56 protein-coding genes (1 of these 56 running past the window's edge) are annotated in these 54533 nt (G+C 69.0%); 35 read left to right on the top strand and 21 right to left on the bottom strand.

Translation table 11 applies throughout. The features are described 5' to 3' along the window. The 5 genes in view from AC1RRW_RS16925 to AC1RRW_RS16905 are tightly spaced (at most 10 nt apart) and all read left to right on the top strand, a layout consistent with a single transcriptional unit that may run on beyond the window. Positions 1-742: the 3' portion of a glycine betaine ABC transporter substrate-binding protein gene (locus AC1RRW_RS16925; RefSeq protein WP_492902105.1), read on the top strand. The gene continues 143 nt to the left of window position 1, outside the view; 742 of the gene's 885 nt are visible here — the last part of the coding sequence; its start codon lies off the left edge, out of view; its stop codon occupies positions 740-742. A gap of 2 nt (positions 743-744) precedes the next feature. Beyond that, on the top strand, positions 745-2301 hold the full coding sequence (locus tag AC1RRW_RS16920) for an HAL/PAL/TAL family ammonia-lyase (protein ID WP_492902103.1): 1557 nt from the start codon (positions 745-747) through the stop codon (positions 2299-2301). Between the two features lie 10 nt (positions 2302-2311). Further along, positions 2312-2941 carry an ABC transporter permease gene (locus AC1RRW_RS16915; protein WP_492902101.1) on the top strand — a complete coding sequence of 210 codons (630 nt, stop codon included), beginning with the start codon at positions 2312-2314 and terminating at the stop codon, positions 2939-2941. Next, complete coding sequence (locus tag AC1RRW_RS16910) at positions 2941-3576, top strand: ABC transporter permease (protein WP_492902099.1); 636 nt, start codon at positions 2941-2943, stop codon at positions 3574-3576. Before AC1RRW_RS16915 ends, AC1RRW_RS16910 begins: the two co-directional genes overlap by 1 nt. Next, positions 3573-4517, top strand: coding sequence for an ABC transporter ATP-binding protein (locus tag AC1RRW_RS16905; RefSeq protein WP_492902098.1), 945 nt, complete (start codon positions 3573-3575; stop codon positions 4515-4517). The genes AC1RRW_RS16910 and AC1RRW_RS16905 overlap by 4 nt, the downstream gene beginning before the upstream one ends. Before the next feature lie 3 nt (positions 4518-4520). Here the strand turns inward: AC1RRW_RS16905 and ybaL are convergent, their stop codons facing one another. Next, complete coding sequence (gene ybaL, locus AC1RRW_RS16900) at positions 4521-6221, bottom strand: YbaL family putative K(+) efflux transporter (protein ID WP_492902096.1); 1701 nt, start codon at positions 6219-6221, stop codon at positions 4521-4523. Positions 6222-6371: 150 nt separating this feature from the next. On the opposite strand from ybaL, the gene AC1RRW_RS16895 reads away from it, so the two are divergent. Next, positions 6372-6866, top strand: a complete 495-nt coding sequence (locus AC1RRW_RS16895; RefSeq protein ID WP_492902094.1) for a hypothetical protein — start codon at positions 6372-6374, stop codon at positions 6864-6866. A 23-nt stretch (positions 6867-6889) separates the two neighbouring features. On the opposite strand, the gene AC1RRW_RS16890 is transcribed toward AC1RRW_RS16895, so the two are convergent. Both AC1RRW_RS16890 and AC1RRW_RS16885 read right to left on the bottom strand, forming a co-directional pair. Continuing rightward, positions 6890-7210 carry a polyhydroxyalkanoic acid system family protein gene (locus AC1RRW_RS16890; protein ID WP_492902092.1) on the bottom strand — a complete coding sequence of 107 codons (321 nt, stop codon included), beginning with the start codon at positions 7208-7210 and terminating at the stop codon, positions 6890-6892. Positions 7211-7296: 86 nt separating this feature from the next. Then, a complete protein-coding gene (locus tag AC1RRW_RS16885) occupies positions 7297-7509 on the bottom strand; it encodes a hypothetical protein (RefSeq protein WP_492902090.1) in 213 nt (70 codons plus the stop codon). Positions 7510-7702: 193 nt separating this feature from the next. Here AC1RRW_RS16885 and AC1RRW_RS16880 point away from each other — a divergent pair, with 193 nt between their 5' ends. Continuing rightward, positions 7703-8965 (top strand): Coenzyme F420 hydrogenase/dehydrogenase, beta subunit C-terminal domain, encoded by a 1263-nt coding sequence (locus AC1RRW_RS16880; RefSeq protein WP_492902088.1) that lies wholly within the window; start codon positions 7703-7705, stop codon positions 8963-8965. 115 nt (positions 8966-9080) lie between these two features. Then, positions 9081-9701 carry a hypothetical protein gene (locus tag AC1RRW_RS16875; protein ID WP_492902086.1) on the top strand — a complete coding sequence of 207 codons (621 nt, stop codon included), beginning with the start codon at positions 9081-9083 and terminating at the stop codon, positions 9699-9701. 108 nt (positions 9702-9809) lie between these two features. Here AC1RRW_RS16875 and AC1RRW_RS16870 read toward each other — a convergent pair whose 3' ends face one another. Together AC1RRW_RS16870 and AC1RRW_RS16865 are read right to left on the bottom strand one after the other, a co-directional pair. After that, positions 9810-10208, bottom strand: a complete 399-nt coding sequence (locus tag AC1RRW_RS16870) for a hypothetical protein (RefSeq protein WP_492902084.1) — start codon at positions 10206-10208, stop codon at positions 9810-9812. A 40-nt stretch (positions 10209-10248) separates the two neighbouring features. After that, positions 10249-10506: a hypothetical protein gene (locus AC1RRW_RS16865; protein WP_492902083.1), complete on the bottom strand. Its 258-nt coding sequence runs from the start codon at positions 10504-10506 to the stop codon at positions 10249-10251. 247 nt (positions 10507-10753) lie between these two features. Here AC1RRW_RS16865 and AC1RRW_RS16860 point away from each other — a divergent pair, with 247 nt between their 5' ends. The 9 genes from AC1RRW_RS16860 to AC1RRW_RS16820 all read left to right on the top strand — a co-directional run bounded on the left by AC1RRW_RS16860 (position 10754) and on the right by AC1RRW_RS16820 (position 20419). Beyond that, positions 10754-11743: an NAD-dependent epimerase/dehydratase family protein gene (locus tag AC1RRW_RS16860; RefSeq protein ID WP_492902082.1), complete on the top strand. Its 990-nt coding sequence runs from the start codon at positions 10754-10756 to the stop codon at positions 11741-11743. Further along, positions 11740-12501, top strand: a complete 762-nt coding sequence (locus tag AC1RRW_RS16855) for an SDR family oxidoreductase (RefSeq protein ID WP_492902081.1) — start codon at positions 11740-11742, stop codon at positions 12499-12501. The genes AC1RRW_RS16860 and AC1RRW_RS16855 overlap by 4 nt, the downstream gene beginning before the upstream one ends. A gap of 210 nt (positions 12502-12711) precedes the next feature. Next, positions 12712-14127 carry an NAD(P)-binding domain-containing protein gene (locus AC1RRW_RS16850; protein ID WP_492902079.1) on the top strand — a complete coding sequence of 472 codons (1416 nt, stop codon included), beginning with the start codon at positions 12712-12714 and terminating at the stop codon, positions 14125-14127. 84 nt (positions 14128-14211) lie between these two features. Further along, entirely contained in the window at positions 14212-15819 is a 1608-nt protein-coding gene (locus AC1RRW_RS16845) for an ABC transporter substrate-binding protein (protein ID WP_492902078.1), read from the top strand. 116 nt (positions 15820-15935) lie between these two features. Continuing rightward, positions 15936-16967: an ABC transporter permease gene (locus AC1RRW_RS16840; protein ID WP_492902076.1), complete on the top strand. Its 1032-nt coding sequence runs from the start codon at positions 15936-15938 to the stop codon at positions 16965-16967. Next, complete coding sequence (locus AC1RRW_RS16835) at positions 16964-17812, top strand: ABC transporter permease (protein WP_492902075.1); 849 nt, start codon at positions 16964-16966, stop codon at positions 17810-17812. Before AC1RRW_RS16840 ends, AC1RRW_RS16835 begins: the two co-directional genes overlap by 4 nt. Beyond that, on the top strand, positions 17809-19578 hold the full coding sequence (gene nikE, locus AC1RRW_RS16830; RefSeq protein ID WP_492902073.1) for a nickel ABC transporter ATP-binding protein NikE: 1770 nt from the start codon (positions 17809-17811) through the stop codon (positions 19576-19578). Before AC1RRW_RS16835 ends, nikE begins: the two co-directional genes overlap by 4 nt. A gap of 78 nt (positions 19579-19656) precedes the next feature. Continuing rightward, positions 19657-19962 carry a hypothetical protein gene (locus AC1RRW_RS16825; RefSeq protein ID WP_492902071.1) on the top strand — a complete coding sequence of 102 codons (306 nt, stop codon included), beginning with the start codon at positions 19657-19659 and terminating at the stop codon, positions 19960-19962. Positions 19963-20233: 271 nt separating this feature from the next. After that, on the top strand, positions 20234-20419 hold the full coding sequence (locus tag AC1RRW_RS16820; RefSeq protein ID WP_492902070.1) for a hypothetical protein: 186 nt from the start codon (positions 20234-20236) through the stop codon (positions 20417-20419). Between the two features lie 83 nt (positions 20420-20502). Here AC1RRW_RS16820 and AC1RRW_RS16815 read toward each other — a convergent pair whose 3' ends face one another. Then, complete coding sequence (locus tag AC1RRW_RS16815) at positions 20503-21537, bottom strand: aspartate-semialdehyde dehydrogenase (protein ID WP_492902068.1); 1035 nt, start codon at positions 21535-21537, stop codon at positions 20503-20505. Between the two features lie 616 nt (positions 21538-22153). Between AC1RRW_RS16815 and AC1RRW_RS16810 the strand changes: the two genes are divergently transcribed. Both AC1RRW_RS16810 and AC1RRW_RS16805 read left to right on the top strand, forming a co-directional pair. Then, complete coding sequence (locus AC1RRW_RS16810) at positions 22154-23098, top strand: hypothetical protein (RefSeq protein ID WP_492902066.1); 945 nt, start codon at positions 22154-22156, stop codon at positions 23096-23098. A gap of 121 nt (positions 23099-23219) precedes the next feature. Next, on the top strand, positions 23220-23528 hold the full coding sequence (locus tag AC1RRW_RS16805) for a hypothetical protein (RefSeq protein WP_492902065.1): 309 nt from the start codon (positions 23220-23222) through the stop codon (positions 23526-23528). 113 nt (positions 23529-23641) lie between these two features. Here AC1RRW_RS16805 and AC1RRW_RS16800 read toward each other — a convergent pair whose 3' ends face one another. The 7 genes from AC1RRW_RS16800 to AC1RRW_RS16770 all read right to left on the bottom strand — a co-directional run bounded on the left by AC1RRW_RS16800 (position 23642) and on the right by AC1RRW_RS16770 (position 30649). Then, entirely contained in the window at positions 23642-26035 is a 2394-nt protein-coding gene (locus AC1RRW_RS16800) for a thiamine pyrophosphate-binding protein (protein ID WP_492902063.1), read from the bottom strand. 70 nt (positions 26036-26105) lie between these two features. Beyond that, positions 26106-26810: an ABC transporter ATP-binding protein gene (locus AC1RRW_RS16795; RefSeq protein ID WP_492902242.1), complete on the bottom strand. Its 705-nt coding sequence runs from the start codon at positions 26808-26810 to the stop codon at positions 26106-26108. Between the two features lie 194 nt (positions 26811-27004). Next, positions 27005-27487, bottom strand: a complete 483-nt coding sequence (locus tag AC1RRW_RS16790; protein WP_492902061.1) for an SAM-dependent methyltransferase — start codon at positions 27485-27487, stop codon at positions 27005-27007. A gap of 19 nt (positions 27488-27506) precedes the next feature. Beyond that, positions 27507-28301: a molybdate ABC transporter substrate-binding protein gene (locus AC1RRW_RS16785; protein ID WP_492902060.1), complete on the bottom strand. Its 795-nt coding sequence runs from the start codon at positions 28299-28301 to the stop codon at positions 27507-27509. Between the two features lie 4 nt (positions 28302-28305). Further along, entirely contained in the window at positions 28306-29184 is an 879-nt protein-coding gene (locus AC1RRW_RS16780; protein ID WP_492902058.1) for an ABC transporter substrate-binding protein, read from the bottom strand. 38 nt (positions 29185-29222) lie between these two features. Then, positions 29223-29942 (bottom strand): ATP-binding cassette domain-containing protein, encoded by a 720-nt coding sequence (locus AC1RRW_RS16775; protein ID WP_492902056.1) that lies wholly within the window; start codon positions 29940-29942, stop codon positions 29223-29225. Positions 29943-29947: 5 nt separating this feature from the next. Continuing rightward, positions 29948-30649, bottom strand: coding sequence for an ABC transporter permease (locus tag AC1RRW_RS16770; protein ID WP_492902054.1), 702 nt, complete (start codon positions 30647-30649; stop codon positions 29948-29950). A gap of 104 nt (positions 30650-30753) precedes the next feature. On the opposite strand from AC1RRW_RS16770, the gene AC1RRW_RS16765 reads away from it, so the two are divergent. Beyond that, complete coding sequence (locus AC1RRW_RS16765) at positions 30754-31644, top strand: substrate-binding domain-containing protein (protein WP_492902052.1); 891 nt, start codon at positions 30754-30756, stop codon at positions 31642-31644. 51 nt (positions 31645-31695) lie between these two features. On the opposite strand, the gene AC1RRW_RS16760 is transcribed toward AC1RRW_RS16765, so the two are convergent. Then, positions 31696-32832, bottom strand: coding sequence for a DSD1 family PLP-dependent enzyme (locus tag AC1RRW_RS16760; protein WP_492902050.1), 1137 nt, complete (start codon positions 32830-32832; stop codon positions 31696-31698). Between the two features lie 132 nt (positions 32833-32964). On the opposite strand from AC1RRW_RS16760, the gene AC1RRW_RS16755 reads away from it, so the two are divergent. Continuing rightward, positions 32965-34785: an ABC transporter ATP-binding protein gene (locus AC1RRW_RS16755; RefSeq protein WP_492902049.1), complete on the top strand. Its 1821-nt coding sequence runs from the start codon at positions 32965-32967 to the stop codon at positions 34783-34785. Between the two features lie 41 nt (positions 34786-34826). On the opposite strand, the gene AC1RRW_RS16750 is transcribed toward AC1RRW_RS16755, so the two are convergent. Both AC1RRW_RS16750 and obgE read right to left on the bottom strand, forming a co-directional pair. Next, entirely contained in the window at positions 34827-35384 is a 558-nt protein-coding gene (locus AC1RRW_RS16750) for an invasion associated locus B family protein (RefSeq protein ID WP_492902047.1), read from the bottom strand. A gap of 145 nt (positions 35385-35529) precedes the next feature. After that, positions 35530-36573: a GTPase ObgE gene (gene obgE / locus AC1RRW_RS16745; RefSeq protein WP_492902046.1), complete on the bottom strand. Its 1044-nt coding sequence runs from the start codon at positions 36571-36573 to the stop codon at positions 35530-35532. A 178-nt stretch (positions 36574-36751) separates the two neighbouring features. On the opposite strand from obgE, the gene AC1RRW_RS16740 reads away from it, so the two are divergent. The 5 genes from AC1RRW_RS16740 to AC1RRW_RS16720 all read left to right on the top strand — a co-directional run bounded on the left by AC1RRW_RS16740 (position 36752) and on the right by AC1RRW_RS16720 (position 41824). Continuing rightward, positions 36752-38080 (top strand): cytosine deaminase, encoded by a 1329-nt coding sequence (locus AC1RRW_RS16740; RefSeq protein ID WP_492902044.1) that lies wholly within the window; start codon positions 36752-36754, stop codon positions 38078-38080. 127 nt (positions 38081-38207) lie between these two features. Next, positions 38208-39635: an FAD-binding oxidoreductase gene (locus tag AC1RRW_RS16735; RefSeq protein ID WP_492902240.1), complete on the top strand. Its 1428-nt coding sequence runs from the start codon at positions 38208-38210 to the stop codon at positions 39633-39635. A 2-nt stretch (positions 39636-39637) separates the two neighbouring features. Further along, on the top strand, positions 39638-40219 hold the full coding sequence (locus AC1RRW_RS16730; RefSeq protein WP_492902042.1) for an NAD(P)H-dependent oxidoreductase: 582 nt from the start codon (positions 39638-39640) through the stop codon (positions 40217-40219). Between the two features lie 93 nt (positions 40220-40312). Further along, complete coding sequence (locus AC1RRW_RS16725) at positions 40313-40795, top strand: MarR family winged helix-turn-helix transcriptional regulator (RefSeq protein ID WP_492902040.1); 483 nt, start codon at positions 40313-40315, stop codon at positions 40793-40795. Between the two features lie 111 nt (positions 40796-40906). Next, positions 40907-41824: a DMT family transporter gene (locus AC1RRW_RS16720; protein ID WP_492902038.1), complete on the top strand. Its 918-nt coding sequence runs from the start codon at positions 40907-40909 to the stop codon at positions 41822-41824. 7 nt (positions 41825-41831) lie between these two features. On the opposite strand, the gene AC1RRW_RS16715 is transcribed toward AC1RRW_RS16720, so the two are convergent. From AC1RRW_RS16715 to AC1RRW_RS16705, 3 genes are all read right to left on the bottom strand, one after another. Further along, the gene (locus tag AC1RRW_RS16715; protein WP_492902036.1) at positions 41832-43829 is read right to left on the bottom strand and encodes a potassium transporter Kup; all 1998 of its coding nucleotides are present in this window, start codon (positions 43827-43829) and stop codon (positions 41832-41834) included. A 101-nt stretch (positions 43830-43930) separates the two neighbouring features. Then, on the bottom strand, positions 43931-45208 hold the full coding sequence (gene ispG, locus AC1RRW_RS16710) for a flavodoxin-dependent (E)-4-hydroxy-3-methylbut-2-enyl-diphosphate synthase (RefSeq protein WP_492902034.1): 1278 nt from the start codon (positions 45206-45208) through the stop codon (positions 43931-43933). A 180-nt stretch (positions 45209-45388) separates the two neighbouring features. After that, positions 45389-45556: a hypothetical protein gene (locus AC1RRW_RS16705; RefSeq protein ID WP_492902032.1), complete on the bottom strand. Its 168-nt coding sequence runs from the start codon at positions 45554-45556 to the stop codon at positions 45389-45391. A gap of 25 nt (positions 45557-45581) precedes the next feature. On the opposite strand from AC1RRW_RS16705, the gene AC1RRW_RS16700 reads away from it, so the two are divergent. The 8 genes from AC1RRW_RS16700 to AC1RRW_RS16665 all read left to right on the top strand — a co-directional run bounded on the left by AC1RRW_RS16700 (position 45582) and on the right by AC1RRW_RS16665 (position 51997). Continuing rightward, on the top strand, positions 45582-45836 hold the full coding sequence (locus AC1RRW_RS16700) for a hypothetical protein (protein WP_492902030.1): 255 nt from the start codon (positions 45582-45584) through the stop codon (positions 45834-45836). 105 nt (positions 45837-45941) lie between these two features. Continuing rightward, a complete protein-coding gene (locus AC1RRW_RS16695; RefSeq protein ID WP_492902028.1) occupies positions 45942-46727 on the top strand; it encodes a 3-hydroxybutyrate dehydrogenase in 786 nt (261 codons plus the stop codon). Continuing rightward, positions 46724-47794 carry a patatin-like phospholipase family protein gene (locus tag AC1RRW_RS16690; protein ID WP_492902026.1) on the top strand — a complete coding sequence of 357 codons (1071 nt, stop codon included), beginning with the start codon at positions 46724-46726 and terminating at the stop codon, positions 47792-47794. Before AC1RRW_RS16695 ends, AC1RRW_RS16690 begins: the two co-directional genes overlap by 4 nt. A gap of 179 nt (positions 47795-47973) precedes the next feature. Beyond that, entirely contained in the window at positions 47974-48387 is a 414-nt protein-coding gene (locus tag AC1RRW_RS16685; RefSeq protein ID WP_492902024.1) for a DUF3830 family protein, read from the top strand. A gap of 131 nt (positions 48388-48518) precedes the next feature. After that, positions 48519-48797 (top strand): CopG family antitoxin, encoded by a 279-nt coding sequence (locus AC1RRW_RS16680; RefSeq protein WP_492902022.1) that lies wholly within the window; start codon positions 48519-48521, stop codon positions 48795-48797. Between the two features lie 116 nt (positions 48798-48913). After that, complete coding sequence (locus AC1RRW_RS16675) at positions 48914-49174, top strand: hypothetical protein (RefSeq protein WP_492902020.1); 261 nt, start codon at positions 48914-48916, stop codon at positions 49172-49174. After that, entirely contained in the window at positions 49171-50610 is a 1440-nt protein-coding gene (locus tag AC1RRW_RS16670; RefSeq protein ID WP_492902018.1) for an amidohydrolase family protein, read from the top strand. The genes AC1RRW_RS16675 and AC1RRW_RS16670 overlap by 4 nt, the downstream gene beginning before the upstream one ends. 82 nt (positions 50611-50692) lie before the next feature. Beyond that, positions 50693-51997, top strand: a complete 1305-nt coding sequence (locus AC1RRW_RS16665; RefSeq protein WP_492902017.1) for a class I SAM-dependent methyltransferase — start codon at positions 50693-50695, stop codon at positions 51995-51997. Positions 51998-52057: 60 nt separating this feature from the next. Here the strand turns inward: AC1RRW_RS16665 and AC1RRW_RS16660 are convergent, their stop codons facing one another. Beyond that, complete coding sequence (locus AC1RRW_RS16660; RefSeq protein WP_492902015.1) at positions 52058-52375, bottom strand: DUF2853 family protein; 318 nt, start codon at positions 52373-52375, stop codon at positions 52058-52060. 219 nt (positions 52376-52594) lie between these two features. Next, a complete protein-coding gene (locus AC1RRW_RS16655; RefSeq protein WP_492902014.1) occupies positions 52595-53104 on the bottom strand; it encodes a TspO/MBR family protein in 510 nt (169 codons plus the stop codon). A 128-nt stretch (positions 53105-53232) separates the two neighbouring features. Here AC1RRW_RS16655 and AC1RRW_RS16650 point away from each other — a divergent pair, with 128 nt between their 5' ends. Next, complete coding sequence (locus tag AC1RRW_RS16650) at positions 53233-54387, top strand: trans-sulfuration enzyme family protein (RefSeq protein ID WP_492902012.1); 1155 nt, start codon at positions 53233-53235, stop codon at positions 54385-54387. The last annotated feature ends 146 nt before the right edge of the window (positions 54388-54533 follow it).

Genomic DNA, 54533 nt, shown 5'->3' with positions numbered 1-54533 from the left:
GAACGCCGGCTTCAAGGTCGAGCGCAAGATCAATCTCGGCGGCACGCTCGTCGCCCATGAAGCGCTGAAGAGCGGCGCGATCGACCTCTATCCGGAATACACCGGCACGGGCCTGAACGCCGTGATGAAGGCGCAAGGCGTGACCGAGACCGACCCCGAGAAGGTCCGCTCCATGGTCAAGGCCTTCTACGAGAAGGAGTTCAACCTGACCTGGCTGAAGCCGTCCGGCATCAACAACGGCTACGCCATCGCGGTCCGGCCCGAGACGGCCAAGGAATTCAACCTCAGGACGCTGTCCGATCTCGGCAAGGTCGCGAACAGGCTCAGGCTCGGCGCCGGCACCGAATTCGTCGATCGTCGCGACGGCGTCAAGGGGCTGGAGGAGGTCTATGGGATCAGGTTCGCCGAGTTCAAGCAGTTCGCCGCGCTGCGCCTGCGCTACGAGGCGCTGAACCAGAAGCAGATCGAGGTCGCCAACGGCTTCTCGACAGACTGGCAGATCGCGGCCGAGCGTTTCGTGGCGCTCGACGACGACAAGTCGCTGTTCCCGCCCTATTTCCTCGCCCCCGTGGTGCGCCGCGAGATCGAGGCCAATCCGAAGATCGTCGAGATTCTCGACAAGGTCGGCGCCGCGCTCGACAATCCGACGATGCAGGAGCTGAACCGGCAGGTCGAGGTCGACAAGAAGGAGCCGCGCACCGTGGCGGCGACGTTCCTGAAGACCAAGGGGCTGGTGAACTGAGCGTGGTGAAGCCTGCCGAGGCGGGGGAACGGCATCCCCCGGTCGTCCTCGGGGGAAAGCCAATCGGCCACGAGTCGATCTCGGCGATCGCCCTCGATCTCGCGCCAGTGCGTCTGCATGGATCGGTCGGCCCTCGCCTGGAGGCGGCGCGCGCGATCGTGCTGCGCGCGCTGGAGCGCGGCGACAGCGTCTATGGGCTGACCACGGGACTGGGCGCGGCGGTCGATACGCGCCTCGACGCCGAGGCGATCCCGGCCTTCCAGGCACGCGCGATCCAGGCGCGGGCTGTGGGCGTCGGCGATACGATGTCCACCGAGGAGGTCCGCGCCGTGATGGCGGCGCGTCTCGTCGCCATCTGCCACGGCATGTCCGGCATTTCGCCCGAGCTTGCCCAGACGATCGCCGCCATGCTGAACGCCGGCGTCCATCCGCTGGTCCGGCGGATCGGTTCGCTCGGCGAGGCCGATCTGAGCCCGCTTGCGCAGGCTTTCCTGCCGCTCGTCGGCATGGGCGAGGCCGAGTTCCGGGGGGCGGTCATGCCGGGCGGCGAGGCGATGGCGGCTGCGGGCATCAAGCTGCCCGTGCTCGGTCCCAAGGACGGACTTGCCCTGCTCAACGCCAATGCGCAGAGCGTCGGGCTGGGCGCGTTGGCGGTCAAGGCCATGCAAAAGGCGCGGCATGCCGGCTTGACGGCTGGCGCGCTCTCCCTCGAAGGCTTTCGCGCCAATCTGTCGCCGCTCGACGACGATCTCGCCGCCTTGCGGGCCATGCCCGGGCACGAGGTCGGGGTCAGGTTCTTGCGCGACCTTCTGTCAGGCAGCGATCTGTTCGAGCCCGGACGCGCGCGCCGGCTGCAGGATCCGATCTCCTTCCGATGCCTTGCCCCCGTCGCCGGACATGCCGTCAATGCCGTCGCGGCCGCGAGCCTCGCCGTCGACAACGAGCTCGCCAGCGCGCCCGATAGCCCGGCCGTGCTGGTCGCGCGCGACACGCTGCTCTCCAGCGTCAACTTCGACACCACCGAGCTCGCGTTGACGTTTGAGGCCGCCGGCCTTGCGCTCTCGCATCTGGCCGCCGCCTCGGCGGCGCGCATCGTCAAGCTGATGTCGCCGGCGATGAGCGACCTGCCGCGCTTCCTGACGCGCCATGGCGAAACGCATGCCGGTTTCGCCACCAGCCAGAAGACAGCCGCCGCGCTGGAGGCGGAGATCCGCCACCTCGCCCTGCCGCTCGGCGCGATGACGCTGCCCGTCGCCGACGGCGTCGAGGATTACGCGCCGATGACGCCGGCCATCGTCGAGAAGACGCACGCCATCGCCAGGCGCCTGATGCGGCTGGCGGCGATCGAACTGGTGGCGGCGGCGGAGGCGGTCGATCTGCGCGGGGCGATCACGCTCGGGCGCGGCACGCAGGCCGCGCATCGCTTCGTGCGCCGTCATGTCGCCCGTCTCGACGACGACCGGCCGATGGGGCGCGAATACGAGGCGCTGGCGCTGGCGATCGAGCGCGGCGAGCTGATCCTGGCCGAGATGGCGACCGGCGACGAGGCCGCGTCATGAGCGCCCCGTCATGACCTGGGCGATCGAGAACTGGGACCGGCTGCTGGTCGCGCTCTGGGAGCATGTCCGGCTGGTCGGCGCGGGCCTCCTGATCTCGCTTCTGATCGGCCTGCCGCTCGGCGTGCTCTCGGCGCGAAGGCCGCGCGTCTATCTCGCCGTCCTGCTGGTCTCGGGCGCGCTCTACACCGTGCCGGCGCTGGCGATCTTCGCGCTCTTGATCCCGGTGCTGGGGCTCGGCTTCGGCCCGGCGGTGGTCGCGCTGGTGATGTATGCGCTGCTGATCATCATCCGCAACGTGGCGACTGGCCTGCGCGAGATCTCGCCCGACATCCTCGACGCCGCCGACGGCATGGGTTTCGGCCGCTGGCGCAGGCTTTTCGCGATCGAACTGCCGCTGGCTTTGCCGGTGATCATCGCCGGCATCCGCATCACCGTGGTGACGCAAGTCTCGGTCGCCACCGTCGCCGCCTTCATCAACGCCGGCGGCCTGGGCGACATCATCTTCCAGGGCATCACCCAGGATTTCGGCGAGAAGGTCGTGGTCGGCGCGGTCGCGACCTCGGCGCTCGCCATCGCCTGCGACGAGAGCCTGCGCCGGGTCGAGCTTTCCTTGCGCGCCGCACAGGCGGAGAGCGCCTGATGTGGCAATGGATCACCGACAACCCCGGCATCTTCGGCTCGGCGCTGAGAAATCACCTGCAGTTGTCGGCTGTGGCGCTCACGGCCGTGATCCTGATCGCGCTGCCGCTCGGGCTCGCGCTGACGCGCCGGCGCGGCCTCGCCAACGCCGCCATCGCCATCGTCAACATCCTGCGCACGGTGCCGTCGCTCGCGCTGCTGGTGATCATGCTGCCGCTGCTCGGGACCGGCTTCCTGCCGTCGGTGGCGGCCCTGACGCTCTACGGCCTGCCGGCGCTGTTGCTGAACACCTATACCGGCCTGGTCGAGGTCGACGCCGACATCGTCGAGGCGGCGCGCGGGCAGGGCCTGTCGGACCGCCAAGTAATGGCGCGGATCGAGATCCCGCTCGCCTTGCCGGTGATCTTCGCCGGCATCCGCACGGCCGCGGTCCAGATCGTCTCGGCGGCGACGCTCGCGGCCTTCATCGGCGGCGGAGGCCTGGGCGAGCTGATCACCGCCGGCATGGCCAATTTCAACTTTCCGCAGCTGATCGCGGGCGCGGTCGCGGTGGCGCTGCTGGCGCTGTTCGTCGAGCTCGCCTTCGCCGGGGTGGAGCGGTTGATGACGCGGCAATCGCGCATGGGGGCGTCATGACGATCCGGTTCGAGGCCGTCACCAAGATCTTCCCAGGCGTCGCGCGGCCGGCCGTCGACGCGCTCGACCTGACGATCGAAAAGGGCAGGATCTGCGTGCTGATCGGCCCGTCGGGCTGCGGCAAGACCACGACGATGCGCATGGTCAACCGGCTGATCGAGCCGACCTCGGGGCGCATCTTCGTCGGCGACAAGGACGTGACGACGGGCGATCCGGTCGAACTGCGCCGGCATATCGGCTACGTCATCCAGCAGATCGGCCTGTTCCCGCACATGACCATCGCGGAGAACGTCGCGACGGTGCCGAAACTGCTCGGCTGGCCGGAGGCGCGGACGCAAGCCCGCGTCGAGGAGATGCTGGCGCTGGTCGGGCTCGATCCGGGCCAGTTCATGGGCCGCCATCCGCGCCATCTCTCGGGCGGCCAGCGCCAGCGCGTCGGCGTCGCGCGCGCGCTCGCGGCCGATCCGCCGGTGATGCTGATGGACGAGCCCTTCGGGGCGGTCGACCCCGTGGTGCGCGGCCGGCTGCAGGACGAGTTCCTGGCGATCCTGCGCCGGCTGGAGAAGACCGTGATCCTCGTGACGCACGACATCGACGAGGCGATCCGCATGGGCGACGTCGTCGCGATCATGCGCGACGGCGGGCTGGTTCAATACGACACGCCGGACCGTCTGCTGGCCGCGCCGGCGAACGATTTCGTCGCCGATTTCGTCGGAGCCGACCGGGCGCTGCGGCGGCTTTCGCTGGTGCGCGCCGGCGATCTCGTCGAGCCCGGCGAAGCGGCCGCCGGGCCGCGTCTCTCGGTCGAAGCGAGCCTGCGCGATGCGCTCGCAGCCATGCTCGCGGCCGGCGCGGACGAGGCGACGCTGGCCGACGCCGACGGCAGGGCGATCGGCAAGGTGACGATGGCCGCGATCCGCGCGCGCGGCGCGGCGGCCTGACGCTCAGGCCGGCGCGGGGTCCCTCTCGCCGCATTGCGCCAGCATGGCGCGGGCGATCTCGGCCTCGCCCATGATCGTCAGCGTCGCGCCGCATTTGGTCAGATGCGCGACAGCCGCGTCCGAATGGGCGCGCGCGATGATCGGCAGGTCGGGATTGTCGCGCCGCGCCTGCTCGCAGACCTGCCCCGCCTCGAAATTCTCCGGAATCGCCACGAAGAGCCGTTTCGCCCGCGCAAGACCCGCCGCCGCCAGCACGGCCGGATCGGCGGCGTTGCCGGCCAGGACCTCGGCTCCGTCGCGCTTCGCGGCGGCGATGGCCTCGGGCTGCTCCTCGATCACGAGCAGAGGCCGGCCCTGCCCGGCAAGGCCCGCGCCGAGCAGCGCGCCGACCCGGCCGTAGCCGACCACGACCATGTGGTCGGACAGGGCGGTGGGGACGATGTCGCGCTCCGGCTCCGGCTCGGCGCCGGCGGCGCTGGCTTTCGGCTTCGGCGGGCTGGCTTCCGTGGCGAAACGGTCGACCAGCGCGAACAGCACCGGATTGAGCAGGATCGAGAGGATCGCGCCGGCGAGGATCAGGTCGCGGCCCTGCTCGGGCAGGAGCTTCAGCGAGACGCCGAGACCGGCGAGGATGAAGGAGAATTCGCCGATCTGCGCGAGGCTGGCGGAGATCGTCAGCGCGACCGCGTCGGATCGGCCGAAGGCGCGCATGATCAGCCAGGCCGCGAGCGACTTGCCGATCAGGATGATCGCCAGCGTCGCGATCAGCGGCAGCGGCGCGCGCAGCAGGATGCCTGGGTCGAACAGCATGCCGACCGAGACGAAGAACAGCACCGCGAAGGCGTCGCGCAGCGGCAGCGATTCCTCCGCCGCGCGCTGGCTCAGCGGCGACTCGCTCAGCAGCATGCCGGCGAAGAAGGCCCCGAGCGCGAAGGAGACGCCGAACAGGCTCGCCGCCATGAAGGCGACGCCGAGCGCGATCGCCAGCACCGCCAGCCGGAACAGTTCGCGCGAGCCGGTATGGGCGACCCAGTGCAGGATCCAGGGGATGACCCGGCGGCCGACGATCAGCATGAAGGCGACGAAAGCGCCGACCTTGGCCAGCGTCAGCCCGAGCACGCCCCAGAGGCCGAGGTCGAAGCGGCCGGCCAGCGGCACGGGCGCGCCGGGGTTCGCCCCGTTCAGCGCGTCGGCGAGCGCCGGGATCATCACCAGCGCCAGCACCATGGCGAGATCCTCGACGATCAGCCAGCCGACCGCGATCCTGCCCTTCTCGGTCTGGACGAGCCGGCGCTCCTGCATCGCGCGCAGCAGCACGACCGTGCTGGCGACCGAAAGCGCCAGCCCGAAGACGAGGCCGGAGATCACGCTCCAGCCGAGCGACAGCGCGAGCCCCAGCCCGAGCAGCGTCGCCGCCGCGATCTGGACGAGCGCGCCCGGCACCGCGATGGCGCGCACCGAGAGCAGATCCTTCAGCGAGAAATGCAGGCCGACGCCGAACATCAGCAGGATGACGCCGATCTCGGCGAGTTGGTTCGCCAGCCCCTGATCGGCGACGAAGCCAGGCGTGAACGGGCCGACCGCGACGCCGGCGAGGAGATAGCCGACGAGCGGCGAGATCCTGAACTTCTGGGCGAGCGCCCCGAAGACGAAGGCAAGGCACAGGCCCGCGACGAGAATGGCGATGAGCGGGCCGTGATACATCGAATCTCCGGGTCGGATGAAGGATAACGCGATTTTCGAACTTGCGGTCTGGAGTCCGCGTTTTCAACCTTAGCGCGCCACTCGTGACGCCTTCGCAAAAATCATCGAGAGTGTTCGAATCAGGCCCGCCCGCTTGGGAAAGGCATCGACATGACACCGACGCTCCGGGCGCTCTGCGCCGCAGCCGCGATCCCGCTCGCGACGACGGCAGCACGCGCCGCCGAGCCCGCCTGCGAGCCGATCGTCAAGGCGAGCCTCGCCGGCCCGCAGCAGATCTCGCGTCAGCGCGTCTCGATGGCCGGCGTCGTGCTCGAAAGCGTGATGCTGAAGGATGCGATGTTCATGCGCGAGAGCCCGACCGCGCCCTGGCGTCGCATGCCGATGGACGGCGCGAAACGCCGCGCCGTGGCAGAACAGGCGCTCGTGATGCTGCCCTTCAGCCAGTGCGCGGGGCCGAGCTTCGAGACGCGCGGCGGGGTCGCGCTGGCGGTCTATTCCTACAAGCAAAGCAATCCGATGACGCCGGGCAAGCTCGATTCCAGCCGCATCTGGATCGGCCGCGAGGACGGCCTGCCGCGCCGGCTCGAATCCGACAGCGGCGTCGTCGCCGAGATCGAGTACGGGGATTTCAAGGCGCCGCAGTAGGGGGCGCCGTCGCTCTGACCTTTTCAGACCTTGGGCTTTTCCAGCAGGATCCGGCCCTGCTTCTCGACGCCGATCCTGAGCTTCTCGGCGAAGGTGGCGAGCAGCCAGGGCAACATCATCTCGATGCGGACGAAGCTATCCTCGACCGTGAGCTTGCCGCGCACCGTGTAGCCGAGCGCCACGACGCCGAAGCTGAGCTCGTTTCCGGCCCAGCTCTCCTCGACGAGCTGCATCTTGAGCAGGCCGAGCTTGTCGCGGATGCGGTCGATGCCGTCGCGCAGCCGCGACAGCGCCGCCTCGCGACCGAGTTCATGGGAAACGGTGATGCTGACGGGCTTGGCCATCCCTGATCAGTGGTGACGCGACCGCGCGATGTCCAGCGCGGCCGCGCAATTTTTCCGCACGCCAGCGGCGACGGCAGGCGCCCGCCTCAGGACGCGCGCTCGCTCAGCGCTCGCTGGCCATGGGCGGTGACGCGCCAGCGGCCGCCCCGCGGCTCGACGAGACCGCGGTCCTTCAGGCTGACCAGCATGCAATCGTCGAAGATGAAGCGGCTGGTCTCTTCGTCGAGGCTCTCGAGCGCGATCCATTCCGGATCGGACATGACGCCTGGAACGGCGATCTGGAGGTGCTGTGTTTCCATGCGCGTCTCCTTCCACTTCGAATCTCTGCTCGAATCCCCTTATCTCAGAAGACATCGCAGCGAATTTTGGCTTCGGCATGGCCGGCCTGCGTCGCCACTATGCCTTTGCCGGCTCCGCATCGAGCGCCTGGCTTGTGCGGATGGCGCGTCGGCGCGATGCTGGCCAGCGATGCGAGCCCGAAGGAAGCCGCCCTTGGCGACAGCACCGGCCGAACGAGGCGGCCCGCCGATCACGCCGGAGTTGAATCCGCCCGCGCCGCGCGGTCTGTGCACCGATTGCGGCGTCTCGCGCATGGCCGAGCCGAAGAGGTGCGGCACGGCCTGCCAGTTCATCCAGCCGGACTATCCCGCGCTGGAGCTGCGGGTGCATGGCCGAAGGCGCGATCCGCGGCGGCCGGACGAGCGCTTCTTCGGCCCGTTCCGCAGCATGCGCCGCGCCGCGCTGAAGGCTCCGCGCGAGGGCGCGCAATGGACCGGCATCACGACGCGGCTGGCCGAGCGCCTGCTGGAGGCGGGGCTGATCGACGCGGTGCTGACCATGGCGCCCGACCCTCATGATCGCTGGAAGCCCGTGCCGGTGATCGTGACGCGGGCGCAGGACATGGCGCGGTGCCGCGGCATGCGGATGGGCTATGCGCCGCTGCTCGCCCTTCTGGAGCCGGCGCGCGCGGCTGGCCACGAGCGGATCGCGCTCATCGGCATACCGTGCCAGGTCTATGCGTTGCGGGCGCTGGAGCGCGAGCTAGGCTTCGAGCGCATCTATGTCATCGGGACGCCATGCTCGGACAACACCACGACCGAGCGCTTCCACGAATTCCTGGCGCTGCTCAGCGATGCCCCGGAAACGATCACCTATCTCGAATTCCGCGCCGACTATCATGTCGAGCTGCGCTTCGACGATGGGCGGGTCAGGGCTATTCCGTTCCTGCGGCTGCCGCTGTCGAAGCTGCCGGGCGACTTCTTCCCACTGACCTGCCGGACCTGCGTCGACTACAGCAACACGCTGGCCGACATCACGGTCGGCTACATGGCCGGCGAAGGCCGGCAATGGCTGATCGTACGCAATGCGCGCGGGCAGGAGCTGCTCGACCTTCTGGGCGACGAGGTCGTTCTCTCGGAGCTCGGCGGCGCCGGCAAGCGCCATGGCTCGGTCAAGGGCTTCGCGGCCAATGTGGCGCGCGCCGCCGGCGGCCTGCCGCTCCGGGCGATGCCGGACTGGCTCCGGCCGCTGATGGGCTGGCTGATGCCGAGGATAGGCCCGCGCGGCCTCGAATTCGCCCGCGCCCGCATCGAGATGAAGGCGGTCGAGACGGTGCTGCATCTGCGCCGGGCCGAGCCGAGGCGGCTGCGCGCCATGGTTCCGAACCATATCTGGCCGCTGGTCGCACCCTATGGGCTCGCACCGGCGGAAGACGAGGCGCCGCGCCAGACGCCGCGCCAAGCCGCATCCGACTGAGCGGCTCCCGCGGCGTCAGCCAGTTTTTTCCACACCTCGACCGGAACTCTGCCGCCGCCCTGCCGTTCTAAGGGTTCGACAGGGATTTCAGCGATGGAGGTTCGCGATGGCGACCATGAACAAGTTTCCCCCGGACGTCCCGAAGGATTGGGACGAGTCCGGCGACGAGGCCGCGAACGCGACGTCGAGCCTGCGCGCCAAGGCGTCCAACCTCGCCGACAAGGCGACAGAGACCGTCAAGGACGGCTATGAGCGCGCCCGCGAGGCGGTGACCGAGATGGACCCGGTCGAGACCGCGCGCGAGGGCGGCCGGGCCGTGATCGACGCGGTTGAGCGCCACCCGATCGTCGCCTTCGGCCTGGGCGCGCTGAGCATGGGACTCGTCGCCTGGGCCGCCTTGCGCGAGCCGCCGCGGTCGCGCTACGAGCCCGACTACAATCGTCTGCGCAATCTGTTCAGCGGTTATGCGGGCGAAGCGGCCTCGACCGGCGAGAGCGCGCTGAAGAGCGGCGAGAAATGGCTGCGCGGCTATGGCGGCCAGGCGAGGGACTATGCCGAGCAGGCTCGCGACTATGCCGGCGACGGCGGCCGCATGATCGTGCATCGGGCCCAGAAGGAGCCGGTGGCCGCCCTGCTCGGGATCGGCATCGCGGTCTACGTTCTCGGCTCGCTGCTGAGCGGCTCGAGCCAGCCGGAGCCTGCCCCGCGCAAACGCACGGCGAACAGGCGCGCCTGATAGCTTGCCGGGCGGCATCTGGCTTGCCGAACATGAAACGGGCCCGGCGCAGCGCGCCGGGCCCGAATTGTCTTGTCGACCGGCGAGACCGTCAGGTCCCGGCCCGGATCACCACCAGCCGCGACGGCCGTAATAGCCATGGCCGTAATAGGAGCGGTTGTCGGCGGCGATCAGGGCGCCGCCGATCACGCCGGCGGCGACCCCGGCCGCAACCGCGCTGCCGGCCTCGTTCGAGGCGCGCCGGTTCTCCACATAGTTCGCCGAGCGGCACTGCTGATAGGCGCGGGTGCCTGGGCGGAAACCCTGCGCTTCGCAGGTCACCTCGGCGTCGGCCAGCGATTCCTGCGCGGTCTGACAACCGGCGAGCAAGGCGGCCAGGGCGCCGACAATCAAGAGGGTACGCATTCTGATTTTCCTTTCAGCCTCCCAAGATGCGGCCGGACTACAATCCAACTGCTCTTCGAGGTCAAGCACGCTCATGTAGAAGAGGTTAAGCGCGCGGCGCATAAGCTGGGCGGAACCTTGCCGTCGGTTGCCGGTTTCGAGATCAGCCGGCCTTTCGGGCAGGCTTCTCGGCCGCCTTCCCGGACCGGACGATCGTCTCGATTTCGAGCGCGGGCCGGCCCGACTTCTCGGCGATCACCCGGTCCTGCTCGGCGATGGCGCCGCGCGCCGGCTCGTCGCCGTCGAGGCCGCCGAGAAGGGCGTTCGGCACGCGCCTGTTGGAGGTGCGCGAGCCGTCGACATAAAACACGTCGAACATCACGAACTCGGCCTCGAGCGGCTTGGATTTCTTGCGGGCCATGGTCTGTCCTTTCGCGGATGGGCGCCGCCGGTTCCTTTCGGGAAGGACGTGGCGGCTGCGCAAGGCCCGGCCTGATCGAAGTGGCGGGCGAAAGCGGGTCGCGGCGACGCCTAGACCATGGCCGGCCTCGAGGCAATGCGCGTGACGGCGTCCGCATGGCCGGCAGGACGCCGCGGGCTTGTTGAACGCGCGCCAAACCGCTTAGCTCGCGAGGCGCGCGCAGGGTCGCGCAAGGGGGTTCGCGGCAGTGAAAGCGCTGATCGTCGGCGGCGTCGGCTTCGTCGGGCTGAACATCGCCGAGCATATGCTCGGCCGGGGCGACGAGGTCGTGCTGCTGGACCGCGCGCCTTTGCCCGAGGCGGCATCGCGCGCCTTCGCGGCGCTGCCCGGCACGCTCCGCGGCGTCGCCGGCGACGTCACCGACCGCGAGGCCATCGCGAACGCCGTGACGCCCGGGCTCGACGTCGTGGTGATGGGCGCGGCCATCACCGCCGGCTCCGCCCGCGACGCGGCCGATCCCGAAACGATCTTGCGGGTCAACCTGCTGGCGCAGGTGCCGCTGATCGCGGCGGCGCGCGACGCGGGCGTCCGCCGCGTGATCAATCTGAGTTCGGCCGCGGCCTATGGCGCGGCCGGCGAGCGCCACGCGACGCTCGACGAGACGACGCCGGGCGAGCCCGTCGGGCTCTATGCGATCACCAAATGGGCGAGCGAGCGCGTCGCCCGGCGGCTCGGCTCGCTCTGGAGCGTCGATCTCGTCTCGCTGCGGCTGAGCGGCGTCTTCGGCCCCTGGGAGAGGGCGACCGGCGTGCGCGACACGCTGAGCCCGCATTGCCAGATCCTCGCGGCGGCAGTCATGGGCGAGCCGGCATTGCTGCAAAGGCCCGGCCTGCGCGACTGGATCTTCGCGCCCGACGTGGCCGAAGCGGTGCGCGCCGTCGCCGCCGCGCCTGCGCTGGCGCACGACCTCTACAACGTCTCGTCGCGCCGCCGCGCGACCGCGCTCGGCTGGGGCCGGGCCTTGGCGCGGCATTTTCCGGGCTTCGTCTGCCGGCTGGCCGAGCCGGGCGAGGCGGCGACGATCGACCTGCATTCGGCGACCGACCGCGCCCCGCTCGCGACGGGGCGCCTGGCCGAGGATCTCGGCTGGGAGGCTCCGACCGGGGCCGATGACTCCGCCGCCGCGCTCGCCGCCTGGTGGCAGGCGCATGGCCGCGCCCTGGAGACGACGCGATGAGGCTCGCGGGCAAAGTCGCGCTGATCACCGGCGGCGGCTCCGGCATAGGCCGGGCGACGGCGCTGCTGTTTGCGCGTGAAGGCGCGCAGGTCGCCGTCGTCGATCGGGATGGCGAGGGCGCCGCCGCCACGCTGGCAAAGATCGCCGCCGCAGGCGGGCAGGCGCTGACCCGGGCCGGCGATGTCGGCCTGCCCGGTTTCGCCGATGAGGTCGCCGAGACCGTGCTGACGCGGTTCGGCCGCATCGACATCCTGGTCACGGCCGCCGGCTTCTCCTGCGGCGGCACGGTGACGACGACCGCGCCCGATGACTGGGACGCCGTCTTCCGCGCCAATGTCGGCGGCGCCTTCCTGTTCGCGCGCGCCGTCATCCCGGCGATGCAGCGGCAGGGCGGCGGCGCGATCGTCACCTTCGCCTCGCAGCTCGCGCTCGCCGGCGGGCGCGGCAACAGCGCCTATATCGCCGCCAAGGGCGCGATCCTGAGTCTGACCCGGACGATGGCGCTGGACTATGCCGGCGACGGCATCCGGGTCAACGCGGTCGCGCCAGGCGCGATCGACACGCCGATGCTGCGGCGCAGCTTCGCCCGCCATGCCGAACCGGAACCGATCCGCGAGGCCTCGCGCAAACGCCATGCGATGAAACGCTTCGGCACGGCCGCGGAGGTCGCCCATGCGGTGCTCTATCTCGCCAGCGACGAAGCCTCCTTCGTCACCGGCGCGACGCTGCCGGTCGATGGCGGCTGGCTTGCGGCGTGAATTTCCTTCACCTTCCCCGCTCTTGCGGTGGGGAAGGCCGGGTGGGAGGCGGGTCGATCGGGCGAGACAAACTCGAGCACCCGGTCGGACCGCCCCCTACTCCTCACCATCGCAAGAGCGGGGGGAACCGGATGCGTCGCGCTCTGCTATGCGGCGCTCGTCTTGCGGCTACGACCAATTCCGGCATGATCGCCGCATGGGCGCGCAACCATGAAGCATGACGGCCTCTCAGTCCTCGAAAGCCGGATCGCGAGCGACCTCGCCCGCATCGCCCATCCGCGCGCGCCCTGGCTCGCGCCCGTGCCGGGGCCGGACGGCGAGCCGGCCTTCGACGTGATCGTGGTCGGCGGCGGCCAGTCCGGCCTCGCCACCGCCTTCGGTCTGCTGCGCTCGCAGGTTCGCAACATCCTCGTCCTCGACAAGGCGTCGGCCGGGCAGGAAGGCCCGTGGCGCTCCTATGCGCGCATGCGCACTTTGCGCAGCCCGAAGGACTTCACCGGCCCTGATCTCGACGTTCCGAGCCTGACCTACCAGTCCTGGCACGAGGCGAAGTTCGGCGTCGAAGGCTGGCAGGCGCTCGGCCTGATCGACCGCGAGCACTGGGCCGACTATCTCGCCTGGTTCCGACACGTCGTCGGCATCCCGGTCCGCAACGGCCGCGAGGTCGTCGACATCGCGCCGTCAGCCGGGCTGATCGCGGTCACGGTCAGGACGCCCGAGGGCGCGCGGACGCTGCATGCCCGCAAGATCGTGCTCGCCACCGGCCAGGAGGGCATGGGCGACTGGACGCTGCCGGAGGCGATCGCGGCTTTGCCTCGGCATCGGCGCGCGCATTCGGCCCAGGCCATCGATTTCGCCGCGCTCGCCGGCAAGCGCGTCGCCGTGATCGGCGCTGGAGCCTCGGCCTTCGACAATGCCGCGACCGCGCTGGAGGCCGGCGCGGCCGAGGTCCGGCTGCTCTGCCGTCGCCCGCGGCCGCAGGTGATCCAGCCCTATCGCTGGCTGACTTTTCGCGGCTTCCTGCGCCATTTCAGCGATCTCGACGACGCCTGGCGCTGGCGCTTCATGAGCGCGATCCTGCAGATGCGCGAGGGCTTTCCGCAGGCGACCTATGACCGCTGCGCCAGCCACACGGCGTTTTGCCTGCATCTGGGCGCGGCCGTGCTCGCGGCGAAGGACACAGGCAGCGGCGTCGAGCTCGTGACGCGGGCCGGGCCGGTCACGGTCGACTTCGTGATCGGCGCGACCGGCATCGACATCGACCCGGCGATGCGGCCCGAGCTCGCGCGCGCCGCGACCAACATCGCCTCCTGGGCCGACCGCTACCAGCCGCCGCCGGAGGAGCGCGACGAGCGGCTCGGCCGTTTTCCCTATCTCGCCGACGATTATGCGCTGACCGAGAAGACGCCGGGCCTGACGCCCTGGCTCGCCGACATCCACCTCTTCACCATCGCCTCGACGCTGAGCTTCGGCGCGTCCGGCTCCTCGATCAACGCGATGACGACCGCCGTGCCCAAGCTCGTCTCCGGCGTCACGCGCGGTCTGTTCCGCGCCGATGTCGGGAAGCACTGGGCCGCCTTCAGGGCCTATGACGAACCGCAGGCCGTGCTCCGTCCGCCGGCTTGAGGGCGGACCTGCTGGCGCGACGCTTGCATCCGGTTCCGTCCGGAACCAAGCTGCCGGTCAGGCTGCAATAGAGAGGGAACGACCATGACGACCGCAAGAACAGGCCTTCTCGCCGTCGCGTTGCTGGCCGCCACGGCGCTGCCGGCGCTGGCCCAGACCCGCGCCGAGACGCTGCGCCATGTCACGGGCGCGGCGATCAACACGCTCGATCCCAACATCCCCGGCTCGACCCGCGAGGCGTTCGGCCTGTCGCTCCTGACCTATGACCGGCTGCTCTCCTTCGGCAAGAAGCAGCTCGACGGCAAATGGGTCTTCGACCTCGACAACCTCAAGCCGGAGCTGGCCGAGAGCTACACCGTCAGCCCCGACGGCTTGAAGATCACCTTCAAGCTGCGCCAGGACGCGAAGTTCCACGACGGGACGCCGGTCACCGCCGAGGACGTGAAATGGTCGCTCGACCGAGCGGTGACCGCCAACGTGCTCGGCAAGGGCCAGCTGCTCACCGGCTCGCTGACCAGCCCCGACCAGTTCAAGGTCGTCGACGCCCATACCTTCGAGGTGACGCTGCCCAAGCCCGACAAGCTCGCGCTCGCCAACCTCGCCGTGGTCTATCCGGTGATCTTCAACTCCAAGCTCGCCAAGTCGAAGGCGACGGCCGACGACCCCTGGGCGCTGACCTGGCTGAAGGAGAACACGGCCGGCTCCGGCGCCTACATCATCGAGAGCTACAAGCCGGGCGAGACCACGATTCTACGCCGCAACCCGGACTGGAACCGCGGCTCGGCCGAAAAACCCGCCGCCTTCAAGCGCATCATCACCCAGACGATCCCCGAGGCCGCGACGCGGGCCAACCTGGTCGAGAAGGGCGACGCCGACATCGTCATCGACCTGCAGGCGACCGACGCCGCCGACCTCGAGAAGAAGGGCAAGCTCAAGGTCGTCTCGACGCCGCAGTACAACGCCATCACCTTCGTCTCGTTCAACAACCAGACCCCGCCCTTCGACAAGATCGAGGTGCGCAAGGCGATCGCCGCGGCCCTGCCCTATGACGACATGTTCAAGGCGGCGCTGTTCGGGCGCGGCAAGCCGCTCTACGGCGCGGCCTGGGCGGACGGCAAGGCGCCGAGCGGCGAGACCTTCCCGATCGCGCAGCCGCTGAAGACCGATCTGGAGGCGGCCAGGAAGCTGCTCGCGGCGGTCGGCATGCCGGACGGCTTCTCGACCACCTTCTCGTTCAACGTCGGCCAGGCCGGCACGGCCGAGCCGATGGCGGCGCTGCTGAAGGAATCGCTCGCCAAGGTCGGCATCAAGGTCGAGATCCAGAAGCTGCCGGACGCGCAGATGTCGACGCTGATCAACGAGAAGAAGGTGCCGTTCTTCACCGAGGGCATCGTCGCCTGGCTGCCCTCGATGGACTACTTCTACCGCAACTTCTACATCGGCCCGATCCGCTGGAATTATTCCTCGCTGAACGATCCGCAGGTCACCGAATGGGCGCAGGCCGCCCGCTTCGAGCCGGACGCGGCGAAGTATGCGGCGCTCGGCAAGGACCTCAACACCCGGCATTTCGAGCTGATGCCGCAGATCCCGCTATGGCAGCCCTCTCAGGACGCGGTGATGCAGCCCTCGATCGAGGGCTATGTCTACCAGTTCCACCGCCAGATCGATTTCCGCGACCTGAGCCGGAAGTGAGACCGTCATTGCGAGCGCAACGAAGCAATCCAGGAGGGTATGGCGCGCCGGCCCTGGATTGCTTCGTCGCCGCGCTCCTCGCAATGACGGCGACGGCCGCCGGGCGCGCCTGACCCATGTCCCAGCTCGCCACCACCGCCAGACGCGCCGGGCGACGGTTCCTGTCGTCGCTGCCGGCGCTGTTCGGCGTGCTGGTCTTCACCTTCCTGCTGATGCGGGTGCTGCCGGGCGATCCGGCCGTGTTCTTCGCCTCGGGGCCCACCGCCGGCAAGGAGGAGATCGAGCTGATCCGCAAGTCGATGGGGCTCGACCGGCCGGTTCCCGAGCAGCTCGTGCGCTATCTCGGCGATGTCGGCGCCGGCAATCTCGGCCGTTCGCTGACCACCGGCCAGCCGGTCCTGAGCGATTTGCGCAACCGTCTTCCCGCCTCGCTGGAGCTGACGTTTTCCGCCCTCCTGATCGCGCTCCTCACCGCGATTCCGCTGGGTGTCGCGGCGGCGCTCAGGCAGGGCTCGGCCATCGATCATCTCGTGCGCTTCGTCTGCGCGCTTGGCGTCTGCGTGCCGACCTTCGTCTCGGGGCTCCTGCTGATCTACGCCTTCTACTACCTGCTGGGCTGGGCTCCCGATCCGACCGGCCGCGTCGACATCTTCACCTCGCCGCCGCCGCCGGCGACTGGCTTCCTGCTGATCGATTTCGCCTTGTCCGGCGACTGGGAGGGCTGGCGCGCCGCCGCCAGACAGCTCGTGCTGCCGGCCTTCACCATGGCGCTCTTCGTGGTCGCCCCGCTCGCCCGCATCACGCGCGCCGCGATGCTGGCCTCGCTCGGCAGCGACTTCGTCCGCACAGCGAAATCGCTCGGCCTGCCGCGCCGCAAGATCATCGTCACCTACGCCTTGAGGAACGCCATTCTGCCGGTGCTGACCATCGCCGGCATCGTCTTCTCGACCATGCTCGGCGCGAACGTGCTGGTGGAGAAGGTGTTCTCCTGGCCTGGCGTGGCGTCCTACGCGCTCGATGCCTTGCTCTCGTCCGACTACGCGCCGGTGCAGGGCTTCGTGCTGCTGATGGCCTCGATCTTCGTGATCGTGAACCTGACGGTGGACGTGCTCTACGGCATCGCCGATCCGAGGGTGTCGGTCGAATGACCTCCGCCACGCTCCGCCACGCCACCTGGATCCTGCGCGGCAACCCCGTCACCGCCATCGCGGCGGCCGGCGCGCTGATCCTGTGCATCCTCGCGATCATCGGTCCCGCGATCGTGCCCTACGACCCGATCGCGTCGGATGTGTCCAACGCGCTGCAGCCGCCGGGCGCGAAATACTGGGCCGGCACCGATCAGCTCGGCCGCGACGTCTTCAGCCGGCTTATCGTCGCAGCCCGGCTCGACCTCGCCATCGCGGCGTCGGCCGTGACGCTCTCCTTCGCGTCAGGGGCGGTGATCGGCTCGCTTTGCGGCTATATCGGCGGCCGGCTCGACCGCTATGTCGGGCGCTTCGTCGACGTGCTGATGGCGTTCCCGCTCTTCGTGCTCGCCATGGCGATGGTCGCCGCGCTCGGCAACCGGGTCGAGAACATCGTCATCGCGACCGCGATCATCAACCTGCCCTTCTACATCCGCTTCGCCCGGGCCGAGGTGAACGTGCGCCGCAACGCCGGCTGGGTCGAGGCCGCGCGCGCCTGCGGCGATTCGCATCTTTCCGTCGTGCTGCGCTTCCTGCTGCCGAACGTGCTGCCGGCGATGGCGGTGCAGGTCTCGCTCAATCTCGGCTGGGCGATCCTGAACGCGGCGGGCCTCTCCTTCATCGGGCTCGGCGTCTCCGCGCCGACGCCGGAATGGGGCATCATGGTCGCGGAGGGCGCGCGCTTCATCTCGACCGGGAAATGGTGGCTCGTCGCCTTTCCGGGGCTCGCGCTGATGCTGACCGTGCTCTGCTTCAACCTGCTCGGCGACGGCCTGCGCGACATCCTCGATCCGCGCATGCGCACATGAACGCCTTCGCCAGCCCGACGGAGACTCGGCTCCTCTCGATCGAGGATCTGCACGTCTCGTTCTCGACGCGGGGCGGGATCGTCGAGGCCGTGCGCGGCGTCTCCTTGCATGTCGTCGCGGGCGAGACGCTCGGCGTGGTCGGCGAGAGCGGCTCGGGCAAGTCGGTCACGGCCTTCGCGGTGACGCGCCTGCTCGACGCCTCGGGCAGGATCGCGTCGGGGCGCATCCGCTTCAGGGGGCAGGACATCACAAGGGCGTCCTCGAAACAGTTGCGCTCGCTGCACGGCGCGGCGGTCTCGATGATCTTCCAGAACCCGCGCGGTGCGCTGAACCCGATCCGCACGGTCGCGCTCCAGATCGCCGATGCGATCGGCGCGCACGAGCGCCTCTCGGCCTCGGAAGGCCGCGAGCGCGCGCTCGACCTGCTCAGGGCCGTGCTGATCCGCGATCCCGAAAAGCGGCTCGACGCCTATCCGCACGAGCTCTCCGGCGGCATGTGCCAGCGCATCATGATCGCGATGGCGATCGCCAGCCGCCCGGCGCTGCTGATCGCCGACGAGCCGACCACCGGCCTCGACGTCACCACGCAGAAGACGGTGATGGACCTGCTGGCGAAGATCACCGCGGATCGCGGCATGGCGATGATCCTGATCACCCATGATCTCGGCCTCGCCGCGCGCTATTGCGACCGCGTCGCGGTGATGCAGCACGGCAAGGTCGTCGAGGAGGCGCAGCCGCGCGGCCTGTTCCGCGCGCCGCGCCACGACTACACCAAACGCCTCGTCGCCGCCTCGCCCACCGCGACCTCGACGATCGCGGATCTGGCTCCCCTCGGCGAGGGGAACGTCGCATCCACCCTCGGCCCTCATCCTGAGGAGGCCGCGCCAGCGGCCGTCTCGAAGGATGAGGGCGGCGGGAAACGCTCGGACAGGCAGCCCCCCGGCACGCCGCTCCTGCTCGAGGTCCAGAACCTCGTGAAGCGCTACGATGGCGGGGTCGTCGCGGTGAACGACGTGTCCTTCGCGATCAGCCCGGGCGAGAGCCTCGGCCTCGTCGGCGAGTCCGGCTCGGGCAAGAGCACGATCTCGCGGCTGGTCTGCCGGCTGATCGACGCCAGCGAGGGCGAGATCCTGTTCGACGGACACGCGATCGGATCGCAGCCGGCGCGCGACTTCCACAAGTCGCCCGTCCGCAAGGATATCCAGATCGTCTTCCAGGATCCGACCGACAGCCTCAACCCGCGCTTCACCGCCTTCGACTGCATCGCCCATCCCCTGCGCCGGCTGCTCGCGATGAAGGACGGTCGGGCGCTGACCGCCCGCGTATGCGAATGCGCGGGGCGCGCTGGACTGCCGGCGGACCTGCTCGAACGCTTCCCGCACCAGCTCTCGGGCGGACAGAAGGCGCGCGTCGGCATCGCGCGGGCGATCGCCTGCCGGCCGCGCCTGCTGGTGCTGGACGAGCCGACGGCGGCGCTCGACGTCTCGGTGCAGGCGGTGATCCTGCAGTTGCTCGACTCGCTTCGCCGGGAGGACGGCATGGCGCTGCTCTTCGTCAGCCACGATCTCAACGTGGTCCGGATGATGTGCGACCGCACCGTCGTGCTGCGGAACGGGGTCGTCGTCGAGCAGGGCGAGAGCCTGTCGCTGTTCCACGCGCCGCGGGCCGCCTACACGAAGCAATTGCTCGACGCGGTGCTGCATCTCGACGGTCCCGGCCAGCGCGACGCGGCGCTGGCCGGGCCCGATCTCGCGGCAAGGCCTTGATCTCGCAACATTGCGCGCGATCATGCGTTGAGGACGCGGCCGCCCGGTGGGCCGCCTCCCGGTCGTGAGGAGTGTCGGATGCGTGTCCTGTTCGCCCTGCCGCTGCTGGCGCTCGCCGCCTGCGCGATTCCGTCCTCGCGCTCCAACATCGTCGTCGTCACCGACAACAAGGCGGTGGTCGAGCCGTGCAAGAAGGTCGGCGACGTGGATGGCGGCTCGGGGCTCGGCGGCGTTCTGCTGCTCGACCAGGCGCGCGACTCGGCCCTGGCCCGGCTGAAGATCAGGACGGCCGAACTCGGCGGCACGCATGTCCTCAGCCCCGTCGCCGACCTGAAATGGAACGGCAAGAGCACGGCGGGCGTAGCCTATACCTGTCCGAGCTGAGCGCCCGAGGGGCGTTCCCCCTCGATCAGCGGCTTCACCCGCCCGAGTTCGGCCCGGCAACGACGCCAATGCTGCGTGACGATCCGCGCTGGCTCTTCCTCGCCTCGTCTCGGCCGCGACAATGCCGGCTCGCGGGCGTGAGGGCGAGGCGGAACCTGCAAGCCGGGGTTGCGCAAGGGTTTCGCCCGGGGCTGGAACATCCGTCTGGCCGCTGCCGTTGACTCCGCAAGGCGTTGCGCCATGCGGCGCGACCGATCGACAGGAGGTCACTATGCAGGCCAAGGAATATGTCGCCTTCGCGCTGATCGCGGTCATGATGCTGTCGCCCCTGGCGGCCGCCGTCTTCACCGCCGACAGCCCCGCGCTGCAGAGCAAGGCGCGCACCGATCTGATCCAGTCCGACCCGGCCAAGCCGCCGGCTGGCGCGCCGACGACGCCGGGCGGTCCGACCCGCTGAGCATTCGCACAGCGCGACCGAAGACGAAAACGGCCCCGGCGCGCGCCGGGGCCGTTCGATTCGATCGGCGCCGGTGGCTGGCTTCAGGCCGCCTTCTGGCGCGGCTGGATCAGCTTGCGGTTGATCAGGACTTCCGCGATCTGGACCGCGTTCAGCGCCGCGCCCTTGCGCAGATTGTCGGAGACGCACCAGAAGGCGAGGCCGTTCTCGACCGTGTTGTCCTCGCGGATGCGCGAGACATAGGTCGCGTCCTCGCCGGCCGCCTCGTGGGGCGTGATGTAGCCGCCGGGCTCGTGCTTGTCGATCACGAGCACGCCCGGCGCGGTGCGCAGCACCTCGCGCGCCTCCTCGACCGTGATCGGCTTCTCGCACTCGATGTTGACGCTCTCGGAATGGCCGATGAAGACCGGCACGCGCACGCAGGTCGCGGTCAGCTTGATGGCCCTGTCGAGGATCTTCTTGGTCTCTGCCATCATCTTCCACTCTTCCTTGGTGAAGCCGTCCTCCATGAAGACGTCGATCTGCGGAATGAGGTTGAAGGAGATGCGCTTGGGGAACTTCTTGGTGGTGACCTCGCCGGCCGAGAACACGGCGCGGGTCTGGTTGAAGAGCTCGTCCATGCCCTCCTTGCCGGCCCCTGACACCGACTGGTAGGTCGAGACGACGACGCGCTTGATGCCGAAGCGGTCATGCAGCGGCTTCAGCGCCACGACGAGCTGGGCGGTCGAGCAGTTCGGATTGGCGATGATGTTCATCTTGGTGAAGCCGGCGGCGGCGGCCGCGTTCACCTCGGGCACGATCAGCGGCACGTCGGGGTGCATGCGCCAGGCCGAGGAGTTGTCGATCACGACGCAGCCCTTGGCGCCGATCTTCGGCGACCACTCCTTCGAGACCTCGCCTCCGGCCGACATCAGGCAGATGTCGGTGTCGGAGAAGTCGTAATGCTCCAGCGCCCTGCACTTCAGCGTCCTGTCGCCGAAGGAGACTTCCGTGCCGATCGAGCGCGAGGAGGCCAGCGCCACGACTTCCGATACCGGAAAGGCGCGCTCGGCGAGGATGTCGAACATCTCACGGCCCACATTGCCCGTTGCGCCGACGACAGCGACCTTGAAGCTCATTCTCGTGATCCTTTTGGAAAAGTCTTATCAAGCCTGTCTCCCGGGGCCGCCGGCCGCCTGCTGTCGCGGCGGGGACCGGCTTCGTGTCCCCCGCCGGGGGGAGATGACCCGGAGACGAGGCGACGCGTCAGAACGGACGAGCGGCTTTCGCCTTCGCCGTAGTGGTCGTGCGTTTCGTCGTCGAACGGAAGGTCAAGAGGGCCGGTTCCGCAGGTCTCTGGAAGCAGGGCTTCGATAAGGCTCTCAAAACACGCAAAATCGCTAAAAGTCAATCGCCGTGCCGCGGGGGTCCCGCCGCTCGTCGAAGCGTTAACCCTGCCTCTTGACCCGCCGTTCACGCTGATCCGAGATCGCCCGGTCGCGGTAACGCCGCGCTGAGGATCGCGGCCCGATCCTGCCCGCGGGTGAGGTCCGCCGCGCAGCCGGGAGGCTTGCGTCGGCCAGTCGGGTCGCGGTCGTGCTGGGTCAGTTGTCTTCGATCATTCCGGACGGCCTGCGCAGGCGGGTCGGTCAGTGGTCCCCGCCGCCATGGGCGACGATGCGGCGGGCGGCTTCGCAGGCCTCGTCGCACGGGCCTGCGGGCTCCGCGCCGGCGCCGGCCCGGTCGAAGCTGGCGATGGTCGCCGCCTGGCTGATCGCCTTCGCAGACGCGGTCGAGGCCGGCGTCGGCGTCCTGATGCGCGGCCCGCGCCGGCTCGCAAGCCTTCGCGGATTTGGCCGGCGCGGAATCGGCCTGACCGGCGGGCTGCTTTGGCGCGGGCTTGCGGCGGTGACCGGCATCGGCATGGCGACGGCCCTGGTCTCCGGGCTGTCGGCGACGACCGAACAGCCGAGCCTCGCCAGCCTGACGCCGCCGGCGGCGCAGGAGAGCCGGCAGGTGCGCGATGTCCGTCAGGAACCGCGCCCGCTCAGGATCGCTGGGGAGGACTGGGTCAGGATCGCCCGACCGATCGCGATGTTCGGGCTGGAGTCGCCGGAGCTAGACCGCCAGACGCCGGCCTACGAATCCCGCCGCACGCAGGACGGCGCGCGCCGCGAGGACACGCTGGTCTACGGCGTCTTCACCGAGGCGCGCCCGCATCTGCTGCTGCGCCTGTCGTTAGACAACGCGCCCGATCAGCTCTCGCAGCCCTTCGTCATCGCGATGGTGCGCGACGCCGCCCAGCGCGGCATGTCGGTCCAGCGCAGCGGCGCGGCCGCCCCGCTGCAGAGCCGCTTCGGCCGCCTCGAGACGGCCGACGTGACGCTGAGCGACGGCGAGACCAGCCGCGCCTGCATCGCCTTCCGCCGCGAGGCCGGCGACCTGCCGCTCGGCATCTCAGGCTGGTGGTGCGGCGGCGCGACCCGCCCAGCCGACCGCCAGCAGCTCGCCTGCATGCTCGACCGTCTCGACCTCCTTTCGGCGGGTGACGACCGGGCGCTGCGGGCGGCCTTCGCCCGCACGGAACTGGCGCGCCAGCAGGGTTGCGTGCAGCCCCGGCTTTCGGCGTCGGGCCGCAAGGCGTCGTGGCTCGACGCCGACGGGCAGGCGCCGGTGCTGAAGACCGCGGCGAAGCGCTGATCCCGCGAAACACGCGGATACTCACTTTACCGTGCATTGCCTCTGGCGGGTTCGAACAAAACCGTTAACTACGGCGTAGTAGAGTCGGATATCGCCGCCACGCCTTTCCCAGGAGACCTCCATGCGTTCGTTCCAGCGTTTCGCCGCCGGCCTCGGCCTTTCGCTCGTGGGGCTGACCGTGGCGACCTCGATCGCGGAGGCGCAGAGCCGCCGCGGGCCCCTGCGCGTCATCGTGCAGAAGCGCAGCTATTTCGACGCCGGCAACGTCGTCGCCGTCGGCTCGATGGACAGCTATGCCCGCCAGCACATGACCAGCGCCTCGCCGGTCTACAGCAGCACGGCGTCCTGGTATGGCGAGGGCACGCTGCCCTCCGCCATCGGCTCGGGCCGCAACCCCTTCGCCAACACCTTCTCGACGCCGCGCTTCTGAGCGGCTCCATCGCCGTCATGCCCGCCCCTGTGGCGAGCATCCGCGTCTTGGGCGTGGCGCTCGACGGCCGAAGACGTGGATGGTCGGGACAAGCCCGACCATGACGGGAAGGCTCAGGGCAAAGCCTTGAGATAGCGCACGGGCCGGCCCGGAGCCGCCGCCTGCGCCGCATGCACGATGGCGTTCGCGTCGATGCCGAAATGCCGGTAGAGGTCCGCGACCGTGCCGGTCTGGCCGAAATGCTCGACGCCGAGCGCCTTCTGCCTGTGGCCGTGGACGCTGCCGAGCCATGCCAGCGTCGCCGGATGGCCGTCCAGCACCGAGACGATCCCGCAATCGCGCGAGAGTGCGCCGAGCAGCCGCTCGACATGGCTCGTCGCGGCATGGTTGCCGCGCTGGCGCGCCCGCTCCGCCGCCTGCCAGCCGGCGTTGAGCCGGTCGGCCGAGGTGATCGCCAGCAGCCCGGCATCGCGCCGGTCCTCGGCGAGCAGCCCGACGGCCTCGATCGCCTCGGCCGCGACCGCGCCCGTATAAGCGACGACGACCGAGGCGTTCGGCCCGGGCTTTCGCAGCCAGTAGGCCCCGTCGATGATGGCGCGCTCCAGTTCCGGCGTCATCGCCCGCCGCGGCTGCTCGAGCTGCAGCGTCGAGAGGCGCAGATAGACCGAGCCGCCGGTCTCGTCGCGCAGCCAGGTCCGCTCGTCGGGATCGCCCTCGCCGTCCTTCTGCAGGTAGTCGAACGACCAGCGCATCATCACGACGAGTTCGTCGACGAAGGCCGGCTCGAAGGCGCAGAGCCCGTCCTGCGACAGGCCGATCAGCGGCGTCGCGATCGACTGGTGCGCGCCGCCCTCGGGCGCGAGGGTGACGCCGGACGGCGTCGCCACAACCATGAAGCGGGCGTCCTGGTAGCAGGCATAGTTCAGCGCATCGAGCCCGCGCGAGATGAACGGGTCGTAGAGCGTGCCGATCGGGATCAGGCGCTCGCCGAAGATCGAATGCGACAGGCCGAGCGCCGAGAGGTTGATGAACAGGTTCATCTCGGCGATGCCGAGCTCGATGTGCTGGCCCTTGGGCGAGAACTCCCATTTCTGCATCGAGGGAATGCGCTCGTCCTTGAAGGTGTCGGCCATCGAGGCCTTGGCGAACAGCCCGCGCCGGTTGACCCAGGGCCCGAGATTGGTCGAGACCGTGACGTCGGGCGCGGTGGTGACGATGCGGTCGGCGAGCGGGCCGCCCGTCTTGGCGAGATCATCGAGGATCCTGCCGAAGCCAGCTTGCGTCGACATCACCGGCTGGATGCCGGCGTCGAGCTTTTCGGGCACGGGCAAGACCGGAGCATTACGACGGCGGCGGCCCTCGGCGAAGAACGGCACGGCCTTCAGGAAGTCCCTGATCTCGCTCTCCGGCAGGTCCAGCCCCTCGAACAGATCCCATTCATGGCCGGGCCGGACCTTGTTGGCGGCCCTGAACCCCTCCATCTGCTCTTTGGTCATCAGGCCGGCATGGTTGTCCTTGTGGCCGGCGAGCGGCAGGCCAAAGCCCTTGACGGTATAGGCGAGGAAGCAGACCGGCCGGTCGTGATCGACCGCCTCGAAGGCTTCCAGGATCGAGGGCAGGTCGTGTCCGCCGAGATTGCACATCAGCTTCGACAGCTCGGAGTCCGAGCGCTTCTCGATCAGCCTGGTCACCGGACCCTGGTCGCCGAGATCGTCCGTCAGGCGCTTGCGCCAGGCGGCCCCGCCCTGGAAGGTCAGGGCCGAGTAGAGCTGGTTCGGGCAGGAATCGATCCAGCTCTTGAGCCGCTCGCCGCCGGCCTCTGCGAAGGCGGCCTGCTGCAGCGCGCCGTATTTCAGCGTGACGACGTCCCAGCCGAAATTCCGGAACATCTGCTCGAAGCGGTCGTAGAGCCCCTCGCGGATGACGGCGTCGAGCGACTGGCGGTTGTAGTCGATCACCCACCAGGTGTTGCGCAGGCCGTGCTTCCAGCCCTCCATCAGGGCCTCGAAGATGTTGCCCTCGTCGAGTTCGGCATCGCCGATCAGCGAGACCATGCGGCCCTCGGGACGATCGGCGCCCCAGCCATGGCCGCGCAGATAATCCTGCGTCAGCGAGGAGAACAGGGTCTGCGCGACGCCGAGGCCGACCGAGCCGGTCGAGAAATCGACGTCGTCGATGTCCTTGGTGCGGGAGGGATAGCTCTGCGCGCCCTTGTAGCCGCGGAAATTCTCCAGCCTCTCTTGGGTCTGGAGGCCCATCAGATAGTTGATCGCGTGGAAGATCGGCGAGGCGTGCGGCTTCACCGCGACGCGGTCCTCGGGGCGTAGCGCCGCCATGTAGAGCGCCGTCATGATCGTGCAGAGCGAGGCGGACGAGGCCTGGTGCCCGCCGACCTTCATGCCGTCGGAACTCTCGCGCAGGTGATTGGCGTTGTGGATCGTCCAGGAGGCGAGCCAGAGGATCTTTCGCTCGAGTTCGGCGAGATAGGGCAGGCGGGGGTCGGACATTGCAACTCACGAGCGGGCGGCGAATGGACTGCGGCAAGCTCGCATTGACGACGCCGACCGGCAAGCGGCCTCACCCCGGCAAAAACGCCATCCGCCCGTCGACGTCGCGCACCACGTCGACCGGCGCCCTATACAACGCTTCCAGCCGCTCCCTCGTCAGCAATTGCGCGCTTTCGCCTGTCGCGACCGCCGCGCCGTCGCGCAGCAGCATCACCCGGTCGGCATAGGCCAGCGCTTGCTTGGGGTCATGCGTGGTGAAGAGCACGCCGAGCCCCTCGCCGGCGAGCCGCCTGATCTCGCCCATGACCTTGCCCTGGTTGCCGAAATCGAGGCTCGCGGTCGGCTCGTCGAGGATGACGAGGGCCGGCTCCTGCGCCAGCGCCCGGGCGATCAGGGCAAGCTGGCGTTCGCCGCCGGAAATCTCGGTGTAGGGCCGCAAGGCCAGCGCGCCGATGCCGAGGCGCTCGATCATGGCGTTGGCGACCTCATGGTCGCGGCGCGAGGTCCTGCCGAACAGCGCGCCATGGCTGGTGCGGCCCATCAGCACGACCTCCAGCACCGTGAAGGCGAAAATGCCGGCATGGGCCTGCGGCACATAGCCGAGCTTTTTCGCGCGCTCGCGCAGGGAGAAGGCGGCCAGCGGCCGGCCGTCCAAGGCGAGCGCGCCGGCATGCGGCGGCGGCAGGCCGAGCAGCGTCCTCAGAAGAGTCGTCTTGCCGTGGCCGTTGGGGCCGAGAAGGGCCAGGACCTCGCCGCCCTTCAGATCGAGCGCGATCTCGCGGCCGATCGTGCGCGAGCGTATAGAGCGTGATCGCGGCCGGCGGTCCGGCGGGGAAGATGCGCTCGACTTTTCCGGGGACAGGCACGTCGCGGCCGGCGCCGTCCTTGACCGTCGCGGCCCGCGCGATGCGGGGCGCGGCGAGCGTGGCGAGACCGGCCAGCACGAGGCGACGATCGACGCGGCGGCGGTCAGGAGACGGCATGGCGATCCTCCATCCGCGCGCGGCTGTGATGGCGGCGGTTCGGCTTGATGTCGATCAGCGGCGTGCCGTCGAGGCAGTCGAGCCCGCGCACCAGCAGCACGCCGTCCTCGATGCCGATCAGCGCGACCCGCGAGAGCGCGATCGGATTCGGCCTGACCGGCGAGCGCAGCGCGAAGGCGCCGAGCGGGGAGCCGCCGCGCGGCGTCTGGGTCACGAGGTCGCGCCGCGCCTCGTGCATCCAGTAGAGCAGGTCGAGCGTCGCGAAGCCCTCGATGCCGGTGAGCGCGGCGCGCCAGTGCGGTTCGACCTCGACGCGACAGATCGGGCCTGCCTCGATGTCGCCTTGTCTCGGGCAATCGTCGCGCGTCAGGAAGGGCGTGCGCAGCCGGCCGATGAAGACGAGATGCGCGTCTTTCCGGTCCGGCAAGGGCGCGGAGGTCTCGCCCGGTCGCGTCGCCTGCCAGTCCATCGCTGCGATATTTCCCGTCTCAGGGCGGCGCAAAGCCGTGCCGGCCCAGTATCGCCTGACCGGCCGGGCTGGCAATGACCATGGCGAGCCGCCCGGCATCCGGCGAGGCCCCGTTGACCAGTGTCAGTCCGTATTCGGCTCCGACGACGAGCGCGGAGGGCAGCGCGACCTGCCTGATCGCCGGCTCCTCCTGCGCGATCGGCCCGGCATTGGTGCAGTAGGCCAGGAAGATGTCTGCCTGCCCGCTCGCCAGCATGTGGCCGTAGAGATTGCGGCCTTCCGGCGCGCGCGGGCTGGTCGGGCCGCCGGTCAGTTGCTGCGCCTTGGCTTCGAGCGCGGCCTTGGCTCCGGCTCTCAGCGCCTCGGCCCTGGCGAAGAGCTGCCAGGCATAGTCGCCGGAAGGGTCGGCCCTCGGCGTCGAGGTGCCGAGCCTCAATGCCGGATCGAGCATGCGTTCGAGCAGGGTTTCCGTCGTCGCCGTCACCTCCGGTCGGGTGAAGGCGCAGAGCGCGTTGCGCGCGAAGCTCGTCACCGGGCCGGCGCGGCCGGCCTTCGCCAGCGCCTCGGGATTGCCGCGATCGGCGGAAGCGAAGACCTCCGCCGTCTCGCCCTTCTCGATCCTCTCGCGCAGCAGGCCCGACGCGCCGAAGACGGCGCGCACGGGCACGCCCGTCTCGGCGCTGAAGGTCTCGGCGATTTCGGTCAGCGCCGCGCGCAGGCTGCCGGCCGCATGCAGCAGAACCGGTTGCTGCGCGGAGGCGCTCGACAGCGAGGCCATCAGCAGGATGGCCCCGACGAGACGGCGTTTGTGCATGAGATCACGCGCCCGCCTGCGTCGCGTTCGGGAAGAACAGCTGCTGGCCCTCGATCTTGTAGTCGGCGATCGCCTTCTGGCCCTCAGGCGACACGAGCCAGTTCACGAAGGCCTGGCCTTCATTGATCTTCACATGCGGGTGCTTGGCCGGGTTCACCGCGATGACGCCGTACTGGTTGAATAGGCGGCGGTCGCCCTCGACCGCAATCGCAAGGTCGCCCCGGTTCTTGAACGATATCCAGGTGCCGCGATCGGCGAGCACATAGGCGCCCATGCCGCCGGCCGTGTTGAGCGCGGCGCCCATGCCCTGGCCGATCTCGCGATACCAGCTCCCTTTCCTGGCATCGATATCGACGCCGGCGAGCTTCCAGAGGCTCAGTTCGGCCGCATGCGTGCCCGATTTGTCGCCGCGCGAGACGAAGGGCGCGCTCTTCTCCTGAATCTTGACCAGCGCGGCGACGATATCCTTCGTGCCGGCGATTCCGGCCGGATCGTCCTTCGGCCCGATCAGCACGAAGTCGTTGTACATCACAGGCTTGCGCTCGAGCCCGAAACCGTCGGCGACGAATTTCTCCTCCTGCGCCCTGGCATGGACGAAGACCACGTCGGCGTCTCCGCGCCGGCCGGTGTCGAGCGCCTGGCCGGTGCCCTGCGAGACGACGCGGACCTCGATGCCGGTCTTGGCCTTGAACAGCGGCAGAATATGGCCGAACAGGCCGGAATCCTGCGTCGACGTCGTCGAGGACACGGTGATGAAGCCCGTTCCGCCGGCGGCGGGCGCGCTTGCGGCGGGCGGCGTCGCGGTGGTGGTCTGGGCAAGGGCGGACGCGGCGAAGGCGGCCGTAAGGCCGGCGGTCAGCAAAAGGCGTTTGGTCAGGGTCATGGTCGTCTCCTTGTTGATATTCTTGCGTTGAATGCGGCTCACCAGATCAGCTCTCCGGCGAGGAAAGCGCGGGCTTCCGCAGAGCGTGGCCCGGCGAAGAAGGTCTCGGCATCCGCATCCTCGACCAGACGGCCGCGATGCAGGAAGAGCACCCGGTCGGCCAGCCGCTTGGCCTGGCCGAGGTCATGGGTCGACATCATCACGGTGATGCCCTCCGCGACGAGGCCCGCCAGCAGTTCCTCGATCTGGCGGGTCGCGGCGGGGTCGAGCTGCGAGGTCGGCTCGTCGAGGAAGAGCAGTTCGGGCCTGAGCGACCAGGCGCGGGCGATGGCGAGGCGCTGCTGCTCGCCGCCCGAGAGCAGGCGGGCCGGCTGGCCGGCGTGACCGCCGAGCCCGAAGCGGCTCAGCGCTTCGGCCGCGCGCTGGTTGCGCTCGCCGCGCGACAGACCGGCGGCGGCCAGCGCATGACGGATGTTGGCGGCGGCCGAGCGGCGCAGCATGATCGGCTTCTGGAAGACCATGGCGTGGCGCTTGGCCGCGCCCGGCTGCGCCGCCCAGCTTATCCGACCCGCGCTCGGCGTCAGCAGGCCGTGGCAGAGCCGCAACGTCAGCGACTTGCCGGCTCCGTTTGGGCCGAGCAGCACGGTCAGGCCGCCGGGCGGCACCGTGAAGCGCGCGCCGTCGACGAGACGCCGCCCGTCGGCCTCGAAACTGGCATCGTCGATCGTCAGCGGCAGGATCGAGGTCAGGTCACGCATGGCGCTCATCCGGCGTAGCGCGCGCCGATCCGGCTCGCGCCGAAGGCGACGGCGTTGATCGCGAGCGTCAGCGTGATCAGGACGAGGCCGAGCCCCAGCGCCAGCGGCAGATCGCCCTTCGAGGTCTCCAGCGTGATCGTCGTGGTCATCGTGCGGGTGTAGCCGGCGATGTTGCCGCCGACGATCAGCACCGCCCCGACCTCGGCGCTGGCCCGGCCGAAGCCCGCCAGCAGCGCGGTCGCCAGAGCGAAGCGGCCGTCGAACAGCAGCGTCGGGATGGCGCGCATGCCCTCCAGCCCGACCGAGCGGAGATGGTCACGATACTCGCCCCACAGATCCTCGACGGTCTGGCGCGTCAGCGCGATCACGATCGGCAGCACCAGCAGCACCTGCGCCACGATCATCGCGGTCGGCGAAAACAGCAGGCCGAGCGAGCCGAGCGGTCCCGAGCGCGACAGCATCAGGAACACGATCAGCCCGGCCACCACCGGCGGCAGTCCCATCAGCGCGTTGAGGACGACGATGACCACGAAGCGGCCGCGAAAGCGCGCCAGCGCCAGCGCCGCGCCGAGCGGCAATCCGATCACGCCCGCGATCGCCACGGCCGTCAGCGTCACCCGCAGCGACAGCGAGACGATCGCGAGGAAGGCGGGATCGAGCCCGACCACCAGCGCGAAGGCCGCCTGAAAGATCGCCGTGAGGTCCAAAACGCGTTCCGCTGCGAGGCCTGCATCCTGCAAGCACTTGCGATTTCTAGAGTTCAATGCGACCAAATGCCAATCATGGAACCAGAACAGCCTGGCGCATGTTCATGCAGGATCATACCTATCTGACGACGGAGGAGGCCGCCGCTTACCTGCGGCTCAAGGAGCGCAAGCTCTACGATCTCGTGGCGCGCGAGGCCGTGCCCTGCACCAAGGTCAGCGGCAAGTGGCTGTTCCCGCGCGTCGCGCTGGATCGCTGGCTGGAGGCGGGACTCGTCTGGCCGGAGGGTCTGAGGCCGGCCGCATCGCCGCCGATCATCGGCGGCAGCCAGGACTCGCTGCTCGAGGTCGCCGTGCGCGATTCCGGCTGCGGGCTGGCGCTGCTGGCCGAGGGCTCGCAGGCCGGGCTCGACCGGCTGCTGCGCGGCGAGGTCGCGATCGCGGCGATCCATCTGCATGCGACGCCCGACGACGATGCGGCCAATCTCGCAGCCGTCGCGGCGCAGGCCTCGCTGCACGACGCGGTGGTGATCGGCTTCGCCAGGCGCGAACAGGGCCTTCTGGTCGCGCCCGGCAACCCGCTGGGCCTGGCAGGCATCGTCTCCGCCGTCGAAGGACGCGCCCGCTTCGCGCGCCGGCAGCAGGGCGCGGGCGCGCAACTGCTGCTGACGAGCCTGCTCGCCCGCGATGGGGTGCCGCCTTCCGCCATGGTCCTGGCCGATGGCGTCTGCGCCACGGGTCAGGATCTGGCGCTGGCGGTGCGGACCGGCCGGGCCGATTGCGGCATCGCCTCGCGCGCCATCGCGACCGCCTTCGGCCTCGAATTCCTGCCGCTGGTCTGGGAGCATGTCGACCTGGCGATGCGCCGGCGGAGCTGTTTCGAGCCAGGCGCGCAGGCCCTGCTCGCCTGGATGCGCGGGCCCCAGATGGCGGCGCGGGCAAGGGAACTGGGCGGCTACGATCTGGCGGCGAGCGGGGCGGTCAGGCTGAACCGGTGAGGGCGGCGAAATCCCGCCAGCCCGGGAGCGAATTCCGCCAGCATCTCCCGCTCAGGTCAGCGCGCCGCGCCCGAGGATCGGCCAGAGCGCCTCGACATGGGCGTCCGCCGTGTGCAGCCCGCGCACGCAGACATACCAGTCATGCAGGTTCACCGTCGGGTCGCAATGGCCCGGCACCAGCAGGATGCGGTCGCCGCGATGGGGCACCGCGACCGGATCGCCGGTCAGCACGCCATGCTCGTCGGACGGCTTGCTGTAGACCAGACCCTCGCGCCGGAACGGCACGGGCAAGCCCGAATCGATCGCCGCCGCCTTGTGGCCGGCATCGACCACGGCGCGGTCGGGAACCGGCTTGCTCATCACGCCGGCAAGCACGAAGAGCGCATGCTCGAAACTGCGGAACGGGGCGCCGTCGGCCTGCCGGTTGCGGGCATAGTCGGCGTCCATGAAGATGTAGGAGCCCGCCTGGATCTCGTTCCAGAGGCCCGATGCGGTCTCGATCTCGTAGGTGCCGGTGCCGGCCCCGCCGATGGTGGCGCAACTCAGCCCGGCCTGGGACAGCCGCTCGAGCGTGTTGCGCACCGAGACGCCGGCGCGCTCGATCGCCTCGCTGCGCTCGTCGATCGAGCGCATGTGCTGGGCCGTGCCGTGATAGGCCTGCAAACCCCCGAAGCGCAACGTGTTCGAGCGCGCCACGGCCTCGGCGATGCGCACCGCCGCCTCGCCGGGGGCCGCGCCGCAGCGCCGGCCGCCGACATCGATCTCGACCAGGATATCGAGCACGACGTCGTGGCGTGCGGCCGCGTCGGCCGCCTCGCGGACGCCGTCGAGATGATCGACGCAGAGGCCGATCCTCGCCTGCCTGGCGAGCTGCGCCAGCCGGTCGAGCTTGGCGCTGCCCGCGATCTCGTTGGAGACCAGAACGTCCTGCACGCCGCCCGCGACGAGGATCTCGGCCTCCGAGACCTTCTGGACGCATTGCCCGACCGCGCCATGGACGATCTGGCGCAGCGCGATCTCGGGGCTCTTATGGGTCTTGGCATGGGGCCGCAGGCGGATGCCGTGGCCCTGCGTATAGGCCGCCATGGTGACGAGGTTGCGCTCGAAGGCGTCGAGGTCGAGCACGAGGGCAGGGGTATCGATGTCTTGGAAACTCTGGCCGGGCTGAGCCGGCGGGGGCAATGGCATGGGCTGTCGCGCTCTTCGATGGGCTTGCTTGGAATCGCTCGCGCGCATCCGACGCCAGCTTCGTGTCTGGAGCAAGACCCGGAAACGGGAGAGCAGTAGCGCCGTCGCCGCCGCCATGATACCCCGCCCGGCATGAAGATCGGCCGCGTCACAGACGACACTTTCGCGCTTTTCGCCCGCGTCTGGCGGGAGCAGGCCAGGAGCTATCTGCCGCAGATGGCGATGATCATGGGGCTCGTCGTGGTCATCGCCGCGACGACGAGCTTCTATCCGCTGCTGATCAAGGCGGCGTTCGACGCCTTCGCCGATCCGCTGACCGCAGAGGCGACCGGCTTCGTGCGGCGCATGGAGCGGCTGGTCTCGAAATCGATCGGCATCGAGATCGGCGTCGTCAACGCGGTCGCGGTCGTCGTCGTCATCGTCACCGCGATCAAGGGCTTCTCGCTTCTGACCCAGACGGTGATGACCAACAGCGTCGTCAGCCGGATCGAGGCCGACATGCAGACGCAGCTCTACGGCCATCTGATCGACGCCGATCTCGCACAGCTCCAGCGCGAAAATCCCGCCTCCCTCACGCAGCGCTTCACCACCGACTTCACCTTCGTCAAGGAGGCGCTGACGCGGCTGATCAACATCGCCGTGCGCGATGTGCTGACCGCGGTCGCGCTGGTCGGGGCGATGCTCTGGATCGACTGGCGGATGACGCTGGTCGTGCTGCTGATCGCGCCGGTCGTCGCCCGGCCGATCGGCAAGATCGGCAAGAAGCTGCGCCGCATGGCGCTGTCGCAGCAGGAGCAGACCGGCGTGATGGCGAGCCTCGTCACCGAGAGCCTGCAGGGCGCGCGCGCCGCCAAGACCGATTCGCTCGAGCCCTATCTCAAGACCCGCGCGGCGAACGCCTTCGAATCGATCCGGACGCTGAAGATGAAGGCCGCCAATGCGCGCGGCCGGCTCGATCCGCTGCTGGAAGTGGGCGGCGGGCTGGCCGTCGCCGGGGTGCTGGCGGCGATCGGCGTGCGCATCACCTCGGGCGGCTCGACCGTCGGCGACTTCACCGGCTACGTCTCGGCGCTGCTGCTGGCGGCGCAGCCGATGCGCTCGCTCGGCAACCTCAACGCCATCGTCCAGGAGGCCGGGGCCTCGCTGAAGCGCTATTACGCCTTGGTGGACGAGAAGCCGCTGATCGTTCAGCGCGCCGACGCCAAGCCGCTCGCGCTCGGCGTCGGCGAGGTCGCCTTTCGCGGCTTGCGCTTCCGCTACCGCGACGACCAGCGCGCGCTCGAGGGCATCGATCTCGTCGCGCAGGGCGGCAGGACGACGGCCCTGGTCGGGCGCTCGGGCTCGGGCAAGTCGACCCTGCTCGCGCTGGTGCCGCGCCTCTACGATCCGGGCGAAGGCCGCATCGAGATCGACGGGCAGGACCTGCGCGACCTGACGCTGACCTCGCTGCGCGCCCGGATCGGCGTGGTCAGCCAGGACGTCGTGCTGTTCGACGACACGGTCCGCGCCAACATCGCTTTCGGTCGGCCCGACGCCAGCGAGGACGAGATCGTCGCCGCCGCGAAGGACGCCGCCGCGCACGACTTCATCATGGCGATGCCAGAAGGCTACGACAGCCCCGTCGGCGAACGCGGCTCGATGCTGTCGGGCGGCGAGCGCCAGCGCATCGCGATCGCCCGCGCCATCCTGAAGGACGCGCCGATCCTGCTGCTCGACGAGGCGACGAGCGCGCTGGACACCCAGTCCGAGCGGCTCGTCCAGCAGGCGCTGGCCCGTCTGATGAAGGACCGCACCACGCTCGTCATCGCGCACCGGCTCTCGACCATCCGCGAGGCCGACCTGATCGTGGTGATGGACGAGGGCAGGATCGTCGAGACCGGCAGCCACGACGCGCTCCTCGCCCGCGACGGGGCCTATGCGCGGCTGTACCGGCTGCAATTCGTGGAGAGCTGACGGATCTGGCCTATCCGCCTCGCAAGGACGGCGGAGAGCGTCTACGGCTCCCGCGCCAGCGCCTCGGCCGCGGCGGCAAAGCCCTTGAACGAGAAGGGCAGGGCGACCGGCCGGTTGGCGGCGTCGATGAAGCGCAACTGCCCGCCCTCGCCATAGGCGCGCCAGCGCTTGAACAGTTCCTCGCTCATCGCGATCTCGGCGAAACAGCCGCCGGGGATGCAGCGCTGATAGGGGGCGAGCACGCCCTCATCCTTCTCGCCGAGTGAAAGGCGAACGCCGGCGAAGGGACCGAAGGCGATATTCGGCGCGACCTGCACGACGAGCTTGTAAGGCTCGGCCCTGACCGGGCGACCGAGGGCGATCAACGCGACGGGACCCTGCTGGCCCTGCACCTGCAGCGTCTGGACGATCTCGCAGATGCGCGTGCCGACGCCCTGCTGGCAGCGATGCACCCAGTCGCCATAGGTCGCCGTGGTGTTGTCCGGCTGCGAGACCCCGCCCGCCGGCGGCGGCGGAGCGGTTTGCGCCGAGGTCGGGCGCTGTGCCTGCGCAAGCGCAGCGTCCGTTCCGGCCAGCGGCGGGACAATCGCCAGGGACAAGACAAGCGTCAACGAGGTGAGTTTCATGATCGCGTCGTCCCCGTGAGTGAAAAACGTGGCGCACCTGACGTGACGGAAGCGGGCGGCGCAAGCCCGACGACCCCGGTTGAGAACGGCCATCCATCGGATTGTCACCGTGCGGTCATCAGGGCCGCCAGCCGGCATCCTCCCGCGGGGCCGCGGCCGCGGCCTCTTCCGATCGGGTCTGGCCGACCACCGAAGACAACGCGCGCAGGGCCGCCTCGACGCCCGCGCCGGAGGCGGACGACAGCACGATCGGCATGCGCTTGCAGGCCCGCTTCAGCCGCGCGACCTGCTCCTTGAGCAACTCGGGCGAGAGCGCGTCGACCTTGGACAGCGCCACGATCTCGGGCTTCTCGTCGAGCCCCCCGCCATAGGCGGCGAGTTCGGTGCGGACGGTCTTGTAGGCCTTGCCGGCATGCTCGCTCGTGCCCTCGACGAGATGCAGCAGCACGCGGCAGCGCTCGACATGGCCGAGGAAACGATCGCCGAGGCCATGGCCCTCATGCGCGCCCTCGATCAGGCCCGGAATGTCGGCCAGAACCATCTCGCGCCCGTCGACGCGCACGACGCCGAGCCCCGGATGCAGGGTGGTGAAGGGATAATCGGCGATCTTTGGCCTGGCTGCCGTGACGGTGGCCAGAAACGTGGACTTGCCGGCATTGGGCAGGCCGATCAGCCCGGCATCGGCGATCAGCTTGAGCCGCAGCCAGATCCAGCGCTCCTCGCCGGGCAGGCCCGGATTGGCGTGGCGCGGGGCCTGGTTGGTCGAGGTCTTGAAATAGGCGTTGCCGAAGCCGCCATTGCCGCCCTTGCACAGGACGAAGCGCTGGCCGGGCTCGGTCATGTCGGCGATCAGCGTCTCGCCGTCCTCGTCGAAGATCTGCGTGCCGGGCGGCGCCTTGAGCACGACGGAAGGGCCATTGGCGCCGTGACGGTCGGCGCCCATGCCGTGGCCGCCGATCCTGGCCTTGAAATGCTGCTGGAAGCGGTAGTCGATCAGCGTGTTGAGCCCCTGCACGCATTCGATCACGACATCGCCGCCGCGCCCGCCGTCGCCGCCATTGGGTCCGCCGAACTCGATGAATTTTTCGCGCCGGAAGGAGACGCAGCCCGCGCCGCCGTCGCCCGCCTTCACATGGATCTTGGCCTGGTCGAGGAATTTCATGCGCCCTCAGTAGTGGCACGGGCCGAGAAGGGCAATGCGGCGGCGGCTCGGGCCGTCGTTTCGGCGTCGATCTTGCAACTTGCGCATGTCTTGGCGCGCATGCCTTGGCGCGCATGCCTTGCGGCCGCCGGCCGCCGCCTTTATCGATCGCGGGGCAGGGGCTGGAGAGACGAGCACCGTGACGACCGGATTTGCTTCCATTCCCGCCGCGAAGCGCTGCCGCCTGACCGGAGCCCGGGTTCCTCTCTGCCTCGTCGATGCGCCTGGGCTGGCGTCGGACCGCGACGGGCTGAGCCTCGTCGACATCACGATCGGGAACGGCCGGATCGTCTCGCTCCTGCCAAACGGGGCGCGGTCGCTCGACGACGGGCCGACGACCGATCTCGACGGCGGCATCGTCCTGCCGCGCCTCGTCGACGCGCATGTCCATCTCGACAAGGGCCAGATCTGGCCGCGTCGGCGCAATCCGGACGGCACCTTCAAGGGCGCGCTCGAGAACGTGCTCGCCGACCGCGAGGCGAACTGGTCGGCCGGGGACGTCCGCGCCCGCATGGCCTTCGGCCTGCGCTGCGCCTTCGCGCATGGCACGGCGGCGGTCAGGACGCATATCGACTCGCTCGGCAAGCAGATCGGCATCTCCTGGCCGGTGCTGGCGGAGCTTCGCGCCGAATGGGCCGGCCGCGTCGCGGTGCAGGCGACGCCGCTCTTCGGCATCCAGTTCGCGCTCGACGCCGCCCATGTGCAGGCCGTGACCAAGGCGGTGCTGGCGCATGGCGACGGGCTGTTCGGCTGCGTCACCTACATGATCCCCGAGATCGACCAGGCGCTCGACATCGTCTTCGACAACGCGATCGAGCATGGCTTCGACCTCGACTTCCATGTCGACGAGACCAACGACCCGGAGGCGCGCGCGCTGGAGCACATCGCCGACGCCGCGCTGCGGCATCGCTTCGCCGGCAAGATCCTGTGCGGGCACTGCTGCTCGCTCGCCCTGCAGACGCCGCGGGACGAGGCGCGCATCATCGCCAAGGTCGCGGAGGCCGGCATCGCCGTGGTCGCGCTGCCGATGTGCAACATGTATCTGCAGGACCGGCAGGCCGGCCGCACGCCGCGCTGGCGCGGCGTCACGGCGCTGCACGAGCTGAAGGCCGCGGGGGCGCGGGCGATGATCGCCTCGGACAACACCCGCGACCCGTTCTACGCCTATGGCGATCTCGATTTGATCGAGGTCTTGCGCGAGGGCGCCCGCATCCTCCAGCTCGACCATTCCGGGACCGACTGGGTCAATGCCGTGGCGCGCACGCCGGCCGATGTCATGGGGCTCGGCGAGGCGGGACGCCTCTCCGTCGGCGGTCCGGCCGACCTGATCCTGACGCGGGCCCGGGACTGGACCGAGTTCTTCGCCAGGCCCCAGACCGACCGGACGGTGCTGGTCGATGGCCGGCCGATCGACACGACGCCGCCGGACTATCGCGAACTGGATCATCTGATGGGAGCGCGTCCGTGACAGCCTTGATCCGCCCCCTCGGTCATGGCCGGGCTTGTCCCGACCATCCACGCCTTCCGCCGTTTCGCTCCATGACCAAGACGTGGATGGTCGCCACGAGAGCGACCATGACGGCGGTGGCGCGGCCATGAACCCCCGCTACGACATCGCCGGCCTGAAAACCCGCCTCGCCGACATCCGCACCGAGGACAACCCCGCGCTGGTGAAGCAGAAGAGCCGTGACTTCTTCTGGTATTCTCCCACGCTGAAGCGCCAGCTCGACCATGTCAGCGCCGACATCGTCGTCTCGCCCACGAGCGAGGCGCAGGTGCTGGAGACGCTCGCCGCCTGTCATGGCCTCGGCATCCCCGTGACGCCGCGCGGGTCCGGCACCGGCAATTACGGACAGGCCATGCCGCTGTCGGGCGGCGTGCTGCTCGACCTGTCGGACTTCGACAAGGTGCTCGACGTCGCGCCCGGCCGCTATGTCGCCGAGCCCGGCGCGATCATGGCCCGGATCGACGAGCGGACCCGCGCCCATTCCCGTCAGGAACTCCGGCTCCACCCCTCGACCTACCAGACCGCCTCGATCGGCGGCTTCATCGCCGGCGGCTCCGGCGGCGTCGGCTCGATCAAATGGGGCGGCCTGCGCGACTGGGGCAACATCATCCGGCTCAAGGTCGCGACGATGGAGGCAAATCCCCGCATCCTCGAACTCACCGGCGAGGATCTGCACAAGGTCGCCCATGCCTACGGCACCAACGGCATCATCACGGAAGTCGAGATGCCGCTGGCGCCGGCCTACAGCTGGGCCGACGTCATCCTCGGCTTCGGCAGCCTTCGCGCCGCGGCCGAATTCGCCAATGGCCTCGGCGAGCAGGACGGGCTGGCGCTGAAGAACCTCGCGGTGGTCGCGGCCCCGATCGGCCACGACTATTTCCCGCGCCACCGCAAATTCCTGCCGCGCGGGAGCCATCTCGTCATCGTCACCGTGGCGGATTTCGCGGTCGAGTCGCTGCTGGCTTATGCGCGCCGGATCAAGGGCTGCGAATTGCTGATGCGCTCGGACAGGCTCTCCCCCGGGGAGGCGAAGGGCCTGCCGCCGGGCTACGAGCTGGGCTGGAACCACACCACGCTCAGGGCGCTGCGGGTCGATCCGGGCATCACCTATCTGCAGGTGCTCTACCCCTTCCCGAACCAGGTCGAACTGGTCGACGCGATCCATGCCCGCTTCGGCGACGAGGTGCTGTGCCATCTCGAATTCGTCCGCTTCGACGGCAAGGTCACCTGCTTCGGGCTGCCGCTGGTGCGCTTCACCGGCGAGGAGCGGCTGGAGGAGATCATGGCGATCCATGAGGAGATGGGCGCGCCGATCTTCAACCCGCACCGCTACACGCTGGAAGAAGGCGGCATGAAGCAGACCGACGCGGCCCAGCTCGCCTTCAAGCGCCGGGCCGATCCGCAGGGCCTGCTCAACCCCGGCAAGATGATCGCCTGGGAAGACCCGAACCACGACTACGCATCGGGAAAGACCTTCCTGTTCCGCAGCCTCTCCGAGGCCGGGGTCGCCGGCTGACCATGCGCGTCCTCGTCCTCCACGCCCATCCGGCGCCGGAAAGCTTCAACGCCGCGCTGTACAGAACGGTGGTCGAAAACCTCGCCGCCGCCGGGCACGAGGTCGACGCCTGCGATCTCTATGCCGAGAGCTTCGACGCCTGCCTGAGCCGCGAGGAGAGAGCCGGCTATCATGATCTCGCCAGCAACACGGGTCCCGTCGCCGGCTATGTCGAACGTTTGCGCGCCGCGGAAGCGCTGGTGCTGTGCTTCCCGGTCTGGAATTTCGGCTATCCCGCGATCCTGAAGGGGTTCTTCGACCGGGTCTTCCTGCCCGGCGTCTCGTTCAAGCTGGTCGCCGGCAAGGTCAGGCCCAATCTCTGGAATATTCGCCGGCTCGTGGCCGTCACCAGCTATGGCGGCACGCGCTGGCGGGCGCTGCTGATGGGCGACCCGCCGCGCAAGGCGGTCCGCCGCGTGCTGCGGGCGGTCTGCCATCCCACGGCCCGGCCGCTCTATCTCGCGCATTACGACATGAACCGCGCCACGCCGGAGAGCCGGGCCGCCTTCCTGGCGGACGTGGCGCGAAAAATCCGGCGTTTGTGACGTGGCGGCGGCGATGCGTCATCAGGCTGTCATGAACGCAGGCGATTGGGCAGCCGGCGAAACGTCTTGCTCGCCGGCATCAAGGACTGGCTCATGACCAAGTCTCTCGAGAAAAGCGTCGGACGCGCCCTCCTCGTCACCGCGCGGCTGCACCGCGCGCGCATGGGCGACCGGCTGAACGCGCTCGGGCTGTTTCCCGGTCAGGAGCAGGCTCTGAAGGCGCTGCAGGCCGCGCCGATGACGATGGGCGAGCTCGCGACGCTGCTGCGCGTCAAGCCGCCGACCGTGTCCAAGACGATCGGCCGGCTTTCGGTGCAGGGCCTGGTGACGCGAGAGGGCGGCGGCCGCGACGGGCGGCTGGTGCAGGTCGCGCTGACGGAGGCCGGCCAGAAGACCGCGTCAACCCTGGACGCGGTCTGGAACCAGGTCGAGGACGAACTGCTGGAGCGCCTCGACGCCAAGGAGAGGAAGCAGTTGCGCAAGCTGCTGCGCAAGGCGGCCAAGGGCCTGTCGAAAGCCGGCGTCGCATTTGATGAGCCGGAGACAGATGCGGACGAGGTCGACAGCGACGGCTGATTTCCGGACGCCTGATTTCCGCATGCTGTCCATGCGCGCGACGGCTGGCTTGCGCGCCTAAATCGGTTAATCCTGCTTTCGTCATTCCCAAAGCGCATGACGGGACGCCACTTGCCCGCCGTCTATTCCCATATCCCGGAGACGGGCCGCTCGCGCCTGATCGCCATCGGCCTGATGTGCGGCGCGGTGCTGTGCTTCGCCCTGCTCGACGCGAGCGCGAAATGGCTCTCCGGCGTGATCGACCCGCTCCAGGTCGTGTTCGCGCGCTATGCCGGCAGCATGGCGCTGGTGCTGGCGCTCCTCAACCCCTGGAGCCGGCCCGGCATCCTGAAGACGAAGCGGCCCTGGCTGCAGGGCGTGCGCTCGCTGCTGCTGCTCGGCTCGACCGCGCTCAACTTCGTCGCGCTGAAATATCTCCAGCTCGCCGAGACGGTTTCGATCATGTTCGCGACGCCGCTCCTGGTCGCGCTGGTTTCCGGCCCGCTGCTCGGCGAATGGCCGGGTCCGCGCCGGCTGGTCGCGATCGGCGTCGGCTTCGTCGGCGTGCTGGTGATCACGCGGCCGGGCCTGGGCAGCATGCATCCGGCGGCGCTGCTGATCGTCTTCGGCTGCTTCTGCTACGGGTTCTATTCGCTGGCGACGCGGGTGCTCTCGGCCTTCGATCCGCCCGAGACCACGATGGTCTATTCCGGCGTCGCCGGCACGCTCGCCATGCTGCCGCTGCTGCCCTGGATCTGGACGACGCCGGACGGGTGGCTCCCCTGGGTCCTGATGCTGGCGACCGGCGTCTTCGGCGGCTTCGGCCACTGGCTCCTGATCCTGGCGCACCGGCTCGCGCCGGCGACGGTGCTCGCGCCCTTCATCTATTCGCAGATCGTCTGGATGATCGCGCTCGGCTGGTTCGTCTTCGGCCAGTTCCCCGACCGCTGGACCTTCGTCGGCGCCGGCATCGTCATCGCGTCGGGGCTTTACCTGCTCTATCGCGAGCGGGTGCGGGCCAAGCCGGAAGGATCGGCGCGGCTGGATTGAACGACGCTTACACCGTCACCTGCGTCCCCACTTCCACCACGCGTCCGGTCGGGATCTGGAAGAAGCTCGTCGCGTCGGTCGCGCTCTTGGTCAGCGAGATGTAGAGCTTGTCCTGCCAGACCGGCATGCCCGATTGCGGCGAGGCCTTGATCGAGCGCCGCGACAGGAAGAACGAGGTCGACATGATGTCGAACTTGAAGCCCTGCTTGCGCAGCATGGCGAGCCCCCTGGGCACGTTCGGGCTTTCCATGTAGCCATAGGTCATCTCGACCCGCCAGAAATCGTCGGTGATGCGCGAGAGGCGCACGCGCTCGTCCTCGCTGACGCGCGGCGTGTCGGCCGAACGCACGGTCAGGATGACGTTGCGCTCGTGCAGCACCTTGTTGTGCTTGAGGTTGTGCAGCATCGAGGCCGGCGCGGTCTCGGGATCGCTGGTCAGGAATACCGCCATGCCCTTGACGCGATAGGGCGGACTCTTGCTCAGCATGCCGACGAGCTCGAGCAGCGGCACGTCGGTCTTGCGGGTCTTGTCGAACAGGATCTTGGTGCCGCGCACCCAGGTCCACATCAGCACGACGAGCACGACGGCGAGCAGCACCGGGACATAACCACCCCTGAACAGCTTGAGCATGTTGGCGGAGAAGAAGGCGACGTCGACCACCAGAAAGGGCGTCACCACCGCGACGGTGGCGGCAAGCGACCAGCGCCAGCCCTTCCAGATCACGATGAAGGCCAGCAGCGAATCGACCATCATCGCCCCGAACACCGAGATGCCGTAGGCGTGCGACAGGTTGGACGACGACCGGAAGGTCCAGACCAGAACCAGCACCACGATCAGCAGCATGGTGTTGATGCGCGGAATGTAGATCTGCCCCGAGGTCTGCTCGGAGGTGTGGCGGATCTCGAGGCGCGGCAGCAGGCCGAGCTGGATCGCCTGCCGCGTCAGGGAAAAGGCCCCGGTGATCACCGCCTGGCTCGCGATGATCGTGGCGATCGTCGCCATGATCACCAGCGGCAGGATGAAGCCCTCCGGCGCGAGCTTGTAGAACGGGTTGTCGATCGCGGTCGGGTTCGCGAGGATAAGCGCGCCCTGGCCGAGATAGTTCAGCCACAAGGCCGGAAAGACCAGCCAGATCCACGCCCCACGGATCGGCCCGCGCCCGAAATGGCCCATGTCGGCATAAAGCGCCTCGGCCCCGGTGACCGCGAGGCAGACCGAGCCGAGCACGGCCAGCGAGACGCCAGGGTTGTTGATGAAGAAAAGCACGCCCCAATAGGGGTTGATCGAGGCGAAGACGCTGAGATCGTCGGCTATGTGGTAGACGCCCAGGCCCCCCAGCGTCAGGAACCAGATCATCATGATCGGCCCGAAGAAGTTGGCCACCTTCTCGGTGCCGCGGCTCTGGACCAGAAACAGCGCGATCAGGATGCCCGATGCGATCGCGACGACATAGTCGTTCAGCGCCGGCGTCACCAGCTTGATGCCCTCGACGGCCGAGAGCACCGAGATCGCCGGCGTGATCACGGCGTCGCCATAGAACAGCGCCGCGCCCGCCATGCCGAGGAGCAGCACGACGCCGCCGCGCATGCGCCCGAGCGCGCGCTGCGCCAGCGCCACCAGCGTCAGCGTGCCGCCTTCGCCGTTGTTGTCGGCCGAAAGCAGCAAGACGACGTATTTCAGGGTCACGACGATGACCAGCGACCAGAGGATCAGCGACAGGACGCCGATGATGACCTCGCGCGGCACCGGCGCGGCGAGAGCCACGGCGGTCGCGCCGCCATGTCCGCCCGAGACCACCCCGGTCGCGGCGAACACGGTCTCGCGCAGCGCGTAGAGCGGGCTCGTGCCGATGTCGCCATAGACGACGCCGAGCGCGCCGAGCGCCAGCGTGGCGTAGCCGCCGGTCGAATGCGGCTGCTTGCCGGTTTCGCCATGGCCGCCGTCGAGCCCGAACCGGGAATCCTCCGGCCGGGCGGTCGGCGGATTCGGCTTGTCATTCCCCATCAGGGATCTCCGCGCGCTGCGGTGCAGCAAAAGGCCGGGCGCTCTAGCACGATGCGCGGCAACCGCAAAGGCGCGCGCGCCGCGCGAAGCCTCTTGCTGGCCTATCGCGCCGCATCGGCCCGCCCACCACCATAGCGCCGCGCCACATAATCATCGACCATGGCCTTGAATTCGGCGGCGATACCCGCGCCGCGCAGGGTCGCGACCTTGCGTCCGTCGACGAAGACGGGCGCGGTCGGATCCTCGCCCGTGCCGGGCAGGGAGATGCCGATATCGGCATGCTTGCTCTCGCCCGGCCCGTTGACGATGCAGCCCATCACCGCGACGTTCAGCGCCTCGACGCCGGGATAGCGCGCCTTCCACTCCGGCATGGAGGTCGAGATCCAGTCCTGGATGTCGCGCGCCAGCTCCTGGAACACGGTCGAGGTGGTGCGCCCGCAGCCGGGGCAGGCCGCGACCAGCGGCACGAAGGCGCGGAAGCCCATGGTCTGGAGCAATTCCTGCGCCGCCCTGACCTCGAGCGCGCGGTCGCCGCCGGGCTCGGGCGTCAGCGAAAAGCGGATCGTGTCGCCGATGCCCTCCTGCAGCAGGATGCCGAGCGCGGCCGAGGAGGCGACGATTCCCTTCGAGCCCATGCCGGCCTCGGTCAGGCCGAGATGGATGGCGTAGTCGGCGCGCGAGGCCAGTGTCCGGTAGACCGCGATCAAATCCTGCACGCCCGAGACTTTTGCCGAGAGGATGATGCGGTCGCGGCCGAGCCCGATCTCTTCGGCGCGTTGGGCCGAGAGCAGGGCGGATTGCACCATCGCCTCGCGCATCACGGCGCGCGCCTCGATCGGCTGGGCCGACAAGGCGTTCTCGTCCATCAGCGCCGTCAGCAGCTCCTGGTCGAGCGAGCCCCAGTTCGCGCCGATGCGCACCGCCTTGCCATGCCTGGCGGCGAGTTCGACGATCTGGCCGAACTGGCGGTCCTTCTTGTCCTTGAAGCCGACATTGCCGGGGTTGATCCGGTATTTCGCCAGCGCCTCCGCACAGGCCGGATGCTCCGCCAGGAGCTTGTGGCCGATATAGTGGAAGTCGCCGACGAGCGGCACGTCGATGCCGACCCGGTCGAGCCGCTCGCGGATATGGGGCACGGCGGCGGCCGCCTCGTCGCGATCGACCGTGATGCGGACCAGTTCCGAGCCCTGCCGGGCAAGCGCCGCGACCTGCGCCACCGTGCCGGCGATATCGGCCGTGTCGGTGTTGGTCATCGACTGCACGACGATCGGCGCGCCGCCGCCCACGGCCACGTCGCCGACCATGACCGGGACCGTCATCCGGCGCGGCAGCGGGCCGGCGCGGTCGGGCAGGCAAGCGAGGGCGACGCGCTCGTTCATGCCATCCTCGCTGTCATGCGGCCTTCGCTCATGGTTCGACCCCACGGCAATGCTCGCAGCGGCCGACGATCTCGACCATCCGGTGCGAGGGCGAGAACAACCGCCCGGCCGTGATCGCGGCGACGGCCTTCTTCGTGGCGGGCGATGAATCCTCGTCGACGCCGCCGCAGGCCTCGCGGATCAGGAAGCGACGACCTCGTTCGCGCCATGGCCGTGCAGGCAGGCGAGATAGGCGTTCTTCGAGGAGAGCCGGTGGACGAAGCCCTGCTCGACCAGGAAGTCGAGCGCGCGATGGATCGAGATCGGCGCGAGCCTGCGCTTGCGGCGAGATGCGGTCGGCGAGGTCATAGGCCCCGACCGGCTTGTGGTCGGCGTGCAGCGCCTCCAGCGCCTTGCGGCGGATCGGCGTCAGGCGCAGGCCGCGCTCGCGGCAGAGCCGCTCGGCCCGCTCCAGCGCCTGCGCGGCATGGCGGCGATGCTCGGGGACATGACGGCGCCCGCCATCCTCATGGCCGCGGTCATGATGCCCGTGATCATGGCCGTCATGCGCGCGGGCATCCTGTGTGCGGGCATCCTGCGTGCGGGACTTGGCGTCTGGCTGCATTTCGGCCGTGTTGCGTTGCAATAGGACATCGGGCAATTTGCCGCGATCATTCTTGGGATCGTCGGCGCAAGCGCCCTTTCGGCACCGAACCTAAGCATTTTTCTTCCCCTTGTCAGGAGCCCGACGCTCATGTTCCTCAAAGACCGCTGCGCCGCCATCACCGGCTCCACCTCGGGCATCGGCCTGGCCTATGCCCGCGCGCTGGCGGCCGAAGGCGCCAATCTCGTGATCAACGGCATCCTGCCCCCGGCGGAGGCCGAAACTCTGCGCGCCGGCCTCGGCGAGGAATTCGGCGTCGAGGTGCTGTTCTCTCCGGCCGACATGACCAAGCCCGCCGAGATCGCCGATTTCATCGCCAGGGCCGAGGCGCGGTTCGGCGCGGTCGACATCCTGATCAACAATGCCGGCGTCCAGCATGTCGCGCCGGTCGACCAGTTCCCGATCGAGAAATGGGACATGATCATCGCGATCAACCTGTCCTCCGCCTTCCATGCGACGCGCGCCGCGCTGCCGAAGATGAAGGCGAAGGGCTGGGGCCGGATCATCAACACGGCCAGCGCGCACGCCTTCGTCGCCTCGCCGTTCAAATCGGCTTACGTCGCCGCCAAGCACGGCATCGCCGGCTTCACCAAGACGGTGGCGCTCGAGGTCGCGACCGAGGGCATCACCGTGAACGCGATCGCGCCGGGCTATGTCTGGACGCCGCTGGCCGAGAAGCAGATCCCCGACACGATGAAGGCGCGCGGCCTGACCAAGGAACAGGTCATCAACGACGTGCTGCTGACGGCGCAGCCGACCAAGGAGTTCGTCACGGTCGAGCAGGTCGCGGCGCTGGCGCTGTTCCTGTGCTCGGACGCGGCCAAATCGATCACCGGCGCGACGCTGCCGATGGATGGCGGCTGGACCGCGGCGTGACGGGCCGGCGCAAGGCCAGCTCCACCCCGGTCAAGGGGCTCGTCGGACCGAAGGCCGAAAAGGCCGTCTCGCTCGCGCTGCAGGGCGGAGGCGCGCATGGCGCCTTCACCTGGGGCGTGCTCGACGCGATCCTGGAGGACGGACGCCTCGCGATCGAGGCGCTGTCGGGCACCAGCGCCGGCGCGATGAACGCGGTCGTGCTCGCCGAGGGCTGGATCGAGGGCGGGACGGAGGGCGCGCGCGCCAAGCTGGAGAGCTTCTGGCGGGCGATCAGCGTCGACGGCAAATATGGCGGCTCGCAGCGCTCGCTGATCGACGCCCTGCTCGGGGCCTGGGGCCGCAGCGGCACGCCGCCGGGGCTGGTCTGGTTCGAGATGGTCTCGAAGGTCGCGAGCCCCTACGACATCAACCCGCTCAACATCAATCCGCTGCGCGGCGTCATCTCCGACCTGATCGACTTCGACAAGGTCCGCGCCTGCGACCAGGTCAAGCTCTTCATCGCGGCGACGAACGTCCGCACCGGCAAGATCAAGGTCTTCAACGGGCCGGAGCTGACGCCGGACCATCTGATGGCGTCGGCCTGCCTGCCGCTGCTGTTCCAGGCGGTGAAGATCGGCGAGGAAGCCTATTGGGACGGCGGCTACATGGGCAATCCCGCGCTGTTCCCGCTGTTCTACGAGGCCCATTGCGACGACGTCATGCTGGTCCAGATCAACCCGCTGCGGCGCAGGGAGCTGCCGACCAAGGCGCGCGAGATCCAGGACCGTCTGAACGAGATCACCTTCAACGCCTCGCTGCTGCGGGAGCTGCGCGCGATCGACTTCGTCACCCGGCTGGTCGACGCCGGCAAGCTGCCGACCGACGAGTACAAGCGCGTGCTGATGCACCGCATCGACGGCGGCTCGCCGCTGGCCGAGCTGACCTCGTCCTCGCGGCTGAACTCCGAATGGCGTTTCCTGCTGCGCCTGCGCGACATGGGCCGCGCCGCCGCGAGGCGCTGGCTCAAGCGCAACTACGAGGCGATCGGCAAGGTCGGCACGCTCGACCTGAAGGAGGCGATCTCCTGACGCAGCCCGTCATTGCGAGCGTGAGCGAAGCAATCCTGGGAGGCGCAGAGCAAGACGCTGGATCGCTTCGCCGCGCTCGCAATGGCGGGAGACGTCCCTCGATCCGGCGGCGCTTGCGAAAGTCCAACCGAACAGGCAATCACCCAAACGAAGCCGTTTCCAGAACGATAGAGATGTCCATGAGCAAGCTGATCGTCACCGCCGGCCCCTACACCTTCGACGCCAGGCTGGAGCTGGAGGCCGCGCCGAAGACCTGCGCCGCCTTCATCCGCCACATGCCCTTCGCCTCCAGGATCGTGCATGTGCGCTGGTCGGGCGAGGGAGTCTGGATGCCGCTCGGCGAACTCGATTTCGGCGTCGGCTACGAGAACCATACGAGCTACCCCGCGCCCGGCCAGATCATCCTCTATCCCGGCGGCATCAGCGAGACCGAGATCCTGCTCGCCTATGGCGGCGTGCATTTCGCCAGCAAGGTGGGCCAGCTCGCCGGCAACCACTTCATCACCCTGACCTCGGGGCTGGAGAACATCTACCCGCTCGGCCGCAAGACGCTCTGGGAAGGCGCGCAGGATATCAGGTTCGAGCTGGCGTAATTCTACTGGGGAGGCCGTCTGGCGCGGCCGCCTGCGCTTCCGGTGCTCACGGACACAGGTCCGCCGCGCTCCGGTTCTCGACCGCCACGCCAGCCGATCCACCCCAGCGAATTTCCGTCGAGGCGCGCATCATGTCTAATTCCGTCAGCAGAACGCCGCTTCCTCAATTCGACACCGATGAGGCTGCCCAACGCTTCGTCGCCGAGGCGGATCTGACCGGCCTCGATCCCTCGGGCGGGACTGTTATCCAGTACGAACTCCAGCCCAAGAACGCCGACGTGCATCTGCGGATGCCCAAGCCGTTGCTCGACGCCGTGAAGGCAGAGGCGGACCCTGCCGGGATGCCTCATCAGCGTTTCATCCGACAGACGCTTGAAGCCGCTTTGAAAACGGCCAAGCGGCGTGCGTGATCCCCCATCGCGGCACCCGCGGATTCTTGCGCCGCCGCGCCGAAATTAGCGCGGCCGGCGGATTGCGCGCTCCGTCCAACGCGGCCATGATTTCGTTCCGCGAGGAACCAATCTCCATGGTCGCTCTGCCCAGGGCCGACATCGTTCTCCGAAACGGCCCCGTCTATCCCGGGCTGAAGGAGGGCTATGCGACGGCGGTCGCGCTCTGGGCCGGCAAGGTGCTGGCGACGGGCTCGCCCTTGGAGCTGGAGGCGCCGATCGGGCCGGGGACCAAGGTGATCGACCTCGCCGGGCGCATGGCGACGCCCGGCCTCCACGAGGCGCATCCGCACCATCCAACGCCTCAGCCTTTCGACCACGCCGGAGCCTGCCCATGACCATCACCCTCATCCGCAACGCGAGCTGGATCGTCGCCTACGACGCCAGGGCCAAGGGCCATGTCTATCTGCGCGACGGCGATGTCGCCTACGAGGGCGACAAGCTGATCCATGTCGGCGGCTCGTATCGCGGCCAGGCCGACGTGACGATCGACGGGCGCGGGCGCATGGTGATGCCCGGCCTCGTCAACATCCACTCGCACCCGTCGTCGGAGGCGATGACCAAGGGCTGGAACGACGAGCTCGGCTCGCCGAAGATGTACGGCACCGCGCTCTACGAGTTCATGCCGCTGTTCCGCTGCGACGCGGCCGGCATCAAGTCCTGCGCGCAGGTGACCTATTCCGAACTCCTGATGTCGGGCGTCACCACGCTGGTCGACATGTCGGTCGCCTGGGACGGCTGGCTCGAGACCTTCAAGGCGTCCGGCCTGCGCGGCGTCTTCTCGCCGATGTACCGCTCGGCGCGCTGGTACACCGACAACGGCCATCTCGCGAAATACGAATGGGACGCCAAGACCGGCGAGGCCGCGATGGCGGCCGCCATGAAACTGCTCGACCAGGTCGCGGCCGACGATTCCGGGCGCCTTTCCGGCATGGTCTCGCCCTCGCAGATCGACACCTGCACGCCGGAGCTGATCCAGGCCAGCTTCGAGGAAGCCGAGAAGCGCAAGGTCCCCTTCCAGATCCACGCCGCCCAGAGCGTCGTCGAGTTCCACGAGATCACGCGCCGCCACGGCATGACCCCGGTCGAATGGCTCGAGCATCTCGACGTGCTCGGGCCGTTCTCGATCATCGGCCACGGCATCTTCCTCGACCACCACTCCTCGGTGAAATGGCCGGCCACCGACGACATGGGCGCCCTCGTCGAGACCGGCACGAACGTCGCCCATTGCCCGATCGTGTTCCAGCGCCGCGGCATCGCGATGCAGAGTTTCGGGCAATACGTCGCCGCCGGCATCAATGTCGGCATCGGCACCGACACCTATCCGCATCACATGCTGGAGGAACTGCGCGCCGTCTGCATCGGCTCGCGCATGATGGCGGAGGACGTCTACGACCTGCGCACCTCCGACGCCTTCAACGCCGCGACGCTCGGCAGCGCCAAGGCGCTCGGCCGCAACGATATCGGCCGGCTCGCCAAGGGCGCCAAGGCCGACATCGTCGTCGTCGACGTGACCCATCCGATGATGCGGCCTTTGCGCGACCCCGTCCGCAGCCTGATCTACGCGGCGGGCGAGCGCGCCGTCACCACGGTCGTCGTCGACGGCGTCACCGTGGTCGAGAACGGCAAGGTGCTGACGATCGACTATGCGTCCGCCGCCGCCGAGCTGGAGGAGGCGCAGCGCCGGGCCGAGCCGAACGTCAGGGATCTCGACTGGGCCAAGCGCGACCATCTCGAGATCTCGCCGCTGACCTTTCCGGCCGGAAAGGGCTGAGCGCGGGCGCCGAGGCGGCCCCAGGTTGCAAAGCCGCGCGGCTGCGGCCAAAGACGGGCCGTCTTCCCGGGATCGCATCGTCATGGACGCTCACGACAAACGCCTCGCCGCGCTGCGGCGCCTGCTGAGCGAGGCTTATGGCCGGCTAGGACTCAAGCTGGGTTTCGCCCTCTGGGACGGCAGCCGCGTGCCGGCCGACTGGCCCGAAGACGGTCTCGCGATCGCGATCCGCGACGCCGGCGTCGTCGCGGCGCTGTTGCGCCGGCCCAAGCTCGATACGCTCTTGAACCTGCACATTTCCGACCGCATCGCCATCCTCAACGGTTCGATCTTCGATCTCGCTACGGCGCGGCCGGAGGGCAAGATCGGCCGGCTCGCCCGCACCATCCCCAAGGCTGCGGTCTTCGATGTCGCCCGCCGCTTCCTGTTCGCGCCGGGTTCGGCGCCCGCGGCCGTGGCGCATCGCAACGGCGACGAGATCGCGCGAGACGGCGCGCCGGCCACCAACAAGGCCAATGTCGCCTACCACTACGACGTCTCGAACGCGTTCTACCGGCTCTTCCTCGACGAGGACATGGTCTACACCTGCGCCTATTTCACCGAGGACCATGGCGATATCGGCCGCGCCCAGCGCGACAAGCTCGACATGATCTGCCGCAAGCTGCGCCTCAGGCCCGGCGACCGCTTTCTCGACATCGGTTGCGGCTGGGGCGCGCTCGTCTGCCACGCCGCGCAGCATTACGGCGTCGAGGCCCATGGCGTGACGCTGGCCGAGGAGCAGCTCAAGCTGGCCCGCGAGAAGGTCGCGCGGCTCGGGCTGCAGGACCGGGTGACGCTGCATCTGCGCGACTTCACCCAGATGGAAGGAGAGTTCGACAAGATCTCCTCGATCGGGATGTTCGAGCATGTCGGCATCGCCAACCATCCCGATTACTTTCGCGCGGTGAACCGGCTGCTGCGGCCGCGCGGCCTGTATCTGCACCACTCCATCTCGCGACGCGCCAAGAAGACCGACAAGGCCTTCAAGCGGATGCCGGCCGAGTATCGCGCGCTGGTGCGCTACATCTTTCCCGGCGGCGAGCTCGACCATCTCGGCATGTCGATCGCCAATCTCGAGCGCTTCGGCTTCGAGGTCCACGACGTCGAGGGCTGGCGCGAGCATTACCAGCGCACGACGCGGCTGTGGTGGGAGCGTCTGAGCGCGCGGCAGGCCGAGGCCGAGGCCGAGATCGGCCCCGAACGCACGCGGATGTGGCTGCTCTATCTCGCGGGCTGCTCGCTCGCCTTCGAGCGCGGCGGCGCGATGGTCAACCAGACCCTGGCCTCGAAGCGCCGCAAGGGCGCGTCGGGCCTGCCGCTGACGCGGGCTGATCTGTATGGGCAGTAAGGCGATCGGTAATGGCCAGTCGGAAGAATTCGCAGTCCGACTGCCGACTGCCGACTGTTCCTATTTCTTCACGAACAAGTCCAGCTTGCCGTAATGCTCGGCCAGCAGATAGTAGAAGGTCAGGCGCGACTTGGTCCTGTCCGACTTCATGTGCTCGCAGATCGCCTTGATCGAGGCGTCGAGATCGGCGGTCTTGAGGCCGAGCTTCTTCTTCAGGAAATTCTCGCGCACCCGCCCGAGTTCGGTCGCATCGCTGCAGGCGACGTAGCGGGTGTCGGCCTTGCCCATCACGAGCGCATAGGATTTCGACATGCCGGCAACAGCCGCCTCGTTGACGGTTTTCCTGGCGAATTTCTTGACGTCGGCGAGATGATCCATCGTTAGCCCCTCATGAGCCCGCCGCCTGCCGCTTCGGGCTTTCCTGTTGTCGTGCACGGAAACGTTAACGCGGTTTTTTGCCGCAGGCGAGGGGCGGCTGTCGTCGCGACGGATTTTTCGATGCCGCATTGCGGCATGAAATGTCAGGGCGGCACGACGACCGGCGCGCCCATGCGAACGCGGGCGTAGAGGTCGATCACGACCTCGTTGTGCCCGGCGCTACCTGTTCAGCCACCAGATCGAGACGGTGAGCACCGTCGCGAATGACACCCAGGCGACATAGGGCCATTGCAGGTTCGCCGCGAGCCGGTCGAGCGGGCGGAAGGCCGCGATCATGGCGAGGATCATCGCGATGAAGGCGACGATCACGACGATGCCGCCGAGCGGGCTGTTCAGCCCGAAGAAGACGCAGGACCAGAGCACGTTGAGCCCGAGCTGGACGTGATAGGCGGTCAGCGCCCAGGCCCTGCCCGGCGCGGCCGCCGGCAGGCGCAGGATGCGGAAGACGCTGTAGGCCATCAGCGCGAACAGAACCGTCCAGACCGGCCCGAACAGCCAGTTCGGCGGGTTGAAGGGCGGCTTGACCAGCGTCGCATACCAGGTCGGAATCTGCGGCATCGTCACCGCGTTGCCGATCAGCGAGGCCGCGACGACCGGCGCGATGGCGATCAGGATGTCGACCCAGACGGGCCGGGGCGCGGTTCGGGCGTGGTCGGTCGTGGTGCTCATCTCCGCGACATGGGGCAGCGCCGCGCGCCCGGCAAGGGCATGCCCTGCAAGAGGCGGCCTTGCACGAGGCCCGCCGGCTGCGCCAGATGGCCGCGTCGGTCTCTCATGGAACCTCATCCGGATACCTCATGGCCAAGCGCTCGCTCCACCCCCGCTCCCTCGCCGCGCAGGCCATGGGCAAGATCGACCCGCAGACCAGGGGCGTGGTCACGCCGATCCACATCGCCACGACCTATGTCCGCGACGAGGACAACGCCTATTCCTCCGGCTTCGTCTATGGTCGGCCCGACAACGAGACGGTGCGCGAGGCCGAAGCCGTGCTCGCCATGCTCGAAGAGGCGAAGGCCGGAGCGTTGCTGTTCGGCTCAGGAATGGCCGCGGCCACCGCCGTCTTCCAGGCGCTCTCGCCCGGCGATCACGTCGTCGCCTCCAAGGTGATGTATTGGGGCCTGCGCGCCTGGCTCCTGACCGAGGCGACGCGCTGGGGTCTGAAGATCGAGTTCGTCGAGACCGACGATCTCGCCGCGATGCGGGCCGCGGTGAAACCCGGCGTCACCAAGCTGGTCTGGGCCGAGACGCCGTCGAATCCGCTCTGGAGCATCACTGATATCGCAGCCCTTGCCGAAATCACCCGCAAGGCCGGAGCGAAGCTCGCGGTCGATTCGACCTGCGCCTCGCCGGTGCATACGCGGCCGCTGACTCTCGGCGCCGACATCGTCATGCATGCTGCGACCAAGGTGCTGAACGGCCATTCCGACGTCGTCGCGGGCGTGCTCTGCGCCAGCGAGGACGACGATTTTTGGGCCCGCATCAAGACGGTTCGCAAGGGCCAGGGCGGCATCCTCGGCCCCTTCGAGGCCTATCTCCTGATGCGCGGCCTGCGCACGCTGCATGTCCGGCAGGAGCGCCAGTCGGCCTCGGCGATGACGCTGGCCGAGAGGCTCGCCGCCCATCCGCTGGTGGCGCGCGTGCTTTATCCCGGCCTGCCGCAGCATCCCGGCCACGACATCGCCGCGCGCCAGATGGAGGGCGGCTTCGGCTACATGCTCTCGGTGCAGGTGACGGGCGGCGAGGCCGCCGCGATCAAGGCCGCCGCCCATGTCGAGCTCTACAAGCGCGCGACCTCGCTCGGCGGCGTCGAGAGCCTGATCGAGCACCGCGCCTCGATCGAGGGCGCGGGCTCGCCCTGCCCGACCGATCTGCTGCGCCTCTCGACCGGCATCGAGGATGTCGGCGACCTCTATGACGATCTCGACCAGGCGCTGAAGGCGGGGCATTCCTAGGCCCAAATCCCCTTCGCAACCGCCAGCAGGCGCGTCCGCTTCGCCAAGCCGTTGCGGCCGCCATTGATCATCTGGGCGCCCGCGAATACCTGGTGAATTTGGCGAGCGGTGGGGCGGCGGATGGGTCGGGAACGCGAATTGGCGTC

It is taken from the genome of Allobosea sp. GW821-FHT12C12 (assembly GCF_058807355.1).
This window is presented reverse-complemented; position numbering and strand designations above follow the sequence as displayed.

What these genes read in the sequence shown, in the direction of transcription:
- AC1RRW_RS16665 (WP_492902017.1), top strand. Translation starts at nt 50,693, where the DNA reads ATGGACGCTCACGACAAACGCCTCGCCGCGCTGCGGCGCCTGCTGAGC.
- AC1RRW_RS16905 (WP_492902098.1), top strand. Translation starts at nt 3,573, where the DNA reads ATGACGATCCGGTTCGAGGCCGTCACCAAGATCTTCCCAGGCGTCGCG.
- AC1RRW_RS16915 (WP_492902101.1), top strand. Translation starts at nt 2,312, where the DNA reads ATGACCTGGGCGATCGAGAACTGGGACCGGCTGCTGGTCGCGCTCTGG.
- AC1RRW_RS16735 (WP_492902240.1), top strand. Translation starts at nt 38,208, where the DNA reads ATGAACCCCCGCTACGACATCGCCGGCCTGAAAACCCGCCTCGCCGAC.
- AC1RRW_RS16885 (WP_492902090.1), bottom strand. Translation starts at nt 7,509, where the DNA reads ATGGAAACACAGCACCTCCAGATCGCCGTTCCAGGCGTCATGTCCGAT.
- AC1RRW_RS16780 (WP_492902058.1), bottom strand. Translation starts at nt 29,184, where the DNA reads ATGACCCTGACCAAACGCCTTTTGCTGACCGCCGGCCTTACGGCCGCC.
- AC1RRW_RS16850 (WP_492902079.1), top strand. Translation starts at nt 12,712, where the DNA reads ATGAAGCATGACGGCCTCTCAGTCCTCGAAAGCCGGATCGCGAGCGAC.
- AC1RRW_RS16875 (WP_492902086.1), top strand. Translation starts at nt 9,081, where the DNA reads ATGAACAAGTTTCCCCCGGACGTCCCGAAGGATTGGGACGAGTCCGGC.
- AC1RRW_RS16910 (WP_492902099.1), top strand. Translation starts at nt 2,941, where the DNA reads ATGTGGCAATGGATCACCGACAACCCCGGCATCTTCGGCTCGGCGCTG.
- AC1RRW_RS16655 (WP_492902014.1), bottom strand. Translation starts at nt 53,104, where the DNA reads ATGAGCACCACGACCGACCACGCCCGAACCGCGCCCCGGCCCGTCTGG.
- ispG (WP_492902034.1), bottom strand. Translation starts at nt 45,208, where the DNA reads ATGAACGAGCGCGTCGCCCTCGCTTGCCTGCCCGACCGCGCCGGCCCG.
- AC1RRW_RS16760 (WP_492902050.1), bottom strand. Translation starts at nt 32,832, where the DNA reads ATGCCATTGCCCCCGCCGGCTCAGCCCGGCCAGAGTTTCCAAGACATC.
- AC1RRW_RS16815 (WP_492902068.1), bottom strand. Translation starts at nt 21,537, where the DNA reads ATGAGCTTCAAGGTCGCTGTCGTCGGCGCAACGGGCAATGTGGGCCGT.
- AC1RRW_RS16785 (WP_492902060.1), bottom strand. Translation starts at nt 28,301, where the DNA reads ATGCACAAACGCCGTCTCGTCGGGGCCATCCTGCTGATGGCCTCGCTG.
- AC1RRW_RS16755 (WP_492902049.1), top strand. Translation starts at nt 32,965, where the DNA reads ATGAAGATCGGCCGCGTCACAGACGACACTTTCGCGCTTTTCGCCCGC.
- AC1RRW_RS16715 (WP_492902036.1), bottom strand. Translation starts at nt 43,829, where the DNA reads ATGGGGAATGACAAGCCGAATCCGCCGACCGCCCGGCCGGAGGATTCC.
- AC1RRW_RS16845 (WP_492902078.1), top strand. Translation starts at nt 14,212, where the DNA reads ATGACGACCGCAAGAACAGGCCTTCTCGCCGTCGCGTTGCTGGCCGCC.
- obgE (WP_492902046.1), bottom strand. Translation starts at nt 36,573, where the DNA reads ATGAAATTCCTCGACCAGGCCAAGATCCATGTGAAGGCGGGCGACGGC.
- AC1RRW_RS16855 (WP_492902081.1), top strand. Translation starts at nt 11,740, where the DNA reads ATGAGGCTCGCGGGCAAAGTCGCGCTGATCACCGGCGGCGGCTCCGGC.
- AC1RRW_RS16765 (WP_492902052.1), top strand. Translation starts at nt 30,754, where the DNA reads ATGCAGGATCATACCTATCTGACGACGGAGGAGGCCGCCGCTTACCTG.
- AC1RRW_RS16890 (WP_492902092.1), bottom strand. Translation starts at nt 7,210, where the DNA reads ATGGCCAAGCCCGTCAGCATCACCGTTTCCCATGAACTCGGTCGCGAG.
- AC1RRW_RS16660 (WP_492902015.1), bottom strand. Translation starts at nt 52,375, where the DNA reads ATGGATCATCTCGCCGACGTCAAGAAATTCGCCAGGAAAACCGTCAAC.
- AC1RRW_RS16725 (WP_492902040.1), top strand. Translation starts at nt 40,313, where the DNA reads ATGACCAAGTCTCTCGAGAAAAGCGTCGGACGCGCCCTCCTCGTCACC.
- AC1RRW_RS16800 (WP_492902063.1), bottom strand. Translation starts at nt 26,035, where the DNA reads ATGTCCGACCCCCGCCTGCCCTATCTCGCCGAACTCGAGCGAAAGATC.
- AC1RRW_RS16870 (WP_492902084.1), bottom strand. Translation starts at nt 10,208, where the DNA reads ATGCGCCGCGCGCTTAACCTCTTCTACATGAGCGTGCTTGACCTCGAA.
- AC1RRW_RS16695 (WP_492902028.1), top strand. Translation starts at nt 45,942, where the DNA reads ATGTTCCTCAAAGACCGCTGCGCCGCCATCACCGGCTCCACCTCGGGC.
- nikE (WP_492902073.1), top strand. Translation starts at nt 17,809, where the DNA reads ATGAACGCCTTCGCCAGCCCGACGGAGACTCGGCTCCTCTCGATCGAG.
- AC1RRW_RS16865 (WP_492902083.1), bottom strand. Translation starts at nt 10,506, where the DNA reads ATGGCCCGCAAGAAATCCAAGCCGCTCGAGGCCGAGTTCGTGATGTTC.
- AC1RRW_RS16705 (WP_492902032.1), bottom strand. Translation starts at nt 45,556, where the DNA reads ATGACCTCGCCGACCGCATCTCGCCGCAAGCGCAGGCTCGCGCCGATC.
- AC1RRW_RS16825 (WP_492902071.1), top strand. Translation starts at nt 19,657, where the DNA reads ATGCGTGTCCTGTTCGCCCTGCCGCTGCTGGCGCTCGCCGCCTGCGCG.
- AC1RRW_RS16840 (WP_492902076.1), top strand. Translation starts at nt 15,936, where the DNA reads ATGTCCCAGCTCGCCACCACCGCCAGACGCGCCGGGCGACGGTTCCTG.
- AC1RRW_RS16820 (WP_492902070.1), top strand. Translation starts at nt 20,234, where the DNA reads ATGCAGGCCAAGGAATATGTCGCCTTCGCGCTGATCGCGGTCATGATG.
- AC1RRW_RS16895 (WP_492902094.1), top strand. Translation starts at nt 6,372, where the DNA reads ATGACACCGACGCTCCGGGCGCTCTGCGCCGCAGCCGCGATCCCGCTC.
- AC1RRW_RS16790 (WP_492902061.1), bottom strand. Translation starts at nt 27,487, where the DNA reads ATGGACTGGCAGGCGACGCGACCGGGCGAGACCTCCGCGCCCTTGCCG.
- AC1RRW_RS16650 (WP_492902012.1), top strand. Translation starts at nt 53,233, where the DNA reads ATGGCCAAGCGCTCGCTCCACCCCCGCTCCCTCGCCGCGCAGGCCATG.
- AC1RRW_RS16810 (WP_492902066.1), top strand. Translation starts at nt 22,154, where the DNA reads ATGGTCGCCGCCTGGCTGATCGCCTTCGCAGACGCGGTCGAGGCCGGC.
- AC1RRW_RS16805 (WP_492902065.1), top strand. Translation starts at nt 23,220, where the DNA reads ATGCGTTCGTTCCAGCGTTTCGCCGCCGGCCTCGGCCTTTCGCTCGTG.
- AC1RRW_RS16685 (WP_492902024.1), top strand. Translation starts at nt 47,974, where the DNA reads ATGAGCAAGCTGATCGTCACCGCCGGCCCCTACACCTTCGACGCCAGG.
- AC1RRW_RS16775 (WP_492902056.1), bottom strand. Translation starts at nt 29,942, where the DNA reads ATGCGTGACCTGACCTCGATCCTGCCGCTGACGATCGACGATGCCAGT.
- AC1RRW_RS16730 (WP_492902042.1), top strand. Translation starts at nt 39,638, where the DNA reads ATGCGCGTCCTCGTCCTCCACGCCCATCCGGCGCCGGAAAGCTTCAAC.
- AC1RRW_RS16670 (WP_492902018.1), top strand. Translation starts at nt 49,171, where the DNA reads ATGACCATCACCCTCATCCGCAACGCGAGCTGGATCGTCGCCTACGAC.
- AC1RRW_RS16835 (WP_492902075.1), top strand. Translation starts at nt 16,964, where the DNA reads ATGACCTCCGCCACGCTCCGCCACGCCACCTGGATCCTGCGCGGCAAC.
- AC1RRW_RS16675 (WP_492902020.1), top strand. Translation starts at nt 48,914, where the DNA reads ATGGTCGCTCTGCCCAGGGCCGACATCGTTCTCCGAAACGGCCCCGTC.
- AC1RRW_RS16680 (WP_492902022.1), top strand. Translation starts at nt 48,519, where the DNA reads ATGTCTAATTCCGTCAGCAGAACGCCGCTTCCTCAATTCGACACCGAT.
- ybaL (WP_492902096.1), bottom strand. Translation starts at nt 6,221, where the DNA reads ATGTATCACGGCCCGCTCATCGCCATTCTCGTCGCGGGCCTGTGCCTT.